This window comes from Mesorhizobium sp. M0296, assembly GCF_040321675.1.
Taxonomy (GTDB): Bacteria; Pseudomonadota; Alphaproteobacteria; order Rhizobiales; family Rhizobiaceae; genus Mesorhizobium.
The window spans coordinates 1-52,744 of the sequence record NZ_JAMYRZ010000039.1; the positions used below are offsets into that span (position 1 = coordinate 1).

Annotated in this window: 65 protein-coding genes and 2 pseudogenes (1 of these 67 cut by a window edge); 41 read left to right on the forward strand and 26 right to left on the reverse strand. The window is 63.4% G+C overall.

Annotated features, from left to right (window positions below; genetic code table 11):
* The 10 genes from NKI97_RS28105 to NKI97_RS28150 all read left to right on the forward strand — a co-directional run.
* A partial coding sequence (locus tag NKI97_RS28105) for a hypothetical protein (protein WP_352837780.1) occupies window positions 1–231 on the forward strand: 231 nt, incomplete at its 5' end.
* Entirely contained in the window at window positions 228–422 is a 195-nt protein-coding gene (locus NKI97_RS28110; RefSeq protein WP_352813549.1) for a hypothetical protein, read from the forward strand. The genes NKI97_RS28105 and NKI97_RS28110, both read left to right, overlap by 4 nt.
* Window positions 419–754, forward strand: a complete 336-nt coding sequence (locus NKI97_RS28115) for a hypothetical protein (protein ID WP_352813548.1) — start codon at window positions 419–421, stop codon at window positions 752–754. The genes NKI97_RS28110 and NKI97_RS28115 overlap by 4 nt, the downstream gene beginning before the upstream one ends.
* Window positions 751–2,433 carry a terminase large subunit domain-containing protein gene (locus NKI97_RS28120; RefSeq protein WP_352813547.1) on the forward strand — a complete coding sequence of 561 codons (1,683 nt, stop codon included), beginning with the start codon at window positions 751–753 and terminating at the stop codon, window positions 2,431–2,433. The genes NKI97_RS28115 and NKI97_RS28120 overlap by 4 nt, the downstream gene beginning before the upstream one ends.
* Complete coding sequence (locus tag NKI97_RS28125; protein ID WP_352795493.1) at window positions 2,433–4,010, forward strand: DUF935 domain-containing protein; 1,578 nt, start codon at window positions 2,433–2,435, stop codon at window positions 4,008–4,010. The genes NKI97_RS28120 and NKI97_RS28125 overlap by 1 nt, the downstream gene beginning before the upstream one ends.
* A gap of 11 nt (window positions 4,011–4,021) precedes the next feature.
* A complete protein-coding gene (locus tag NKI97_RS28130) occupies window positions 4,022–4,174 on the forward strand; it encodes a hypothetical protein (RefSeq protein ID WP_352813546.1) in 153 nt (50 codons plus the stop codon).
* Window positions 4,175–4,178: 4 nt separating this feature from the next.
* The gene (locus tag NKI97_RS28135) at window positions 4,179–4,979 is read left to right on the forward strand and encodes a phage head morphogenesis protein (RefSeq protein ID WP_352813545.1); all 801 of its coding nucleotides are present in this window, start codon (window positions 4,179–4,181) and stop codon (window positions 4,977–4,979) included.
* 298 nt (window positions 4,980–5,277) lie between these two features.
* Window positions 5,278–6,435 carry a phage protease gene (locus NKI97_RS28140; RefSeq protein WP_352813544.1) on the forward strand — a complete coding sequence of 386 codons (1,158 nt, stop codon included), beginning with the start codon at window positions 5,278–5,280 and terminating at the stop codon, window positions 6,433–6,435.
* On the forward strand, window positions 6,435–7,169 hold the full coding sequence (locus NKI97_RS28145) for a hypothetical protein (RefSeq protein ID WP_352795490.1): 735 nt from the start codon (window positions 6,435–6,437) through the stop codon (window positions 7,167–7,169). The genes NKI97_RS28140 and NKI97_RS28145 overlap by 1 nt, the downstream gene beginning before the upstream one ends.
* 13 nt (window positions 7,170–7,182) lie before the next feature.
* Complete coding sequence (locus NKI97_RS28150; protein ID WP_352795489.1) at window positions 7,183–8,076, forward strand: Mu-like prophage major head subunit gpT family protein; 894 nt, start codon at window positions 7,183–7,185, stop codon at window positions 8,074–8,076.
* A 103-nt stretch (window positions 8,077–8,179) separates the two neighbouring features.
* On the opposite strand, the gene NKI97_RS28155 is transcribed toward NKI97_RS28150, so the two are convergent.
* On the reverse strand, window positions 8,180–8,440 hold the full coding sequence (locus NKI97_RS28155) for a hypothetical protein (RefSeq protein WP_352813543.1): 261 nt from the start codon (window positions 8,438–8,440) through the stop codon (window positions 8,180–8,182).
* On the opposite strand from NKI97_RS28155, the gene NKI97_RS28160 reads away from it, so the two are divergent.
* From NKI97_RS28160 to NKI97_RS28235, 16 genes are read left to right on the forward strand one after another with little or no spacing between them, the layout of a single operon-like run.
* The gene (locus NKI97_RS28160) at window positions 8,439–8,987 is read left to right on the forward strand and encodes an HI1506-related protein (RefSeq protein WP_352813542.1); all 549 of its coding nucleotides are present in this window, start codon (window positions 8,439–8,441) and stop codon (window positions 8,985–8,987) included. The two genes, NKI97_RS28155 and NKI97_RS28160, sit on opposite strands and share 2 nt — an antisense overlap.
* A 2-nt stretch (window positions 8,988–8,989) precedes the next feature.
* Window positions 8,990–9,268 (forward strand): hypothetical protein, encoded by a 279-nt coding sequence (locus NKI97_RS28165; protein ID WP_352795486.1) that lies wholly within the window; start codon window positions 8,990–8,992, stop codon window positions 9,266–9,268.
* Entirely contained in the window at window positions 9,268–9,696 is a 429-nt protein-coding gene (locus tag NKI97_RS28170) for a gp436 family protein (RefSeq protein ID WP_352546887.1), read from the forward strand. The genes NKI97_RS28165 and NKI97_RS28170 overlap by 1 nt, the downstream gene beginning before the upstream one ends.
* A complete protein-coding gene (locus NKI97_RS28175) occupies window positions 9,696–10,280 on the forward strand; it encodes a phage virion morphogenesis protein (RefSeq protein ID WP_352813540.1) in 585 nt (194 codons plus the stop codon). Before NKI97_RS28170 ends, NKI97_RS28175 begins: the two co-directional genes overlap by 1 nt.
* The gene (locus NKI97_RS28180; protein ID WP_352795483.1) at window positions 10,277–10,714 is read left to right on the forward strand and encodes a phage tail terminator protein; all 438 of its coding nucleotides are present in this window, start codon (window positions 10,277–10,279) and stop codon (window positions 10,712–10,714) included. The genes NKI97_RS28175 and NKI97_RS28180 overlap by 4 nt, the downstream gene beginning before the upstream one ends.
* A 1-nt stretch (window position 10,715) precedes the next feature.
* Window positions 10,716–10,895 carry a hypothetical protein gene (locus NKI97_RS28185; RefSeq protein WP_352813539.1) on the forward strand — a complete coding sequence of 60 codons (180 nt, stop codon included), beginning with the start codon at window positions 10,716–10,718 and terminating at the stop codon, window positions 10,893–10,895.
* 3 nt (window positions 10,896–10,898) lie between these two features.
* A complete protein-coding gene (locus tag NKI97_RS28190) occupies window positions 10,899–11,822 on the forward strand; it encodes a phage tail tube protein (protein ID WP_352571317.1) in 924 nt (307 codons plus the stop codon).
* Window positions 11,823–11,874: 52 nt separating this feature from the next.
* Window positions 11,875–12,249 carry a hypothetical protein gene (locus NKI97_RS28195; RefSeq protein WP_352813538.1) on the forward strand — a complete coding sequence of 125 codons (375 nt, stop codon included), beginning with the start codon at window positions 11,875–11,877 and terminating at the stop codon, window positions 12,247–12,249.
* A 38-nt stretch (window positions 12,250–12,287) separates the two neighbouring features.
* On the forward strand, window positions 12,288–12,653 hold the full coding sequence (locus tag NKI97_RS28200; protein ID WP_352813537.1) for a DUF1799 domain-containing protein: 366 nt from the start codon (window positions 12,288–12,290) through the stop codon (window positions 12,651–12,653).
* The gene (locus NKI97_RS28205; protein ID WP_352813536.1) at window positions 12,650–16,975 is read left to right on the forward strand and encodes a phage tail length tape measure family protein; all 4,326 of its coding nucleotides are present in this window, start codon (window positions 12,650–12,652) and stop codon (window positions 16,973–16,975) included. Before NKI97_RS28200 ends, NKI97_RS28205 begins: the two co-directional genes overlap by 4 nt.
* The gene (locus NKI97_RS28210) at window positions 16,972–17,403 is read left to right on the forward strand and encodes a hypothetical protein (RefSeq protein WP_352451593.1); all 432 of its coding nucleotides are present in this window, start codon (window positions 16,972–16,974) and stop codon (window positions 17,401–17,403) included. Before NKI97_RS28205 ends, NKI97_RS28210 begins: the two co-directional genes overlap by 4 nt.
* Window positions 17,400–17,918 carry a DUF1833 family protein gene (locus NKI97_RS28215; RefSeq protein ID WP_352571321.1) on the forward strand — a complete coding sequence of 173 codons (519 nt, stop codon included), beginning with the start codon at window positions 17,400–17,402 and terminating at the stop codon, window positions 17,916–17,918. Before NKI97_RS28210 ends, NKI97_RS28215 begins: the two co-directional genes overlap by 4 nt.
* Complete coding sequence (locus tag NKI97_RS28220) at window positions 17,915–18,346, forward strand: C40 family peptidase (RefSeq protein ID WP_352813535.1); 432 nt, start codon at window positions 17,915–17,917, stop codon at window positions 18,344–18,346. Before NKI97_RS28215 ends, NKI97_RS28220 begins: the two co-directional genes overlap by 4 nt.
* Window positions 18,343–21,054, forward strand: coding sequence for a TipJ family phage tail tip protein (gene gpJ / locus NKI97_RS28225; RefSeq protein WP_352813534.1), 2,712 nt, complete (start codon window positions 18,343–18,345; stop codon window positions 21,052–21,054). Before NKI97_RS28220 ends, gpJ begins: the two co-directional genes overlap by 4 nt.
* 9 nt (window positions 21,055–21,063) lie before the next feature.
* Window positions 21,064–21,774: a hypothetical protein gene (locus tag NKI97_RS28230; RefSeq protein WP_352813533.1), complete on the forward strand. Its 711-nt coding sequence runs from the start codon at window positions 21,064–21,066 to the stop codon at window positions 21,772–21,774.
* Between the two features lie 18 nt (window positions 21,775–21,792).
* Entirely contained in the window at window positions 21,793–24,648 is a 2,856-nt protein-coding gene (locus tag NKI97_RS28235) for a hypothetical protein (RefSeq protein ID WP_352813532.1), read from the forward strand.
* A 535-nt stretch (window positions 24,649–25,183) separates the two neighbouring features.
* Here NKI97_RS28235 and NKI97_RS28240 read toward each other — a convergent pair.
* From NKI97_RS28240 to NKI97_RS28250, 3 genes are all read right to left on the reverse strand, one after another.
* Window positions 25,184–25,435, reverse strand: a complete 252-nt coding sequence (locus tag NKI97_RS28240) for a DNA -binding domain-containing protein (protein ID WP_352813531.1) — start codon at window positions 25,433–25,435, stop codon at window positions 25,184–25,186.
* 198 nt (window positions 25,436–25,633) lie between these two features.
* A complete protein-coding gene (locus NKI97_RS28245) occupies window positions 25,634–26,461 on the reverse strand; it encodes a Coat protein (protein ID WP_352837787.1) in 828 nt (275 codons plus the stop codon).
* Between the two features lie 23 nt (window positions 26,462–26,484).
* Window positions 26,485–27,393: a hypothetical protein gene (locus NKI97_RS28250; RefSeq protein WP_352837789.1), complete on the reverse strand. Its 909-nt coding sequence runs from the start codon at window positions 27,391–27,393 to the stop codon at window positions 26,485–26,487.
* Window positions 27,394–27,491: 98 nt separating this feature from the next.
* Between NKI97_RS28250 and NKI97_RS28255 the strand changes: the two genes are divergently transcribed.
* Complete coding sequence (locus NKI97_RS28255) at window positions 27,492–27,914, forward strand: DUF7674 family protein (RefSeq protein ID WP_352837791.1); 423 nt, start codon at window positions 27,492–27,494, stop codon at window positions 27,912–27,914.
* Between the two features lie 11 nt (window positions 27,915–27,925).
* Here NKI97_RS28255 and NKI97_RS28260 read toward each other — a convergent pair whose 3' ends face one another.
* Window positions 27,926–28,498: a hypothetical protein gene (locus NKI97_RS28260; protein ID WP_352678816.1), complete on the reverse strand. Its 573-nt coding sequence runs from the start codon at window positions 28,496–28,498 to the stop codon at window positions 27,926–27,928.
* 110 nt (window positions 28,499–28,608) lie between these two features.
* Here NKI97_RS28260 and NKI97_RS28265 point away from each other — a divergent pair, with 110 nt between their 5' ends.
* The 3 genes from NKI97_RS28265 (at window position 28,609) to NKI97_RS28275 (ending at window position 29,715) form a co-directional block, all read left to right on the forward strand.
* Entirely contained in the window at window positions 28,609–28,797 is a 189-nt protein-coding gene (locus tag NKI97_RS28265) for a type II toxin-antitoxin system HicA family toxin (protein ID WP_352837792.1), read from the forward strand.
* A gap of 4 nt (window positions 28,798–28,801) precedes the next feature.
* The gene (locus NKI97_RS28270; RefSeq protein WP_352541138.1) at window positions 28,802–29,203 is read left to right on the forward strand and encodes a type II toxin-antitoxin system HicB family antitoxin; all 402 of its coding nucleotides are present in this window, start codon (window positions 28,802–28,804) and stop codon (window positions 29,201–29,203) included.
* Between the two features lie 194 nt (window positions 29,204–29,397).
* Entirely contained in the window at window positions 29,398–29,715 is a 318-nt protein-coding gene (locus tag NKI97_RS28275) for a YMGG-like glycine zipper-containing protein (protein WP_352453776.1), read from the forward strand.
* Window positions 29,716–29,938: 223 nt separating this feature from the next.
* Here NKI97_RS28275 and NKI97_RS28280 read toward each other — a convergent pair whose 3' ends face one another.
* The 11 genes and pseudogenes from NKI97_RS28280 to NKI97_RS28330 form a co-directional block, all read right to left on the reverse strand.
* Window positions 29,939–30,253: a hypothetical protein gene (locus NKI97_RS28280; RefSeq protein ID WP_352837794.1), complete on the reverse strand. Its 315-nt coding sequence runs from the start codon at window positions 30,251–30,253 to the stop codon at window positions 29,939–29,941.
* Between the two features lie 9 nt (window positions 30,254–30,262).
* Complete coding sequence (locus NKI97_RS28285) at window positions 30,263–30,535, reverse strand: hypothetical protein (protein WP_352490981.1); 273 nt, start codon at window positions 30,533–30,535, stop codon at window positions 30,263–30,265.
* A 181-nt stretch (window positions 30,536–30,716) separates the two neighbouring features.
* Window positions 30,717–31,037, reverse strand: coding sequence for a Bbp19 family protein (locus NKI97_RS28290; protein WP_352837796.1), 321 nt, complete (start codon window positions 31,035–31,037; stop codon window positions 30,717–30,719).
* Window positions 31,034–32,775 (reverse strand): annotated as a pseudogene (locus tag NKI97_RS28295) (portal protein). The gene NKI97_RS28290 and the pseudogene NKI97_RS28295 overlap by 4 nt, the downstream one beginning before the upstream one ends.
* A gap of 180 nt (window positions 32,776–32,955) precedes the next feature.
* Window positions 32,956–34,119, reverse strand: coding sequence for an acyltransferase family protein (locus NKI97_RS28300; RefSeq protein ID WP_352837798.1), 1,164 nt, complete (start codon window positions 34,117–34,119; stop codon window positions 32,956–32,958).
* 345 nt (window positions 34,120–34,464) lie between these two features.
* Window positions 34,465–34,614 (reverse strand): hypothetical protein, encoded by a 150-nt coding sequence (locus NKI97_RS28305; RefSeq protein ID WP_352837800.1) that lies wholly within the window; start codon window positions 34,612–34,614, stop codon window positions 34,465–34,467.
* A gap of 16 nt (window positions 34,615–34,630) precedes the next feature.
* Complete coding sequence (locus NKI97_RS28310; protein WP_352837802.1) at window positions 34,631–35,224, reverse strand: hypothetical protein; 594 nt, start codon at window positions 35,222–35,224, stop codon at window positions 34,631–34,633.
* The gene (locus NKI97_RS28315; protein WP_502907129.1) at window positions 35,221–35,976 is read right to left on the reverse strand and encodes a phage terminase large subunit family protein; all 756 of its coding nucleotides are present in this window, start codon (window positions 35,974–35,976) and stop codon (window positions 35,221–35,223) included. The genes NKI97_RS28310 and NKI97_RS28315 overlap by 4 nt, the downstream gene beginning before the upstream one ends.
* 306 nt (window positions 35,977–36,282) lie before the next feature.
* A pseudogene (locus tag NKI97_RS28320) lies at window positions 36,283–36,916 on the reverse strand (terminase large subunit domain-containing protein); the annotation flags it as partial.
* Window positions 36,882–37,286: a hypothetical protein gene (locus tag NKI97_RS28325; protein WP_352453770.1), complete on the reverse strand. Its 405-nt coding sequence runs from the start codon at window positions 37,284–37,286 to the stop codon at window positions 36,882–36,884. The pseudogene NKI97_RS28320 and the gene NKI97_RS28325, both read right to left, overlap by 35 nt.
* A gap of 3 nt (window positions 37,287–37,289) precedes the next feature.
* Window positions 37,290–37,694 carry a hypothetical protein gene (locus NKI97_RS28330; protein WP_352453769.1) on the reverse strand — a complete coding sequence of 135 codons (405 nt, stop codon included), beginning with the start codon at window positions 37,692–37,694 and terminating at the stop codon, window positions 37,290–37,292.
* Between the two features lie 371 nt (window positions 37,695–38,065).
* On the opposite strand from NKI97_RS28330, the gene NKI97_RS28335 reads away from it, so the two are divergent.
* Window positions 38,066–38,884: a methyltransferase domain-containing protein gene (locus NKI97_RS28335; protein WP_352453768.1), complete on the forward strand. Its 819-nt coding sequence runs from the start codon at window positions 38,066–38,068 to the stop codon at window positions 38,882–38,884.
* Window positions 38,885–39,599: 715 nt separating this feature from the next.
* Window positions 39,600–39,905: a hypothetical protein gene (locus NKI97_RS28340; protein WP_352472199.1), complete on the forward strand. Its 306-nt coding sequence runs from the start codon at window positions 39,600–39,602 to the stop codon at window positions 39,903–39,905.
* A gap of 71 nt (window positions 39,906–39,976) precedes the next feature.
* Here NKI97_RS28340 and NKI97_RS28345 read toward each other — a convergent pair whose 3' ends face one another.
* The 3 genes from NKI97_RS28345 to NKI97_RS28355 form a co-directional block, all read right to left on the reverse strand.
* The gene (locus NKI97_RS28345; RefSeq protein ID WP_352750270.1) at window positions 39,977–40,330 is read right to left on the reverse strand and encodes a hypothetical protein; all 354 of its coding nucleotides are present in this window, start codon (window positions 40,328–40,330) and stop codon (window positions 39,977–39,979) included.
* 299 nt (window positions 40,331–40,629) lie between these two features.
* Window positions 40,630–41,061: a DoxX family protein gene (locus NKI97_RS28350; protein ID WP_352750269.1), complete on the reverse strand. Its 432-nt coding sequence runs from the start codon at window positions 41,059–41,061 to the stop codon at window positions 40,630–40,632.
* A gap of 298 nt (window positions 41,062–41,359) precedes the next feature.
* On the reverse strand, window positions 41,360–42,112 hold the full coding sequence (locus NKI97_RS28355; RefSeq protein ID WP_352678847.1) for a tryptophan 2,3-dioxygenase family protein: 753 nt from the start codon (window positions 42,110–42,112) through the stop codon (window positions 41,360–41,362).
* A 157-nt stretch (window positions 42,113–42,269) separates the two neighbouring features.
* Between NKI97_RS28355 and NKI97_RS28360 the strand changes: the two genes are divergently transcribed.
* Entirely contained in the window at window positions 42,270–42,746 is a 477-nt protein-coding gene (locus NKI97_RS28360) for an Lrp/AsnC family transcriptional regulator (RefSeq protein WP_352750268.1), read from the forward strand.
* A gap of 5 nt (window positions 42,747–42,751) precedes the next feature.
* On the opposite strand, the gene NKI97_RS28365 is transcribed toward NKI97_RS28360, so the two are convergent.
* Window positions 42,752–43,225 carry an Lrp/AsnC family transcriptional regulator gene (locus NKI97_RS28365; protein ID WP_352453704.1) on the reverse strand — a complete coding sequence of 158 codons (474 nt, stop codon included), beginning with the start codon at window positions 43,223–43,225 and terminating at the stop codon, window positions 42,752–42,754.
* 112 nt (window positions 43,226–43,337) lie between these two features.
* Between NKI97_RS28365 and NKI97_RS28370 the strand changes: the two genes are divergently transcribed.
* Entirely contained in the window at window positions 43,338–43,904 is a 567-nt protein-coding gene (locus NKI97_RS28370) for an RBBP9/YdeN family alpha/beta hydrolase (protein WP_352453703.1), read from the forward strand.
* 52 nt (window positions 43,905–43,956) lie between these two features.
* On the opposite strand, the gene NKI97_RS28375 is transcribed toward NKI97_RS28370, so the two are convergent.
* Together NKI97_RS28375 and NKI97_RS28380 are read right to left on the reverse strand one after the other, a co-directional pair.
* A complete protein-coding gene (locus NKI97_RS28375) occupies window positions 43,957–44,916 on the reverse strand; it encodes a prohibitin family protein (RefSeq protein ID WP_352453702.1) in 960 nt (319 codons plus the stop codon).
* Window positions 44,917–45,028: 112 nt separating this feature from the next.
* Complete coding sequence (locus tag NKI97_RS28380) at window positions 45,029–45,208, reverse strand: hypothetical protein (protein ID WP_352453701.1); 180 nt, start codon at window positions 45,206–45,208, stop codon at window positions 45,029–45,031.
* On the opposite strand from NKI97_RS28380, the gene NKI97_RS28385 reads away from it, so the two are divergent.
* From NKI97_RS28385 to NKI97_RS28405, 5 genes are all read left to right on the forward strand, one after another.
* Window positions 45,207–45,584 (forward strand): hypothetical protein, encoded by a 378-nt coding sequence (locus NKI97_RS28385; protein ID WP_352453700.1) that lies wholly within the window; start codon window positions 45,207–45,209, stop codon window positions 45,582–45,584. The genes NKI97_RS28380 and NKI97_RS28385 overlap by 2 nt on opposite strands.
* The gene (locus NKI97_RS28390; protein WP_023675703.1) at window positions 45,581–45,889 is read left to right on the forward strand and encodes a hypothetical protein; all 309 of its coding nucleotides are present in this window, start codon (window positions 45,581–45,583) and stop codon (window positions 45,887–45,889) included. Before NKI97_RS28385 ends, NKI97_RS28390 begins: the two co-directional genes overlap by 4 nt.
* Before the next feature lie 11 nt (window positions 45,890–45,900).
* Entirely contained in the window at window positions 45,901–46,083 is a 183-nt protein-coding gene (locus NKI97_RS28395; protein WP_023675702.1) for a DUF3606 domain-containing protein, read from the forward strand.
* 223 nt (window positions 46,084–46,306) lie between these two features.
* On the forward strand, window positions 46,307–46,489 hold the full coding sequence (locus NKI97_RS28400) for a hypothetical protein (protein ID WP_245274654.1): 183 nt from the start codon (window positions 46,307–46,309) through the stop codon (window positions 46,487–46,489).
* Window positions 46,490–46,533: 44 nt separating this feature from the next.
* Window positions 46,534–47,145 carry a hypothetical protein gene (locus NKI97_RS28405; protein WP_352837806.1) on the forward strand — a complete coding sequence of 204 codons (612 nt, stop codon included), beginning with the start codon at window positions 46,534–46,536 and terminating at the stop codon, window positions 47,143–47,145.
* A gap of 15 nt (window positions 47,146–47,160) precedes the next feature.
* On the opposite strand, the gene NKI97_RS28410 is transcribed toward NKI97_RS28405, so the two are convergent.
* Window positions 47,161–48,066: a S1C family serine protease gene (locus tag NKI97_RS28410; RefSeq protein WP_023675699.1), complete on the reverse strand. Its 906-nt coding sequence runs from the start codon at window positions 48,064–48,066 to the stop codon at window positions 47,161–47,163.
* A gap of 248 nt (window positions 48,067–48,314) precedes the next feature.
* Here NKI97_RS28410 and yghU point away from each other — a divergent pair, with 248 nt between their 5' ends.
* Window positions 48,315–49,202 carry a glutathione-dependent disulfide-bond oxidoreductase gene (gene yghU / locus NKI97_RS28415; protein WP_352750263.1) on the forward strand — a complete coding sequence of 296 codons (888 nt, stop codon included), beginning with the start codon at window positions 48,315–48,317 and terminating at the stop codon, window positions 49,200–49,202.
* Here the strand turns inward: yghU and NKI97_RS28420 are convergent.
* The 3 genes from NKI97_RS28420 to NKI97_RS28430 form a co-directional block, all read right to left on the reverse strand.
* Window positions 49,199–50,023, reverse strand: a complete 825-nt coding sequence (locus NKI97_RS28420) for a hypothetical protein (protein WP_352750262.1) — start codon at window positions 50,021–50,023, stop codon at window positions 49,199–49,201. The genes yghU and NKI97_RS28420 overlap by 4 nt on opposite strands.
* A 307-nt stretch (window positions 50,024–50,330) precedes the next feature.
* Window positions 50,331–50,582, reverse strand: a complete 252-nt coding sequence (locus NKI97_RS28425) for an exopolysaccharide production repressor protein (RefSeq protein WP_023675695.1) — start codon at window positions 50,580–50,582, stop codon at window positions 50,331–50,333.
* 154 nt (window positions 50,583–50,736) lie between these two features.
* Window positions 50,737–51,897, reverse strand: coding sequence for a KamA family radical SAM protein (locus NKI97_RS28430; protein ID WP_502901502.1), 1,161 nt, complete (start codon window positions 51,895–51,897; stop codon window positions 50,737–50,739).
* A 486-nt stretch (window positions 51,898–52,383) separates the two neighbouring features.
* Between NKI97_RS28430 and NKI97_RS28435 the strand changes: the two genes are divergently transcribed.
* Window positions 52,384–52,744, forward strand: the 5' portion of a protein-coding gene (locus tag NKI97_RS28435; protein WP_352453694.1) for an SAM-dependent methyltransferase. Its footprint extends 71 nt past the window's final position; the window shows 361 of its 432 coding nt (coding positions 1–361); the start codon lies at window positions 52,384–52,386; the stop codon falls past the right edge of the window.

Here is a 52,744-nt window from a genome sequence, read left to right on the forward strand (position 1 = left end):
GTACTGATTGCCGGGGCGCGGCCCAACATCCCCCCCCTCATTCGGGCCCCAAACGGGGGGTGGCGGGGGCCCCCGGCCCGGGGCTCCCCCGCCACGACGACGGTCATCTTCGACGGCAACGGGATCCCGATCGGCGGCACGACCGGAGACAATCATCCGGCGAATGCCGAACTTCTGGTGCACACCTTTAACTTCGCGTGGTCGGACAAGTCTGCAGGAGGCCTGCATTGAGCAACACGATCCGCCTGGAGCTATCGACCGACGAGGCAGCATGCCTCAACAACGCTCTGCGCCTGGAGATGCAGGCCGCTGAAAAGCGGCGCAACCTGCCGGCTTGGATCGGTGTCGACGAATACATCCGCCGGCTAGACGCCTGCATTCAGAAGGTGACCAAGGCCTTTGAGAGAGCGACTGGCGCATGAACGGCGAGGCGATCAACGCGCATATCATCGGCGTGAGCGGCGAACTGATGTCAGCCCGATTGCATTGCCTGGTTCCCTTCTGCCGGCGAACGCGCAAGCCCGATTGCCGTGAGTGGATCTGCGGGCCTCACTGGATCGCAATTTCCGTTCACCTGCGGCGGCGCAAATCCAAGCTCTATCGACGCTATCGTCGCTTGTTCGGGGATAATGGGTTCTGGACCTATCCGCCCGGATCGACGCCGCGACTCCAGGCGGTGAAGCTCGATCGGCTTTGCGACCGCGCCTGGGATCGTTGCAAGCGGGCGGCGATCGAAAGGGCCGCCGGAATATGACCGGCCCGATCTCCAAACAGGAATGGGAGAAGGTTCGCCGCGAGAGCATGGCGAACCTGGGCCATGTCATCGAAAGCGTCGGCCTGCCGAAGGTGCTACTCGGCTATCAGGGCCGCACGGTCTCGCTGCTCGAAAGCACGGCCGTCCGCGTGCTGTTCATCGAGAAGAGCCGCCGTATCGGCGAGACCTGGGCGCTGGCCTCCTATGCCGTGCTGCGCGCCGGACGGGCCAAGGATGCTGGCGGCATGGACGCCATGTACATCTCCTATTCGCAGGAGATGACACGCGAATTCATCGACGCCTGTGCCATGTGGGCTCGGGCGTTCGCGCACGCGGCTGTCGCCCAGGAAGAGTTCCTGTTCGACGACACGGACCCGACACACCCGGAAGAGACGCGGCAGATCAAGGCGTTCCGCATCCAGTTCGCATCTGGCTTCGAGATCCTAGCCCTGTCGTCTGCCCCGCGCACCCTTCGCGGCAAGCAGGGCCTGGTCATCATCGACGAGGCGGCCTTCGTCGACAGCCTGAAGGAGCTGCTGAAAGCGGCGCTGGCCAACCTGATGTGGGGCGGCCAGGTCGTGGTCTGTTCCACGCATAACGGCGCCGACAACGAATTCAACGTCCAGGTCCAGGACATCCTCGGCGGCCGGTCGAAGTACAGCCACCTCAAGATCGATTTCGACCAGGCGCTGCTGGAAGGCCTTTACGAGCGCATCTGCCTGGTCACCAGCCGCGAGTGGTCGCCGGAGGCCGAGGCGCAGTGGCGCCAGGACATCATCGACTTCTACGGCGACGGCGCCGACGAGGAGCTGTTCTGTGTTCCGTCCATGGGCTCCGGCGCCTGGCTGACCAGCCCGCTGATCGAAGCGCGCATGACGCTGACGCCGGAAGAGGCCCCGGTCATCCGCATCGATCTCCCGTTGGATTTCCTGCATCGGCCCGAGCTGGAGCGCCGGCACCTCATGGCGCCGCACCTGGACGCCATCAAGGAAGCGCTCGACGGCCTGGACGAAAACCGCCAGCACGCCTTCGGCTACGATCCGGCCCGAAAGGCCGACCCGGCGATCATGTCGCTGCTGTCGATCGACAAGGTGCTTCGCCGCCAGTCGGCCCTGACTGTCGAGCTGCGCAACGTGCCGTTCCAGGAGCAGAAGGAAATCGCCACCCTGATGCTGAAGCGGGCGCCGCGGCTCTGCGGGGCAGCAGTGGACGCGACCGGCGTCGGCATGAACCTTGCCGAGGATCTCGGCCGGGCGTTCGGCCTGCACACCGAGGAGACACCCGGCGGCCTGGTCTGGTCGGTGACGCTCAGCCAGAACTGGTACAACGAGAATTTCCCGCCGCTTAAAACCGCCTTTGAAGACGCCAACATCGCGCTGACCAGGGACGCCGAGCATGCGGTGGATCTTCGCCTGGTCAAGATCATCCGCGGCATACCGTCGATCCCGCCGGAGCGGGTCGGCATGGCCGGCGCGAAGCGGCACGGCGATTTCGCGGTCGCACTCGTCCTGGCGTATTTCGCCAGCCGCATGCAGTGGCACGAATATGCCTATCAGCCGGCAGCGATCGCCAAGAGCCGCTTTGAAGAAAGTTCGGAGGGCGCGTGGCGGAACCGGTCCGATGACATCGAGGGCAGCTTCCGTATGGCATCCGCCCGCCGCAACCGTGGGATTTTCTGATGGCTGAAGAATTCAAAGGGATCGTCGACCGCTACGGCCGCCCGATCGCCAAAGCCGCCCTGAAGGTCGAGCAGGCGGCTCCGACTGGCAGCGGCGTTCGGCGCCACGATGCTCTTCACCCGGCGGCTGGCCTCACCCCCGGCCGGCTGGCCGGTATCTTGCGGGCGTCGATCGACAACGATCCCGAGAGCTACCTCGCCCTGGCTGAAGATATGGAGGAGCGCGATCCACACTATGCCGGCGTGCTTGGCGTGCGCAAGCGGCAGGTTTCCGGCCTAGAGATCACCGTTGAAGCGGCCGGCGAGGATGCCGCCAGTGTCGAGCATGCCGACCTGGTGCGTGAAGTCATCGAGCGCGACGGCTTCGAGGACGAGCTGTTCGATATTCTCGACGCGGTCGGAAAGGGCTTCTCCTGTACCGAGATCATTTGGGACACGTCCGAAGGACAGTGGCGGCCGAAGCGACTGGCGTGGCGCGACCCGCGCTGGTTCGTCTTTGACCAGATTGATGGGGAAACGCCATTGCTGCGCGACGGCGGCCAGAATGTGCCGCTGAATCCCTACCAGTGGATCTATCACTCGGCGAAGGTTAAATCCGGCCTGCCGATCCGGGGCGGCATCGCGCGTGCCGTCGCCTGGACCTTCCTGTTCAAGAGCTTCACCATCAAGGATTGGGCAATCTTCTGCGAAGCCTATGGCCAGCCGCTCCGCCTGGGAAAATATGACGCCGGCGCGTCCGAGAAGGACAAGCAAATCCTGCTCGATGCGGTGAGCAACATCGGCGTCGACTATGCCGCCATAGTCCCCGCGTCGATGGCAGTCGAGTTCATCAAGGCCGACATTTCGGGGTCGCATGGGCTCTATAAGGAGCGCGCCGACTGGCTCGACCAGCAGACGTCCAAGGTGGTGCTCGGACAGACGGGAACAACGGATGCAATCGCTGGCGGCTATGCAGTCGGCAAAACCCATGACGGCGTGCGTGAGGATATCGAGAAAGCTGACGGCCGCCAGATCGCAGCCACGCTGAACCGTGACCTCACCCGGCCGACGGTCGATCTGAATTTCGGGCCGCAAAAAAAGTACCCAAGGATCTTGATCGGCCGGCCGGAGCAGGTCGACATCAAATCGTTGGTCGACAATGTGACCAAACTTGTTCCCCTGGGCTTGAAGGTCGGGATGTCGACGATGCGCGACCGTATCGGCCTTCCAGACCCCGCCAAGGGCGAAGAACTGCTCGTGCCACCGAAAGGTCCGGCCCCAACTGACCCGCCTGATGACAACCCGCCCCCGCCACTGAAACCCGGCGAGACCGAACAGACGGTCCACTCCACCGCGGGCACCGGCACCCGCGATGCGATCGAGCGCTCGACGGACGCCATGCTGGCCGATTGGGAGCCGCTGGTCTCGCCGATCGTCGCCGGCCTCGACGCGGAGATCGCAGCCGCCAGCTCCGTAGCCGATGTGAAGGCGCTGCTTTCAAAGCGCTTTGCCGGGCTCGATGCCGCCGCGTTGACCGAGCTGCTCGCCCGATCGGCATTTGCAGCCCTGCTCGCAGGCCAAGTTGACGACACGCTCTGAAGGGAACTCCGATGGTCTATTTCTTCGCGCTCTGTTCGTTCCTCGCCCTGTTCGGCTTCTTCATCAACTCCAAACGCCGAAATGGGCACGGCATGGCATACAGCGCCGCTATGATCGTGATCTGGATGCTCGCGGCGCTATGGTGGTCGGGCAGGATCGGTTGAGCCTGTGACCGCAGATCTGAAGCCACTGCCGCCGGCCGATGCGATCGCGGCGCTGTTTGCGCGCGGCCAGCGCTTCGATCCCGAATTCTCCTGGCTGGACACTTGGCAGGACGTGCATGCCCGCAGCTTCACGGTGGCGAAGTCGGCCGGCTTCGACATCCTGGGCGACATCTACCAGGCATTGCTGGTCGCCCTTTCGCAGGGCAAGACCTTTGCCCAGTTCGGCGCCGAGCTGACGCCGCTGCTTCAGACAAAGGGTTGGTGGGGTCAGCAGCCTGCCTTTGATCCGCTCTCCGGCGAAACCCGCTGGTCGCAGCTCGGCAGCGTCAGGCGGCTCACAACCATCTTCGACGTCAACATGCGGGTGAGCTATGCCGCCGGCCATTGGTCGTCGTTCGAGCGCAACAAGGCCACACGGCCGTTCCTGCGCTATGTCCATCTGGAAGGCCAGGAGCACCCGCGCCCGCTTCATGCGCTCTGGCACAACACGGTGCTGCCGGTCGACCATCCCTGGTGGAACACCCATGCATGCCCCAACGGGTGGAACTGCCATTGCACGCTGCAGAGCCTCTCGCAGCGTGACATCGACCGGCTGCAGCGAGAGGGCGAGATCCTGAAGTTCGAGCCGGTGTCCGGCACGATGCGCAAGTTCGTCAACAACCGCACCGGCGAGGTCACGACCGTTCCGGATGGCATCGATCCGGGCTGGGCTTACAATCCCGGAAAGGCGGGCTACCTCTCTGTCGTCGAGCAGGATCTGGCGCGAAAGTCCGGGGCGTCCGACTGGCTTCTCCCTTCGTCCTGACCGTCCCCACAGGATCGCCGCACAGCCGCACAGGAGGCCCGTGGGGCGTGGCACTGGTGCGCGAAGCGCCGTTTGCCGCTGTAGACCCGTTCAAAACCGATTTTAGGGGCTATCTGACTCCTGAGCGAGGTGATCGTAACGCAGCCTTGCCGGTTGCCCCTCGCTCGGCTACCGTTGCCTTGCGAATTCGGCGGCGGACCTGTCACGATCGGTCCCGCCAGTTCGATCCCCCAAGCTTCGACCACCGCCCGCCATGGCGGGCATGATTTGACGGCGTCGGCCGGGCCAATGTCCGGCGATGCAAAACGCACTTGCCGCACTTCTTTCGGCCGCCCTGGTCGCTTCGCATTCCACGGCGCTGACGCCGGCGGATGCGAATGGTTCGTGGGTGCAGCTGACGCCGGCCGGAACTTTTTCCGGGCGCACCGGCCAGGGTCCGTGGGTGACCGGCGACAAGGCATCCATGGAAACCATCGTCGCCAACACACAGCGCTACGCCGGCTCGACCGACCTCGTCATCGACTATGACCACCAGGCCGTCTTTGGCGCCGTGCCGGGTGTCGGCGGAACGGCGAAAGCCGCCGGCTGGATCAAGGAGCTGCAGGCACGCGACGACGGCATTTGGGGCCGCGTCGAATGGACTGCGGCTGCGGCCACCGCGATCAAGGCCAGTGAGTACCGATACCTGTCGCCCGTCTTCTTCCACGAAAAGACCACCGGCCGGGTGCTCGCCATCCGCATGGCCGGCCTGACCAACACGCCGAACCTCGATCTCGTCGCGGTCGCGGCGAGTGCCCTCTTCCCTCTCGACAACCCCACCGGAGACAGCATGGACAAGATCCTGACTGCGCTTGGCCTTGCCAAGGGCACGACCGAAGACGGCATTGTCGCCGCCATCAACGCCCATCTGACCAGCAGCACGGCAATTGCCAAGGCTGCTGGCCTGACCGAAACCGCCAAGCCGGCGGAGATCCTGACGGCGATCAATTCCATCGTCGCCGATCGCACCCGCCTCGCCACCGCCGCCGGCCTCACTGCCGACGCCAAGGCCGACGACATCGTCACGGCCGTCCAGTCGGCGATCGCCGGCAAGGTCGATCCGACCAAGTTCGTGCCGATCGCAATCGTCACCGACTTGCAGGGCGATCTGAAGAAGCTGCGCGAGGATCTGACCGCCGACAAAGCGACCGAGGCGGTCAACAGCGCGATCGAGGCCGGCAAGATCGCGCCGGCGCAGAAGGATTGGGCGCTCGGCTACGCCAAGGCCGATCTCAAGGCTTTCGACACCTTCGTCGGCAACGCGCCGGTGATGACGGCCTCGCAGATCCGCACGGCCAAGAAGCCGGACGGCGAAAACGCCGAGCTTTCGGATAGCGATCTCGCCGTCTGCAACGCCATGGGCCTCGATCCGAAGAAATTCGCCGAGACCCTCAAGCTCAACAAGGAAACCGTCTGATGGTCGCGTCCAAGGATCTCGAAATCCCGGCTCGCTCCGGCGACCGCTTCGGCTACCCGGCCAAGTCGGGTGTCCGCATCTTCCGCAAGTCGATCGTTGCCCTCCTGGCAACCGGCATGGCAGTCCCGGCGGGCACCGCCAACGCGGTTTCCATCGTCGGCCTGGCGGAAGGCAACGTCGATAACCGCGACGGTGCGGACGGCGACCTGAACGTCGAGGCGCTTCGCGGCTGCTTCGGCTTCATCTTCGTCGCCGACGAGGTCGACATCGGCCGGCCGGTCTACGCCGTCGACGATCAGACGCTCAGCTTCGATGGCTCCGGTGCCCGGCTGCTCGTCGGCACCGTCGCCGGCATCAGCGACGGCCGCACCTGGATCGACATCCCGGCCGCTGAAAAGGTCATGATCCCGCTGGCCGCCCGCATCGCCACGCTGGTCGGCGCCGGCGTCACCAGGACGATCGCTTCCGTCAAGGGCCGCATCACCCGGCTGCGCAGCGTCACCGACGGCATCCTGACCACCGGCGACGCCACCATCACCTGCGCCATCAACGGCGTTCCGGTGACCACCGGCGTTATCACCATCACCCAGGCCGGCTCGGCCGCGGGCGACGTGGACACGGTGGTGCCGACCGCCCTCAACGAGGTCAACCCCGGCGACGTGATCAGCTTCACGGTCGGCGGAACCAACGCAACCGCAACTCCGGCGACCGTCGTCGCCGAGATCGCGCAGTAGGAGAAAGCTTCAGATGGACATTAATGCTTCCACGCTGCGCAGCGTCTACACGGGGCTCAGCACCGCGTTCAATGCGCGGCTCGCAACCACCCCGACACAATACCGGACGGTCGCCATGGACGTGCCTTCGAGCACCGCCATGAACGAATATCCGCGCATGGACGATCTGCCCGGCATCCGCGAATGGGTCGGCGACCGCCTCATTCATGATCTGTCGGCCTCGACCTACATCATCCGCAACAAGGAGTTCGAGGGCACCGTCGGCGTCAAGCGCGCCTCGATCGAGGACGATCAGTTCGGCTTTTACACGACCATCTCTGCCCAAATGGGTCAGGACGCGGCCGAGTTTCCCGACCAGCTCGTCTGGCCGCTCTGGAAGGCGGGCGACGCGACACTTTGCTATGACGGCCAGAATTTCTTCGACACCGATCACCCCGGCTTCGACGAAAACGGCGGCGAGACCTCTGTTTCGAACTTCACCGCTGGCGCCGGCCCGGCCTGGTACCTGGTCGACGACACCAGGGTTATCCAGCCGATGGTGTTCCAGAAGCGCAAGCCCTTCAAGCTTGTCCCGATGGACAAGGAGACCGATACGAACGTCTTCATGAAGGGCCAGTATCTCTACGGCGTCGACGGGCGATGCAACGCCGGCTTCGGCCTCTGGCAGCTCGCCCATATGTCTAAGGCCACACTTACGCCGGCCAACTTCAAGGCGGCCCGCGATGCGTTGGGTTCGATCCGCAAGAAGAACGGCCAGATCATCAACATCCGTCCGGCCAAGCTCATCGTTCCTCAGGCGTTGGAGGCCGATGCAAAGCAGGTGGTTGAGGCGCAGCTGATCAACGGCGGCGACAGCAACATCTGGTTCAAGGCCTCCGAAGTGGTCGTGGTTCCGCAGCTCGGCTGATCACAGCCGGAGCTGCGCACTTTGCCTGCCGGCACTTCGGTGCCGGCGGGTTTTTCGGAAGCAGCCGAAGCCCGGCTTCTTCCGCAAGACCCAAGAGGAACCCCTATGACCACGACAGTTGGGCAACTTCCGCGCCACCGTCAAGCAGGACGACCGCGAACCGGTCGAAATCAACCCTGGCGAGGAGCGGTCGTTCTTTCTGCCCCACCCGGCAAGCAGCACCTTTTCTATTACGGAAGTCCCAGTCGATTCCAACGCCGGATAGGACGCTGCCGAATTCGCCCTGCCGGCTTCGGCCGGCGGGTTTTCGAAAAGCAGCCCGCGAAGGCTCCTTTTCAAAGACCCGAAAACGAGGATTGAACATGGCGAAAGCTCCGAAAATCATAGCCAAACGTGAAACGGTTTTCTCCGCGGTGCCGCCGATCTCGAGCAGCGCTGACACCATCAATTCCGAAGCAGCGAAGCCAGTAATCGCAGATCAGCATGTCGCGGTGAATGCTTCGCCTGCGGCTGATGTCGCCCTAGAGGTGGCACCGGCCGCCCCGTCGCTGGGGGCAGCGACGGGGACCATTTCAAGCATACCCCCGGAGAGCGATGACCAGGGCGGAGCCGGCAATACGGCCGGCTCCGCAGGGTCGCTCACGGTGAACGCGTCCGCGATTTGGCTTGATGGTGGTGAAGCTGAGTTCCGCGCCCGCTTCCCCTGCCTGTCCACCGCGATCGACGCATGGGAGGCCAGCGGAGCGCCGGCGCTGACCGCAGTGCGCATCCGATCGAAAACCGATGGCTTCCGGCGCGCTGGCATCGCCCATTCCAAAACACCGGTTGAACACCAACTCGATGGTTTCCGTAGCCCGGAGCCGCTGGAGGCGCTCTTCGCCGAGCCGAACCTAGTTGTGGAGTTCATCTGACCGTGAACATCTACCTATCCATCTGGTGGATACCGATCGCGCTTACGGTCGCGATCTGGGCGGCCGCATTGATGTGGCCGACCGAACAAAGCCATGGCGATTACGACTTCAGCGCAGCCTTCTTTGCGCTCGTGAGGTTCGCCTTCGCCAGCGCCGGCTCCCTGCTTGATTGCGACTTCAGCGCAGCCTTCTTTGCGCTCGTGAGGTTCGTCTTCGCCAGCGCCGGCTCCCTGCTTGTCTGGCTCGCCTTCTTCATCTGGCTTTTCGTGGTGGGTGCCTGATGTACGCCGTCCAGCAGGATCTGGTCGACCGCTTCGGCTCCACCGAGCTGATCCAGCTCACGGACCGGACCAACATGCCGCCATCGACAATCGACGATGTCGTGGTCGGCCGCGCACTGGCGGACGCTGACGGCGTAATCGACGGCTATATCGGCAAGCAGTTCAAGCTGCCGCTCAGCGTCGTGCCGCCAGTCCTGGTCAAGGTCGCCGCGGATCTGGCGCGCTACTATCTGCATGGCGAGGCGGCCGACAAGGAGAGCATCGTCTCGCGCAACTTCGCCAACGCGATCTCCTGGCTGAAGGATGTCTCGAAGGGTCTCGTCCTGATCGAGGAGGAAGGCGAGACGCCCGAACAGGCCGGCGGCAGCGCCATCAAGACCAGTGCGCCGAACCGCGTGTTCACCCGCGACAAGCTGCGGGGCTTCTGATGGCGACCGAAGGCATCCAGATCCGCCTCGTCGACCAGGCCGTGCTGGCGACACTCGATCGCATCGAGCGCCTGGCCGAACATCCCAGGACGATCATGTCGGCGATCGCCGCATACCTGGTCACCTCGACTCAGCGGCATTTCGAGCGCGAGACCGGCCCGGCCGGTAAGTGGCAGCGGCTTAGCCCGCGCACGGCCGCCAAGCGCATCGGGCGCGGCCAGCGCGGCTACGGCCACATGCTGCGCGTCAGCAACCGGCTCTACAGCTCCATTACCGGCGAAGCGACGGAAACCGAAGCGGCGGTCGGAACGAACCTGCTCTATGCCGCTATCCAGCAGCTCGGCGGCGAGGTGAAGATCCCGGCGCGCGAGCAGGATCTGCATTTCGGCAAGACCAATCGCGGCCGCCGCTTCGTCAAGGCCTCGCGCAAGCGCAAGGAAACGGTCCGCGTCTCGATCGGCGCGCACTCGATCACCATCCCGGCGCGGCCCTATCTCTATGTCGACGAGGAGGACCAGGCCGAGATCCTGCGTATAGCCGAGGACGCCTTTCGCGCCGAAGCCGATGGCGGAGCCCGGCCATGACGCTGTCCGCAGAATTCCAGCAGCGCCTGCGCGATATCGACCCGCCGCTCTTTCGGCTGATCGCAGGCGCCGCCGCCTGGGCCTCGCTCAGTGGCGAACCGAAGACGACGCCCGCGGCCTTCGTCCTGGTCGAGGAAGAGCACAGCGGTGAAAACGAGCGCATGACGGGCAACGTGCTGCAGCGCACCGAGGCTGATGTCGCTGTCATCATCGTCACCCGCAACGTCTCCGATGGCACCGGCGGGGCCGCTGCCGACGACATCGAAATCCTCAAGGACGCGGTACGCGGCGCCTTGATCGGTTTCGAGCCGACCAGCGTCAACAATGCCGACGTTGTCGAGCACATCTCGTCGAACCTTCTCAAAGCCAAGAACGGCCACGTCTGGCAGCGCGAGCTGTTCGGCGCCGGCTACTACCTCGTGGAGAAAAGCTGACATGGCAAAGATCGAAACGCCGATCGCCGGCGGTGCGTACAACCGGCACAAGGATGGAACGCTGGAGCGGATCGAGGGCACCGAGCCCGCGCCGCCGCCCGGCACGGAGGCCGAGCCGGTACCGGCGGGCACGGACGAACCATTGGCGGCCGAAACCGGCGCGCCCAAGAAGGGGAAATAGACCATGATCCGTCGCTGGAAGAAGCTGTCCGCCCTCATCAAGATGGATGCCACCTATGGAGTTGATGCGGTACCGACCGGTGCTGCCAACTACATCCAGCTCTCCGACGCGGCCTTCACGCCGCTCGCCGGTGACGAGGAGGCGCGCAATCTGATGCAGCCGTTCCTCGGCCACCAGGGCGTCTTGCTGACCGGCGACTATGGCCAGTTCAATTTCTCGGTCGAGATCGCCGGCGCCGGCGCCCTCGGCACGGCACCGGCCTATGGCCCGCTGCTGCGCTCCTGCGGCTTTGCCCAGGTGATCTCGGCCGGCGTCGACGTCCAGTATGATCTGATCCACGACGCCTTCGAGAGCAGCGGGCTCTATTACAACTCCGATGGCGTTAAGCATGTGCTGCTCGGCATGCGCGGCAGCGTCTCGCTCGGCTTCACACCCAAGCGCATCCCGCGCTTCCAATTCTCGATGAAAGGCCTGGTCGGGACCATCACCGACGAAGCCTTGCCCGTCGTCACCAAGACGATGTGGATCGACCCGGTGGTGGTCTCGAAGGCCAACACGGTGATGGCACTGCATGGCTGGACCGCGATCGCCGAAAGCCTCAACATCGACACCGGCTCGCAGGTCGTGCCGCGCCACCTGATTGGCGAGGAGAGCATAGAGATCACCGACCGTTCAGTGACTGGTACCGCCGTCGTCAAGGCGACATCGCTTGCCACCAAGGATTGGTTCTCGATCGCCCGCGCCCACACCAAGGCCGCGCTGGCGCTTACCCACGGCACGGTGGGCGGCAACACGGTGGCGATCGACAGCGACAAGGTGCAGATCGGCCGGCCGGCAGAGGGCCAGAGCGACAACATCCGCAACTATTCGCTGCCGCTGATGCTGACCAGCCTCGGCTCCACCGAGCTGAAGATCACCGTCAAATAAAGGCGGCTTCAACGCCTCTAAAACCGCCGTTCAAACCTCAGGAAAGTGCCCCATGAAATTCGTTCTCGCCAAGGAATATCTCTACTGGTGGCCGATAAAGATCGAGCTTCCCGACCCGACAAATCCCGGCAAGTGGAAGACCATGAGCTACACGCATCAGTTCGCCGGCGTCGACGAAGATGCGGCAATCGCGCTCGGCAAGGAAATCGAGGCGCTGCCGACACAGGAAGAGCGCAAGACGCGTGAGCATGATCTGCTGATCCAGGCCACCCGCGGCTGGCGCGATGTGGTCGACGAGGACGGCAACGAAGTCGAATATTCCGAAGAGGTCTTTCGCCAGGCGCTGCAGCAGACCTGGTATCGGGTCGCGCTCTACAGCGCCTACGCCAATTCGCTCGCCAGCCCGGCGGCCCGAAAGGGAAACTGAAAGAGGCCGCGCGCGCCTGGGCGCTGGCACGGGAAGGCTTGACCGACCCGACACGCCCTTCGCGGCCCGATGACCAGGCGCGGCAGGATGCCGAGGCGTTGGGCGTTCCGCCCGAGAGCCTGCCCGATCCGACAGACGACGAAGAGAGCGACGTGTTCGAAGTGTGGGACATCAACATGCCATCGGTGGTGCTGTTTCTCGGCTGCGAGACACAGTGGCGCGTCGTCGCGCGCGGCATGCAGGGCCTGCTCTACTGGCTCGGCATCGACTATGCGGCGGCCGCTGTACTGCTGCGGGCGCGGCCGAAGCGAGAAAAGAAGCGCTATCCGGCGGCTCAGCTGCTTGAAGATCTGCGCGACATGGAGATCGAGGCCCGCGCGATCATGAACGAGGTGCGCGATTGAGCCTCAATCTCGCCCTCGTCATCAGCGGAAACGCGGCTGGCGCTACGGCAGCGGCCGGCGCCACGTCGGCCGCGGTCCGCACGGTCGGCGTCGAGGCGACCCGGGCGTCGGCGGCGCTGACCGCCGCCAACGACCAGGCGGCGGCATCGTCGAAGCGCGTGACCGACATGCTGACCGGCCAAGAGGCGGTGCAGAAGCGCATCCAGGGGATCGTGGCGGCCTATGCCGGCATGAGGGGTCCGACCGACGACGCAACGTATCGGCAGCGTGCTGCCGACATATCAGCCTACGGCGTGGCGCTCGACCGGATCAGAGCCAAATACGATCCGCTCTCCGCAGCGCAGACCCGGTACCGGACAGCGATTGAGGCCATCAACCAAGCCGAGCGCACTGGCGCGATCAGCGGCTCCCTGGCGATCGACGCGCGGTTGCGGGAGACGGTTGCCCTAAACAGCCAGATCAGCGCCTTGAATGGCTTGGCCGCAGCCCAGAAAAATGCCGCGCAATCCATGGTGAACCGGGTCTCGATTGTGCCCGATCGCGGGTCCGATATCGCAGCCTATGGCGAAGAACTGGACCGGATCAGAGCCAACTACGATCCGCTGTTCGTAGCGCAGACCCGATACCGGACAGCGATTGAGGCCATCAACCAAGCCGAGCGCACTGGCGCGATCAGCGGCTCCCTGGCGATCGACGCGCGGTTGCGGGAGACGGTTGCCCTAAACAGCCAGATCAGCGCCTTGAATGGCTTGGCCGCAGCTCAGAAAAATGCCGCGCAATCCATGGTGAACCGGGTCTCCATTGTACCCGATCGCGGGTCCGATATCGCAGCCTATGGCGATGAACTGGACCGGCTGCGGGCCCGCTTCAACCCGCTCTATGCCGCCTCAAAGCAATACGAAGCCGAGCTGACAGAGCTGAACAACGCGCACAAGGTCGGCGCCTTCACCAGCGCCAAGGAATACGATCTGGCGCTCGCGCATCTGAACGACCGCTACACTATGCTTGGCCGTCAATCGACATTGACGGTCACAGGACTCAATTCGGTTACCGGCGCGGCGCGGCTCACCTCGAACCAGTTGCTCAATCTGTCGCGCCAAGGCAACGACGTGATCACCATGTGGGCGCTCGGCCTACCGCCCATGCAGATATTCGCATCGCAGGCCGGGCAGATCTATGACGCGCTGGAGAGCGGGCCGAAAGGTCTGCGCGGCTCGCTGGCGGCGATCAGGGCATCGCTGGCATCAACGGCAAGGTCCTTCATCGGCTTCGTCGGGCCGGTCGGGCTGATCGCGGCCGGTGTCGGCGTGGCCGGCGCCGCCTTTGCGGCCTATTCGCTCCTGTCGCGCGAAGCGACCAAATCGCTCGACGGGGCGTTGAAGGACCATGTCGATCTCATCAAGAAAGTCGGCGAGGGTTGGAAAGACACTGAAAATGCCGTGCGTGGCGTTGGCCGGGAGTCCCAGACCGTTCTGTCGTTCCAATCGATGCAGGCGGTCAACGAACTCCGAAAATCGGTGGACGCGGGCACCGGCCAAAACCTGCAAAATCAGTTCGGTGGCTCGGAAGCCTTCACTGGAATACCTGGCTCCGGCCTCCCGCAAGACCAGTTCCAGATCTTCGACCGTTACAAGATCGGCGGCCTTGAGCCGGTCGTCAATCAGTTCATCAAGTCCGCCCAGACCGGCTATCCCGATGTCGTCAAATTCAACGATGCCGTTGCGGCATTGGGCCAAGCCCCCGGAGCATCCGCCGAGCTCAAGAAACGCGTCGCGGAAATTCTAGGCTTCACCGCGACTCTCGCCGAGGCGCAGCGGGCCGTCCAAGAGTACGATCGCAATATCGGTCCAGGCGGCCTGATCAGGAGCGGCAGCGCATTCAACCAGCGCGACATGAAGGCCTATGACGAATGGAAGCTGGCGGACGACGCCGCTCACAACCAGCGCATAGGCGGCTTCCAGGCGCAATTGCAGGAGATGAACGCAAGATCGCCGGCGGAGAAACAGGCCGCCGCCGAGGCCGCGGCGCGCGCCCAGATCAACGCCAGCGAGAGCGCGGCCGCTCGCGCCGACCGCATCGACATCGCCGGCAAGCTTGCACTGGCCAGTGCAACGAAAAGCCTTGTGGACGCGCAGAAGGAGCGGCTGCGCTCGCTCGACCAGACGGTTGCCGTGCAGCAGCTGGAGATCAGCCTGGTCGGCAGGACGGCCGCCGAGGCGGCGGGGCTGCGCATGGCCTTTCAGCTCGAACAGGCGGTCCGCGAGGAAGCCGCCCGCAACAACGTTCCTGCCGACGAGGCCGAGATCCGGCGCATCAGGGAAAAAGCCGCCGAATATGGCCGGCTCAGTGCCATTCAATCGGCTCGCGCCGCAATCTTCGAGCAGGGTCAGAATATCGAGACCCAGCGCGCCGAGCTTGCACTGGTCGGGGCGAGTACCGCCGCCCATGATCGCGTCATTGCCGCCCTGACGACAGAGCAGCAGATCCGCCAGCTCGGCATCGACCTCTACGGCAAGGAGGCCGAGGCGATGCGCGCCAACACGTCGGAATTGTCGGCAATGGCCGAGGCCAAGGCCCGCGCCAATCTGGCGCGTGACCTGCAGTTCGAGCGCGACCAGCTCGGCCGCTCGCCGATCGAGGCGACCGTCGCCGACCGGCTGAAGGGCGCCGGGCTGGCGGTGGACCTCAATTCCGAGGCGGCGGCGATGATCCGCATGAACGAGCTGCTGAAGCAGCAGAAGCAGCTCTGGGAGGACGTGCGCGAGACCGGCGTCGACGCGATCGGCGGCATCGTCGACAGCGCTCTCGGCGGCTTTACCGATATCGATAGCGTGCTGAAGAGCGCGGCCGACGACGTGCTGAAGCAGCTCGCCCAGCTTGCGATCAAGAACCCGCTGGCCAACGCGGTCTATAACAAGGGCCTGCCGACGCTGGACAGCATCGGCGGGATTGGCGGCTTCATCGGCACGCTGCTCGGCGGTCCGCAGCCGGCAGGCGGGCAGTCTGTTGGCGCCATGGATGTGCAGGCTGGCGTCGTCAACATCAACGGTGCCTTGGGCGTCAGCGGCGGCACTGGCACCATCTTCGACAGCATCAAGCGGTTCTTCTCACCGGCCAACAGCAATTCGGCCGATCCGTCGTCGGGGATGCGCGGCAGCGGGGCGGCGACTTCGACGTTGTCAGATGTCGCCGGAAGCTCGCTTCGCATGGTCGGAAACTTCAAGTCGGGCGTCGACGCCCGGCTGATGGACATTCTCGACAGCGCCGCGAAGCGGTTCGGCGGCTACCAGGTCGATGCGATCTCAGGCTTGCGGCTAGGCGACCCACGTTTTCACGGTCAGGGCCTCGCGACCGATGTCAGGCTGACCGATCTCCTCACCGGCAAGAAGCTGGGCAACTATCAGGACCCAAGCACCTTCGCGACGTACGAGAAGTTCGCCCAGACGGCGCGCCAGGTGCAGATGGAGAAATATCCGGAGTTGACCGACCGTTTCCGGTGGGGCGGATATTTCGGCGGCCAGAGGGGCAAATACGGCGCCATGGACGAGATGCATTTCGATCTCGGCGGTGGCCGGCTCGGGATGGCTGGCGGCTCCTGGCGCAACGGCCTCAACGATAATCAACGCGCGCTTTTCCCCGGTGTGGAGAGCGCAGGCAACAAAGCCACGGCAGCGATCACGCGGCTGACCGAAAGCACCGGCCTTGCCGCAAAGGGCCTAAATAGTTTCGGCGGCGGGCTTGGCCAGCTCGGCAATGCGCTCAGCCAGTTCCCGGCGGCGCCGGCGGGCGGCGGTCTGTCTGGATTTTCCAGCATCTGGTCGATGATCAGTGGCTTCTTCAGGTCACCGGCAGCCTGGTCGGCGATCCAGTCGGGCGCCGGCGGTCTCTACGATGTGGGCGGCGCGACCGGCGGCAACGACCCGCGCAGGGTCGCCGGCTTGGTCCATGAGCAGGAGTACGTCATGGATGCCCCGGTGGTGCGAGCGCTCGGCGTGCCGTTCCTGGACAGCCTGCGGCGCACAGCCAAATCGGGCCGCGGCTACTACGAGGGCGGTTATGCCATGCCCGGCGCCGGTAGCTCCGGCTCTCCCTCGATGGGCGGCTGGTCATCGCAGTCGGCCCAGCCGACCCGTGTTGAGCGGCACTATCACGACTATGCCGGCGTGAGCGTGCGCGAGGAGGAAACCGAGGACGGCAAGGGCGGCCGCCGCGAGGACATCATCATCGAAGAAAAGCTGACCGCCGCCGCAAACCGACGCGGCAGCTCCTTCAATAAGACGCTCGCGGGTCGCGGCGCCAGGCAGCCGGTGAAACGGCGATGAGCCTGGTCTGGTATCCCCCTGAATTGCCCAGACCGGAACGGGCACCCTACCAGGTGACGCGCGGCGATGGCCGCACCCGCAGGGCCGAAGACGCCGGCCCGCCAAACGTGCGGCGCCGCTTCTCGGCAGTCGCTGACACCGTTGCCTTCTCGACCGTGCTGACCAGGGCGCAGCTTGCCCGCTTCGACCGCTGGTACAACGAGGAGATCAAGCAGGGCACGCAGCCCTTCCTGATGCCGGCGTGGGACACGGACGGCCTGCCGCTGCTGACCGATGACGGCACGCCGATCACCACCGAGGACGGGACACCGATCCTGATAGCAGAGACGTGGCTGTGCCTGATCGGCCAGCAGCTGCCGGCGCGCGCCCCAAGCTCCCCCACGGGCATCCAGTGGCGCGTCAGCTTCGACGTTGCGGTGATGCCATGAGGCGGGTCTCGCTCAACGCCCGTCTGGCTCTCGACCAGGTCGCGACCGACGAGCTGGAGGTTGTGCTGGTCATCATCGAGCACCCGCTGCTCGACACGCCCGTGCGGCTCTCCTCCGACAACGCCGACCGGATCTCGGTCGAGCCGCTGATGTACGGCACCCGCTCGACCTGGCGCACCGAAGATGATTCGCCGTTCCTGTTCATCATGCTCGACGCGCTCGTCCCCGACGAGGAAGACGACGCTCCGGCGCAGGCCTCGCTGGTGCTCGAGATCCTCGACAGCGACATCGCCGATATTTTGACGTCGACCACCGTGCAGGCGACCTGCCACATGGCGATCGTGCTGGCGTCGAGCCCGGACAATGTCGAGGCCGAATGGATCGGCATGCTGATGACCGGCGCAGACGGCGACAGCGGCCAGGTCAGCCTCAAATTCTCCATGGAGCCGATCACCGAGGAGCCCTATCCGGCCGACCGCATGACGAAGGAACGTTTTCCGGGGCTGCACAAATGACCTTGATGGTAGCCCAGGGCGATCTCAGCTGGACGCAAGGCTTTATCGGCCTGCCCTTCGCCGACAAGGGCCGCGACTGGACCGGTTGCGACTGTTGGGGCTTTGTCCGCCTCGTCCATGCCGAGCATGCCGGCAACGAGCTGCCGTCCTATGCCGGCCTTTATCCCAGCTCGGCCGAGCAGCGCGAAGTCGCCGCCATAGTCGCTCGCGAAACGCAATCGCCGCTCTGGTTGAAGATTGAGACGCCGCAGCCGCTCGACATCCTCTGGTTCCGGCGCGGCCGCCTCGATGCCCATTGCGGGCTTTTCCTGCGGCCGGGCTTGATGATGCACATGGTCGAGCAGGACTGCTCCAAGATCGAGCGCTTCGACGACGGCTCGCCCTGGGCAGGCAAGCTCACCGGCATCTATCGCTGGAGGGGCGCATGAGCGTCCATGTCACGGCCGCGCCCATCGCATTCCAGCCCGACCGCGCCCGCATCGAGCTGACGCTGCCGGCCGGCATGACGATTGCCGAAATGGTGGCGATGGCACTGCCTGGCGCCAGTCACCCGGTGCTGGAGCGCACCCGTATCGCGCTGGTCAAGGGTGACGGCATGCAGGTGGTACCGCGCGCCCTGTGGCACCGGGCGCGGCCCAATGCCGGCGTCCATGTGGTAATCCGCGTCGTTCCCGGCGGTGACTCGTTTCGATCAGTGCTGCAGATCCTCGTCTCGGTGGCGGCGATCGCCGTCGCCGGGTTTTTCTTCCCCGCCGGCGCCACGCTGTTTGGCTCGGAATTGCTTGCCAACGTGGCGAAGACCGCCCTCACGGTTGGCCTGACGGCGCTCGGCGGCTTGCTGATCAATGCCTTGCTGCCGCTGCCCAAACCCCCGGGGGAGGAAAAGCCGACCTATGCGATCGCCGGATGGCAGAACCAGTTCACCCCCGACGCGCCGGTGCCGATGGTCATGGGCACGCACCGCTATGCGCCGCCGTTCGGGGCGATGTCCTATATCGAGGTGGTCGGCGATTGGCTCTACGATCGCGCCGTCTTCCTACACGGTTACGGGCCGCTGGAGATCTCGGAGGAGAAGCTCGGCGACACGCTGCTGACGAAATTCGACGAGGTCGAGATCGAGACGCGGCTCGGCTATGTCGACGATGAACCGCTGTCGCTCTACACCAACCAAGTGCTCGAGGAGCGCATCGGCACCGATCTGGAACGGCCGTTGAAGCACAACGACTACGGCAAGATCATCAAGGGTGAGCCGTCCGAAGCCAAGCCGGTCAGCCGCTTTACCGCTCGCGATACCGCCTGGTCCATCTCGATCCTGTCGTTTCCCGCCGGCCTGATCAAGATCGATGACGAGGGCGAGGAGTTTTCAGTGGAAGTGGTGTTCAAGCGACGCTACCGGCTGGCCGGTACCGTAGCCTGGACCGACCTGCCAGATCTCTCCATCCGCAACACAAAAAAGGTGGGCTTCTATCGCGCCGACCGCATCGACTACCCCATACGGGGTGCCTATGAGATTGAATACGAGCGGCTGACGGATTCGGAAGTCGAGCCCGGCAACGGTTCGCAATTCGTCCTGAACTGCACCTGGGTGGTGCTGCAGAGCTTCCGGCCGGAATACCCGTTCAATTTTAGGAAGCCCGTGGCGCTAAGCGCACTCCGGATCAAGGCGACGGCGCAGCTCAACGGCACGCTCGACACCTTCAACACGCTAGACAAGCGGATCGCGCCGGACTGGGACTCCGACAGCGGCACATGGATAGACAGGGCGACGCAATGGCCAGCGTCGCTGGCGCTGTTCGCCTTGCGCGGCCCAGGGCTGTACCGGCCCACTCCGGACGAGGAGATCGATTTTCCTGCCTTCCAGGACTGGCACGTCTTCTGCGTGCTCAAGGGCCTGAAATATAACCGCATCCACGATTTCGAGAGCACGCTGGGCGAGACGCTGGCGGCGATCGGCGCCGCGGGGCGGGCCGCCGTCAAATGGGACGGCCGCAAATGGACCGTCGTCATTGATCGGCCGCGCGAGCTGGTGGTCGACCACGTGAACCCAAGGAATTCATCAGACTTCCGCTGGTCGCCCTCCTATTTCGAGCCGCCACATGCGCTGCGCGTGCCGTTCATCGACGAGACCAACGATTATCAACAGGGCGAGCGCCTGGTGCCGTGGCCCGGCTATGTCGGCCCGATCGACATCACCGAGGAGCTGAAACTGCCCGGCAAGACCAACCCGGACGAGATCTGGCGCGAGGCCCGCCGCCGGCAATACGAGATCATGAACCGCGCCGTCAGCTACTCGGCGGTGCAGCAAGGCACTGCACGCACCGCCACCACCGGCGACCTGGTGGTGGCCTCGCGCGACGTGCTGAAGCGCGCCATGCATTCGGCGCGCGTCAAGGCAGTACGCGGCGATCTTGTCGAGGCCGACGGCGTCTTCACGATGGTCGCCGGCGAGAGCTACGCCATTCGCTTCCGCCAGTTCGACGCCGACGACACGATCGGCACCAGCGTGGTACGGACCATCGCCACCGTCGCCGGCGAGAGCGCGGCCGTGCGGCTCACCGGCAGCGGCGAGAGGCCCAAGGCTGGCGATATCATTCACTTCGGCCCGGCCGCGCTCGACAGCATCCCGCTGATCGTTGCCGGCATCACGCGCGGCAAGAACAATTCGACGGTGCTGGCGATGCTGCCGGCGGCACCGATCATCGACGAGTTGACCGACGCCGAGGTGCCGCCGGCCTGGAGCGGCCGCGTCGGCGCCGAGATCGACCTATCCCTGATCCCACCGGCGATACCGAAGTTCACGGGCATAGAAACCGGCACTGTCGAGACCGGCGACGCCAACGGACTGCGGGTTATGGTCAGCGGCGGCACGGCGAACGCGGTCGCCGTCGCCGCCTTCAAGCTGCAGACGAGGCTCTCGGGTGCTTTGGTCTGGCAGCCGCCACTGTCCTGCTCGCCGGCCGAGGGCGCTTTCGATGTGACCGGTTACCTGTTCGGCGACGAAGTCGAGCTGCAGGCCTGGGCGGTCAGCGTCGCCGGCGTCGAGAGCGATCTGACCGACATCGTTTCCGTGACCATCGGCTCCGACGACTTCGTGCCGCCACTCGCGGCGAACTCAACCCTTTTGCTCGTGCTTTAGAGGACACAAATGGCCGCCAGCCAGATTAACACAACTGACAGCGTCACCGGCGACCCGGTCGCGATCGACAGCGAGCTGGTCGCGGGCAAACACCATCCCATGCATGGCGTGCGCGACGGCATGGACGAGGCGCTGGGCGGGACGGCCGATGCGGCGGCCACGTCCGATGCCGGCACGTTCTCCCTGATCGCGTTGGTCAAGCGGCTGCTGTCGGTCAAGCTGCCGTCGACGCTTGGCGCAAAGAGCGCCGCCAATAGCCTCAGCGTCACGCTGTCGACCGACGATGATGCGCTGCTCGGCTCGCTCATCGAGGCGGCGCCGGCCAGCGATACCGCCTCGTCTGGCCTAAACGGACGGCTGCAGCGCATCGCCCAGAACCTGACCGCCCTGAACCCGGCCGCCACCTGGCGCTACCCCGCAGCTGCCGGTGGCGAGACCGGGACCGCAGATGTCCCGGTGAAGGCGGCGGTGGCGGGCCAACGTAACCACATGACATGGCTGACTGCCGTAAATGCCCATGCCACGGTCGACACCGAAATTCTGGTCAAGGATGGCGGCGCGACTGTCCTTTATCGCGGCTTTCTCAAGGCCGCCGGCGGGCGCCTGGACATCGAATTCCGATCGCCGCTGTCGTCGAGCGTCAACACGGCTCTCAACGTCGCCAACATCACCACCGGCGCCCAAACCTACTTCAACTGCGGCGGCTACGTCGCGCCTTAACAACAGGGAAACTGACAAATGGACGGCATATACAGTACCGACCTCCCGCTGGTCGCCGCTCTGGATGAGGTGGTCGGCAATGTTGAGATCGACGGCATTCAGCGCTCGGCCCGACAGTCGATGGCCGACCACGCGGAGCAGATCGCTGCCGACGGGCCGATCGCTGAAGCACTAGCAGAAGAGACGTCATCGCGCATCGCTGCGGATACAGCGCTCGGCCTGCAGGTCGACGAGCTAGCTGCGCTGCCCAGCCAGGTTACAAATCTGACTGGCCGCGTCGATGCCGTTGAGACCATCGCTCTTAGTGGCGTCAAATCTGCCAAGCAATCGGTGCGGCTGCTTGTCACCACAGCGACTGATCCTGCCACTATGACAGCAGGCTCGACGCTGGACGGCCTGATTCTGGCTGTGAATGACCGGATCGGTCGCGCGACGCCAGCCGGGGCCGCTGCGGACGGCGTGTATGTCGTGCAGGCGGCCGGGGCAGCAATTCGGTCCGCAGACATGGACACCGAGGCCGAATTGATCGGCGCTCGTTTCGAGGTCGAAGCGGGTACGCATGCGTCCGAGACATGGGCGTTACAGACGCCCTCTCCAATCGTGGTGGGCACGACCGTTCTTACTCTGGTCAAGACGAGTTCTGCCAATGCCACAACGGCCGAGGTGATAGCTGGTCGCGGTGGCTATGCCTCCCTTAGCGAGCACTTCGATGCCCTTGCGGGCGTTGGTGCGCTAATAGCCACTCAGACTATTGGGCGTTCTGTCGCTCCGGTTACCGGGACCGCATTGCCATCGCAGCAATATGTTTACGCCAACACGATTTCAGCCGATGGCTACCTGGCATCGGTTCAATATTTTGCGATGAACGCGGGCGACGTAGTTCTGAGGCGCTGGTCTAAGACGGTCGACGACTTCGCCCAGATTGAAGATGAACTTATCTTGACGCTTTCGGCAGGGTTGCACACCCTGACTCCGGCCGATTTCGGCACATGGCGCGTCAAGACGGGAGACCGCATCGGCTTTTATCAGAACAACGTGCTCGCCTACCTCGCCGCCGCAGCGGACAGCGGTGGTTATTATAACACCGCGAGCAATGTCTCGGCGTTCACTGATGCCGCCGTTGCGTCTGCCTTCCAATTCCAGATTGGCCTTTCGTTTTCGATTGGCTCGGTGCCGTCCCTCGACAAGCGAGTAGCATCAATCGAGAGCAGCCAAGCGCTCTACGAAGTGCAGACCATTGGCCGCAAGACCGCGCCCGTCACAGGATCGGCCGCGACCGCGAACACCTATATTTATGGTGAGGTCATTCGACGGGCTGGCGTTCTGTCAGCTTTCCGTGCCTTCGCCCTGTCTGCGACGACTGCCTTTATTAAACGTTTTGCGCGGTCCGGAAATGACTGGTCACAAGTTGGTGTCGATCTGCCGGTGGCGCTCGCCGTAGGTCTCAACCAAATCACTGAGGATCAACTAGGGTATTTCCCGGTCAATGCCGGCGAATATCTTGGCCTCTACGCCAGCAACACGCTGGCCTCAAACGGCGGCATTGGCGATGATTTTGGTTGGTATGCCTCAGCCGGGAACCTGTCGGGTTTCACCGCTGCTACGGCGGTGACAACACGCCTTGCATGGGGTTTTGATGTCACTCCGGGGCCGCTCGCGGGCATCAAGCAGCGCGTCATCGATTTGGAGCAGGCTGGTGCAGATCGATATGACGACAGCATCACTGACGGTACATTTGCGGCAACAGGCCTAAACATCACGACTGCGATCACCTTCAATCGCAACGGCGCTCTTTCGGTCCACAACGATGCCAGGGCGCTCGCTGCCGCGACTGCCACCTACACCCGATATGATGTCCTCTACTATGATATCGAGGCGGGCACCTTTGGGCTGGTCGCCGGTACGGAGCGAACGACCGATCCGACAGCCTTCATCCCCGCACTCTCCAGCGCCCTGTACGTTCCGCTCTATCTGCTACGGGTCACCAGCACTGCCGTCACGGCCACACCGATGTGGGACCTCGATGCCAATGGCGAGGTCCGCGATGTTGCAGCGCAGATGGAGGAAGAACGCCGCCGCAATCGACGGATACTCAAGCGCTCGATCAGCAAAGCTCGTCGTCGCGCCTCTCTCCGCGTCCTCGGCTTCGGCGATAGCATCACTGCCATTGCCGGCGGTGCAAGCGGTGGCGTGACGACTGGCGCAAATGGCATAGCGCGTGATGCAGGAGCAGCCAACAGCGGAACCTATCAGTACCTGCGTGCGGCTTATGGTGCCGATGTCGTCAGCGCGATACCGCTCTACACGTCACTGCAGCTTGGTAGGGCCGATGATGGCGGCGGTGCGATCCATACGAAAGTCGGCTGGAATTGGGAGCTTGTCGCGGGCCTGGTCGGCATCGGCTACACGCTTGGCACCGATCTTTTCTACGACAATTTCGGCATTGCTGGTTATGCCACGGCGGATGCGGTGTCTGGCGTAACCCCGACCGCGTGGCTGACCAATGCCGCGGCGGTCGCAGCTGATCTCGCCATTGTCTGTCTCGGAATGAACGAACTCGGCAATGATTCCACCGGCGACCGGATGGAGATTATTATTCAGACGCTGCAGACAGCCGGCATGGACGTGCTCGTTCTCGGTGTGCCTAGCCCCGGCTCATCTGCAGGCTACGAGGAAACAAACCGTCGACTGAAACGCGCAGCCTATAAAAAGGGTGCCGGCTTCCTGTCGATGATGCCGATCTATGACGCCCGCTATATCCAGGCGATAGGCATAGACATCACCGATGTCTGTGCCGCGAATAACTCAAACCATCCAGGCTTACTGGAACACGCTGCGGTCGGGCGCGAGTTGGTGAAACTCGTTTTGGGATGATCACCACACTTGGTTGTCATGCCAATCTTCGTATTTTTCCTCATCCGTTCGAAAGGTCCGGTAACGCCAACGTCCATCTTTGCCACGCGTTCGCCACGCATGTTGTAAGACAAGTGGCGAGCGCTCATCTTCGGCTATGACAATCCACCAAAGAAAAACGCGTTCCCAAGGGACATCTTCGAAATGGAACGCGGAATTCCCACCGACGGCGCCTACGCCGCCTCCGAGCCGCTCAGAGTGCGTTGTCATGAGTTTTTTCCCAAGCCCAAGGGGTAGAATGCACCAATAACGGGCGAAGTCAATTTACTGCCCGTTTCGGTCAACCCTCTACCTAAGCAAGACAGGTGCTCGGGTTGTTTCCCGAGAAGCGGGTCTAGATTTGGCGTCCGACCCGCTCGACAGCATCAAACAGATAACTGCCGCACCGGCCCTTACGGGCACCGGGACGGTGACCGATTCTCGAAAGCCGTTAAATGACCCTTCAAGGCATTCAAAAGCATGGTCCACCTGAGAATGTGCGCCTCTTCGCGATCGGTCAGCTGGCGAGCAATTCCTTGTAGCCAGTCGTTACCATCCAGTTCGCCCGGTCGATATGGCTGCGAAGAGCCTTGCGAGCGCGGACCGGTTCAAGGACGGGGTCGATGCCGAGAATGAGCTTGGCCATCTCCTCTTCGCTGGCATTGTCAGCGCAGGCGTCCAAGATCTGCAGGTAGATGGTGAAATGCTCCTTGTCGTAAACCGTGATGGAGTCCGACCACGGAACTTCTTCAAAGATTCCATGCTTCATAACGAACATGCCTTTCGGATTGCTCCATGCGTACCGACTGGAGGCCGGCGCGCTCGCTGAGGTTTCCCTGCCCAGGAATTCTCGCGCTGCTTGCGGTCTCGTCAAGAGGCCGGCGCTGGAACCACCTTTAACGGCCGTTGAAAGCGCGCGATTTGGTGCCAACTGAAGTTGCGCGGAGGTGCCAAGTGATTTTGCGCGCTACACGACCATTTCGGTGACGCCGCCGCCATGGCCCTGCCGCGGCTTGCGGTCGAACTCGAGCGGGCCGCCTTCGGTATTGACTGGCAGCTCGTTCCACAGGATTGCCTTGTCCTTGAACATGAACGCCGTGTAGACGCCGCCGGCAACCGGAATGTCGTCGTCGACGACAGCCCTGAGCCCCATGTAATAGGGGATCAGCGGCCCGCCCTGCTCGGACGACGGCACATAGTCGATGAGGTCGGCGAGTTTCAGTGTCTTCATCTGTTTGGAATGCATCCAGATCGTCTTGAACTTGTCGGCGCGGTCGCCCATCAGATAGGCGGCCTCGATGATGTCGGTGTCGACGATGGAGGCGCCGGTGATTCGCACCAGGTCGCCGGCGTCATTGGCAATGTTGTCGGCCAGCACGCCTTTCAGTATGCCCAGCAGCGTAAGCTTGTTGGCGCGCTGCCAGTAGTCGGTCTGGCGGCGCACGATAAGCTTCTGCGGATCGTCGCCGGCAAGGATCGAGGTCAGATCCGGGATGCCCCAGGCCTGCGCACGCACATTGCGGGCCGCGACTTCGCGGCGCGCGCCGATCTTCTTCATCTCGATCGAGTCGGCCGGGTCGTCATTGACCGGCTCGGACGGATCGTTGCCGAGGTCCTTCCAGCCGGGCATGTCGACGGAACGTCCGCCCAGGCTGAGCTTCGAGGCGATCGACGGGTCGGAAAACAGGATCCCGGCCTGGTAAATCTCCAGCGACTGGACGTGCTCCTCGAACGAGTATTGCGCATAGACGGAGGGAACGATCGCGTCCGCGATACGGGTATAGGCGTCTGCCATTTTTGTCTTCCTTCAGGTTTGGGTTAAAGAGGATTGTTGGGCATCCACAGGTCGGGATTTTCGCCGGCCTCGCGTGCCAGCCGCCGGGCGCGGGCGGGGTCGCTTTTGACGAGCGCCGAGATGCCAGTCAGGTTGCGCTCGCCGGCGGCATTGCGCTTGAAGGGATTGCCTCCGCTCAAGGCAGCATTGCCGTCGATCGTGTCTTCGCGGAACATCGCCTCGCTGATGGCGTGGAACGCCTTGGCGATCTGCGGGTCGGTCAAGGCACCGTCCGGCAGAAGGATGCCCTTCGCCTTGTAGGCATTGACCAGGCCGAGCTTTTTCATCGCCCGGTTGGCGACCTCGAGCTTCTGGCGAAAGCCATCGCTGCCGGTCGGTCCCCAATCCCTGACGAGGTCGTCATGCGTCGTCTCGACCGAGCGGGCAAGGGCGATCTGCTGTGCCTTGGCCTGCTCGGCCATGTAGCCGACGAAGCGGTCGTGATAGGCCTGTGCGACCTTCGGGGTAGCACCTGCCTCGACCGCCCAGGCCTTGGACGCATTGGCGAGCTCGTCCGAATAGGCGAAGTTTTCGGGGAGCCCGTGGGGGCGCCGGTACTCGACCTTCTCGGGTGAGGTCAGCGGACGCATCGCCTCGGGCAGCCGGGCATGGAACCTGTCCCAGTCTTCCGCGGCTGCATCGGCTGCCGGAACGCGCAGGCTCTCGCCCTGCTGCCGCTCCAGCTCCGCATAGGAGGCGAAGACCCGATCGAGGCTTTCAGGCTTGGTCCAGCCCTTGGTTTCAGCAAGCTTGCGGTTGCCTTCGGAAAGACCGTCAAACCAACTTTTGGCCGCAGGCGGGGCGGACCCGTTGTCCCCGTTGGCCGGTGGCCGTGCAAGGTTGCCCGCCGGTGGCGCCGCCACCACGGACCCGGCGTCTGCCAGATCTGTCATGAGAAGATTCCTTTACTTAGGGTTCAATGAAAAGTGCCGGCTGGTTCAGCCGGGCTTAAAGCTTGCCAGTCCGGAGCTGCCGCGCGAAAAGAGGCAGCATGACCGGAGAGAACGACGCCGCAGACTTCACCTTCGACGGCTCGAACATGTTCGAGCCGCTGATGGCGGCCGATCCGTCGTTCCGTGGGCAATGGGACAGATTCCACGATGAATGGCGCGATGAGGCGGAAGAGCCGCTGTATCTTGCCTTGTCGGAGCTGGCTCTCCACCTGATTCACCATCTCGAAGCTGGAAAGACAGATCGCTTCAGCGACATTTTCGATGTCGTCGAGCGCTGGATCGTCGAAGGCAATCGCCACGTGCGGGAAGCCGCGATCGTCGGGCTGCTCGAAGATCTGCAGAACCCGAGCCTGCATCGCAGCACACACCCCGACCGTTTCAAGCCATGGCTGCGGCCTCAGTCGGCTATCTGGTGGGCGAAACTCTACGCATTCTGGTCCGACGGAACGCCACTGGTCTAAGCCGGCCGGCCTCAGGCATTATCGCCCCAGTTCTCCCAGAGCAGGGTGATGGTGCCCGACACCGCCAGCGTGCCGTCGGCGTCGATATCGGTGCCGGTCGCAAACGCCAGGTTGAGATAGAGGTCGACCGGCGTCACGGTGCCGTCGAGCGTCAAGGCTGCGGCAACATCGGCAATCGACGCGCTCGACGGCGCGGCACCCGCGCCATCCAGCGTGCGGCCGGTCGCGGCCAGCACATTGACCATGGTGCCGGCAAGCACCGCGCTCGATGCTGCCGTCGAGCCGAGCGACCAGGTCAGCGCGGCATTGTCGTTGATGGTCGAGGCGCGCGGCGTCAGCACGGCGAACTGCAGTCTTGCCGTGCCGCCCTTGATGCGGACCTTGCCATCGAGAAAGTCGAAGAGCTTCTGGCTGGCAAAGCCCTGCGCATCGGTGACCGGCACCGGCATGGCATTGAAGGAGAAGACGGTGCGGTAGGCGCCGCCCTGCCCAGTCGTCCTGGCGGTAAGCCCCGCCCTGGGCGGGGCAAGGCCGGCTTCTCTGGCGGCGGCACGCGAAAGCGTCCGGGCAAGACCTCGGGTCATTTGGTATCTCCATTCTTGCAGGATTGAAAACGGGGTCGGCTGGGCCGCCGCACGCAACAGCGGCAAAAGCTCATGGACATTTGGATCAGTTATGTGTATCTATACACAACATGAAGAGCGCCGATGTCATTCACAGGCTGTTGGCGGATGGCTGGTACGAAGTGGCTCGAAAAGGAAGTCACGCCCAGTTCAAGCACAAATCCAGGCCGGGCCGGGTGACAGTTCCGCATCCCAAGCGCGACATCCCGATCGGCACTCTCAAGAGTATTGAAGAACAATCCGGCGTGAAGCTGAGGTAGAGAAATGCGGAACTATATCGGATTGATCCACAAGCAAGCGGACAGCGACTTCGGCGTCTCCTTTCCCGATTTTCCGGGCCTGGTGACAGCCGGCGTCAACCTGGATGATGCCCGTGCCATGGCCGGGGAAGCACTGGCCTTTCATGTCGAGGGGCTGGTCGAGGATGGCGAGGCCATTCCCGAACCGTCATCCCTGGAGGAAGTGATGTCGGACAAGGACAATCTGAGCGGTGTCGCCATCCTGGTTCCCTTGAAAGCTGAAGCTGCGAAGGTCGTGCGTGTCAATGTCACCATTCCGGAAGATGTCCTCGATCAGATTGACCGATATGCGGAGCGCCACGGCTACAGCCGATCCGGATTTCTGGCCGCTGCGGCGAAAAAGGTAATGCAGATCGAGGCAGCGTAGCGCTCTCGAAGGTCGACTGGAGATGAAGCTCTTTGGGTCTTGTTCGGTTACTTTCTTTGCGGATCAGGCTGTCAGACAAAAACAACCATGTCTTATTTCGTGAGGCACGGTGCCTATGTTCCGCCGCAAATGCGACCGCACTTGGCAAAATCACCCCGTGTATTAGCTCATAGGTTTCAAGGGAGTACCAGACGATGACCATGTCCAGAGCCATTGCCGCCATGCTGGTGACTGCCGCATTGGCAGGCTGTGCGCAGACCGAAGCACAGCAGAGAACCAGCACCGGTGCGCTGCTCGGCGCCGGCGCCGGCGCGCTTGCCGGCCAGGCGATCGGCGGCAACACCAAGAGCACGGTCATCGGTGCCGGAGCCGGCGCCCTGCTGGGCGCCGTCGTCGGCAACGCCACCACGCCGCAGCCGCGCAGCGAACAGCTTTGCCGCTATCAGGATCGCACCAGCGGCCGCATCTACACTGCCCCCTGCGACGACCGGTATTATAACGGCGATTATTGATCGTAGAATGCGGTTGGCGCGGTGGAGCCAGCTTCAGCGGCTAGTGCATGTCGCCCAAAAGTTTGCAGCGGTTCTGGGACAACGACATGGATGAACAAAGACCTAAAGGCGCGTCGATACGCGACGCCCTTTAAGGGACGATCTGTCAGGCCAAGCCGGGTGTACGGCAGGGCAGAATTAGGGGCATCATCACCTCAATTCGCAATTCCAATCACAAGAACGTTCAACCCACGAAATTTTCCTCCACGAACATCTCCGCAAATTTCTGCGGTGTGAGAGTTACATCATTGTCGCGGGCGATTTTGAGGTTCCTTGCCCACATATCCCGGATTGCTGCCGGCATTCCCTCAGGCATGTGCATAGACTGGGCTATTGCGTCATGCCATTGTCCATCGCCGCCATAGATAGATTGCAGTTTGGGGCCCATCTTTTTCAAGCCATCCTCCGACTCCTGAGAAAGTTCTCCGATGGCCCAGAGCACATAAAGCTCCAGTAGCCTGAGCAGCGGCTGTCCATCATAACGTGGGTCAGTCGACATTTTTACTTCCTACGCATCATTTTCGGCGTAATAAATGAGCCTTTCACAGATGGCCGACAGGCTGGGCTTTTCCTTCAACGACGCAACCCAGGCCTCGGTAAATTCGATCGCAATGAATATTTCGATAAAGTATGTCAGGCCCGCTTTGGCTGCCTCCGCTGGCACCAATCCCTCTTCCGGCTCGGTCGCAACCATTGCATCTGAACCCTCGGTCCAAGGCTCCGACACATAAATCGTGTCCTCCTCGTCAAATTCCGGCAACCGTCCAACGATATCCAGCAACCTTATTGTTTTCCCCACAAAGAAAATCCTCCTCGGCGATCCGGGTGTTGTGTCTCCTGGAAGGTAGTCCCACCATCATGTTGGGATCTAGGGACAAGTTGCATCACACCGGGTTCGTAAACTTGCACAATGATCAGCCGAAGTGGGTCATGGCCTCCGCAAGGTCAGTGCTCCCCGCCCCCTACGCCTCCAGCCTCGCCGCCTTCTCCAGTGCCGCCAGTTGCGCCTCGTCCAGCATCAAAAACCCCATAATGTGCTGCACCACTTCGGCGCGGGCATTGCTCAGCGCGCTGTGCAGCTCGAAGCCGTTCGGCGTCTTGGTCTTGGCCAACCACTCGCCATAGGACGGGCGGCGGTAATAGCCGGTCACGGCCGTCAGGTCGGCCAGCACCATTTCGCCGTCCTGGCCCGAGAACACCCTGAGATAGGCCCTGGCCAGGGCATCCCGCGCCTTGGCCGGGCCGCCGGCCTGGCTGGAATGGGCGAAGCGTTTGCCGCTCATGCGCCCTGCCCGCCCGAAGCATCTTGCGCAGCCTGCGGCATCAGCCCGCCGAGCCCGTCGAGCAGGCCGCTGTCGCGCGCCTGCACTGCCGCCGGCACGGCATCCCTGGCGACCTTGCCGGCGGCAGCCATCGCCGCCATGCCGGCCTGTTCAGCTTGAGCCTTGGCTCTGGCATCGCGGATGCCGGCCACCTCGTCCTGGCGGCGAAAGATGCGCTGCGGGCTGCGGCCGGCGCCCTGCACGATCTTCAGCGCCTCGTCGCCGTCGATATTGTCCATCACGCCGGGGTCGAACTGCGCCATCTGCATGGCGGTGGTGACAACCTGGATGGTGTCGCGCGCCTCGACCGAACGGCGCAGCACGTCGAGCGGGCCGGTGAAGGTCGGCCGCAACGCCTTGCCGGCAAGGCTCGCCGGCGGCAGGAAGCGGCTGTCTTCCTCGTAAAGTCCCTTGTCCTCGAGAATGCCCAGCTCGCGGTCGAGATTGCTGGCAAAGCCGGCCTGGATGATCGAGCCGGAGGGGCCGAGCAGCGCGCCCTTTTCCCCTGCCGGATCAAGGCTTCGGTCGCCGTCATCTGCGGGTTCTGCACCAGCGTCTGGAACAGGTTGACGAACATCATGTCACGGATCTCCTCGGCCCGGCTGTCGGCATAATTGAAGGCATAGGTCGGGTTCTGGCCGGTGGCGATCGGCGCGATCAGCGGCCGGCCGGCATCATCGATGAGGCCGGGATAGTTCTCGCCGGGATTGAGCACCGGCACATAGTCGAGCCTTGCCTTGGAGGCGGTCGCCGGATCGGTGATCTGCTGCAGCGCGCGCAGGCCGGAGCGCCGCACGGCGTTCTCCTCGCGCACCGTCGTCAGTGCTTCAATGGTCGGCGAGATGCCGTACGGATCGCCCTCGTAGCGGCGCCAGTTGAAGCACGACACCGGGAACGAGCGAAAACCGCTTTCCCTGACTATCACCTCCTCGTCCTCGATCACGTGATAGGAAGCGAACGCCGTATCCAAATACTGGTAGGAACCGGAGAGGCTGTACATCTTGCGCTCGTCGCGCGGCTGGACGCACTGGATCAGCGAGATTTTCGTCTCGCATTTGGCGGAGTCGTCGACCAGGATTTTGATCCGCGCCGGCAGTCTGTCGTAGCCGAGCAATTGCGCCGCCTGTCTTGCCGTGCGCTCGTAGCGGCGGTGGAAAATATCGACCTGGCCCCAGCGGTTGCGCGAGAGATAGCCCTCGACCACCGGGATCGAGGCATAGCGGATCAGCGTGCCGCCAAAACCTTCCTCGGCATAGAGATAGGCCGGGCCGTAGCGCACGACATTGCGCAGGCAGGCCTGCGTTGCCGGCACGAAGTTCGAATTGGCGGAGTAGCGCAGCGAGAAAAGGAAATCGCGCAGCGCTTCCGCCCATTCCTTTTCCTCGTCGGTCTCCTCGTCGTTGATGGCCGCGGTCGACAACCCATGCCATTTCTCCGACTGCGGAATGATCAGGCTCTCCAGCCCCGCGGCCAGCCGGTTGGCGGCCGAGTTTATGGTATTGGCATAGACCCGCGCACCGCGCCGCTCCTGCCGCTCGGCCTGCGAATCGACGCCGGCCTGGCGGCGGCCACTCCACATATCGGGCGCGTCGGGATCGCAGAATTCGGACACCGCCTCCCAGACATGCTCGTACTGGCTGCGCTCGCTCTCCAGTTCAGCCTGTCGCGACAGAATATCGCGAGCACGGGAATCGCTCATGGTCAGCCTCGCTTGATGAACTCAATGGGAAAAAGAAAGAAATGGCGGGACGCCGAAGCTGCCGATCTCCCCACTTGAGGGATGTCCGGTAGGACAGAGGGGGTCGTCTCGCGTGGATCGGCGACCCCCTCTGTCGCCTTCGGCGACATCTCCCCCTCAAGGGGGGAGATCGGCAGCGCCTTATTCCGCCGGCGTCGTCTCCAGCGCGGCTTTGCGCCCAAAGCGCTGCACCACGAAACGCCCCATCTTCTGGCCGGGTACTTCGATCAGCGTGTAGGTGATCCAGGACAGCAGGCCCACCACCGGCAAGACGATGACAGTGACGACCGCGAAGCGCAGCGGCGCCGACAGCTCGTGGCCGAACTGGGTGATGACCAGAGCCGCCACCGGCTGGAGAACCAGCAGATGGATCAAATAGATGCTGAAGGAAAGCTCACCCATCAAATGAAAGAACCTGTTGGCGAGCGTCATGGCGATCTTTCTGGCCACGGTGCCCACCATTCCCGGCAGCATGCGGTAGAGAACCAGGGCAAAGAACCCCAGGACGAGCACTTCGCGCATCACCAGCTTGCCCAGCCCATAGCCGCCGCCGAAGGGCAGCGCCGCCAGCAGCATGGCCAGTGCCAGATGCACGAAGGGCCGCTTCTGCCTTTGATGGACGACGCCCGCCAGCAGCATCCCGCACAGGAAAATCTGCATCTTCAGCGGCAGGAACGACGGCATCGGAAAATGCACCGACAACTGCCCCATCAAGAACACCATCGCGCTGCCGATCGTGGCGACCACGAGGGCCGCCCATAGCCAGTCAAGCCTGCGCACCAGCAGCATGATGGCCGGGAACACTGCGTAGAACTGCATCTCCAGCCCCAGGCTCCAATCCGGCAGCGGCGTGCGGTAGGCGAAATTCGGCACCAGGCCGAACAGGAACAGCAGATGGGCGCCGATATTCTTCAGGCCGCTGTCGAGATAACGCTCGGGCGCCTGCGGCGACCGCAGCAGGAACTCGTCGATGACCATTCTCGACCCGTAGAGATAGGGGCCGAGCGCCAGGGCAGCGAACAGCATGATGTAGAACAGCGGCGCTATCCTGAAATAGCGGCGGGTCCAGAATTTCAGCCAGGTTTCCGGCCTTTGCCAGGGCTCCTTGTCCTGGCGCAGCTGGTAGTGGAACACCATCAGGAAGCCGGACAGCATGATGAACAGATCGACGCCGAGATCCGGTTCGCCAAGAATAGGAATCTGCCAGCCGGTCAACAACAAGCAGTGCCCGATGAGCACCCAGATCGCGGCGAGCGCCCGAAGCCCGTCCAGGCACTCGATGCGCGATGACCGGGCTTCTGTCATGCCGAACTCCTCGATAGCCATGTTGCAATGCAGCATGGCGGCTGAGGGAGGAATGTCAATCGTGCGGAAGGAACACGATTTGCGCTGGGCTGTTACGGAAAACGCGAAACACCGCAGGGCAATTGTAGAGGCATGCACTTGAACACCCCCCTCTGTCCTGCCGGACATCTCCCCCTCAAGTGGGGAGATTGGCAGCTTGGAGGACAACGCCTTTTCTGCACCCCTCGAAAATTGGCGAAGACCGAGACGACAGCCAATCTCCCCACTTGAGGGGGAGATGTCCGGCAGGACAGAGGGGGGCGCGAAGGATCGCGGCTTACGCGATCCCGGCAGACAAGCTCCCGTCTATCTCTTCTTCACCAACCGCGCGTGCCGGCGCCAGTACCACCAGGCGAGCACCCGGTTGCGGAACACTCTTCTCATGGCGCCCATGTCACACCCCAGCAGCACGCGGCGCTGGCCGGTGAGCTCACTGGGCGACAGATCGGTCTTCACGGTTCCTGCGGTGCCGTCATTGGCCGCAAGCTGGGCCCGCAAGGCGGCTTCGCGCGCCTGCACATCCTTGTCGGCAATGGTCGGTGTCGGCGGCAACGGCTTCAGCGCCGGCGGCTTTTGAAAAAGGCACATGGTTTTCTCCAGAGTGAGAGGCTCTTATCCAGTCGTAGAGCAGAAAATCCTCGCCGTTCCTGCCATAGCCCGGCAGGCGGCAGCGTTGCGTCGCGCCGAGCCGGGCAAGCCAGCGCAGCGCCAGTTGATTGGCCGCCAAGGCGCGGGCCTCGACACGCCAGGCGCCGCGCGCCGCGACTTCAGGCCCGAGCACGGCATGAAAGAACTCGGTAATGCCAGGCACGCAGCGCCTCATGCGGCGCGTGCCCCAGCTCCAGGCGATCCACAGCCCGCCGCGCTGCTCGGCAGCGCCGAAGCCGGCCTCCGGATTGCCGTCGAGCTCGGCGACATAGGCAAACCCCTGCAGCGCCGTCAGCGCCAGCAGCGCCGGCGACCAGTGGTCGAACTGGCAATCGATCTCGACCCGGTCCTCGGGCCGGAGGTTGGCGGCGATGTAGGAGAGGTCGCGCAGGGTGGCGGGAATGATGCGGAGGGTCACCGAAACGCCCCCAGCGGATCGCTCTGCCCGGCCTTCCGCCGCGCGGCCTTGAACACCGCCGGGTCGACCTGCGCTTCCCTCAGCATCATCACGCCGTAGCGTGTCGCCGCCATCAAATCGTCGCGCAGCTTCACCACCTGGCCATCCCTGCGATGGTAGAGCCGGAACTCCTCGAACCACGGCAAAAGCGTCGAGAACACCTTGAAGCGGCCGCTCTGCATCCGGTCGAGCATCTCCATCAGCCCGGCTTCGACCGATACCGAACCGTCGGCGAACTGCGCGTGGCTGGCGAGCATGTTCAGCCCATGCGCGGAATATTGCCTGGCAAGGGCGGTGCCGGCACCCTCCAGCGTCTCGCGGCGGCCGTCGCGCGGCCATGCCCATGGCAGCCATTCGCCCCATGGTTTCAAGGTCAGCGCCTGCATGGCGGGCGTCTGCTGCGAAGCCCGGCAAGCCTTTGTGACATAGACGACATCGGCCTCCGTATCCCAGGCGAGCTCGACCGCCGCCGAGGGATGGTCCCAGCCGAAATCGAGGGCCCCGAGCCGCGGCCAATAGCGCGGCAGCGGGAACGGCTCGCAGGCGATCAGTTCCTCGGCCACCGGAAAGATGCGGCCGGAGCCCAGCACCGGAATGCCTTTTGCCCTGGCTTCCCGCTCATGCGCCGGATAGGCGGCAACGATCTCGGCGCGCTGCTGCGGCGTATAGTGCTCGGCATCGTCGATGGTCATGAAGGTGACGTGGCGGGTCATTGTGCGCCCTCGCGGCATTGAATCGTGGTGGCAGGCGCTGGACGGATGATGTTGTCCGGCAAAGAATATGACGCGGTCGGTCAAAAGCTTGGGTTCCTCGCCCCACGGAGTGGGGAGAGGTGGCTCGGCGAAGCCGAGACGGAGAGGGGAATTGCGCCGACCTGTGCAGACAACAATCGAGGAAGCCAGCGTCTGGCGCTTACAAAAGTCCCCTCTCCGGCCGCTGCGCGGCCACCTCTCCCTACTTTGTGGGGCGAGGAACCCAAGTCCTGCGATGTCACTGTCCCATCCCTCCAACCTCCTCAGCCGACAAGAACAACAGCACCACGTCCGACATGCCGAGCAGCGGCGTGAAGGTGACGATGGTGATGCCGCCGGTGGCGTTGGTACGGGTCAGCCCTTCGGAATAGATGTCGAGCGGCGGCTCCTCGTCGAACCAGACGCCGTGCAGCGTTTCGCCCTGCCATTTCTCGCGACCCTTCTCGTAGCTCTTGAACGACAGCACCGATTCACCGGCCTGGACATCGCCGCCGCCGCCCCAGCGCACCACGACGCTGTCGAGCGCGCCCGGCGCCCGCCCCGCCATCGTGCTGACGAGGGCGTCGGCCGGGATCATGCCGGTGCCCCAGGCCGCCTGCTGCTGCGGCGGGCCGATGAGGATGCGCTGCGGGTTGTCGCGCGTGCTTTCGCCGGTGACGCCGGCCGCCCACATCCGAACCGGACAATCGAAAACCTTGCCTTGCCACCAATCTGGATAGCGGCCGGTGAGGTGCATCGCCCATTCGGCGCCGCCGGCCCTGGTCTTGCCGAGCTGGTTGCCGGCCATGAACAGGCGCTCTCGATTGGTCACGCCGGCTGCATGGAACTCGGCCTGCCTGGGATAGGGCCGATAGGCGGCAAGCTGGTTAGTGCGGCGCCTGCGGTCCAGCTCCGCCAGCAGGCTGAGATATTCCGTCCTTGCCGCCCGGCTGTGCGAGGCCTTTTGCGAAGCCCGGCTTCTCGAGGAACGGCCTAAGGACGGCTTCGAGGCCGCGGATGCGCTGCCTGATTTCGTCATCGCTCAATGCATCCAGATTGTTGATGTTGACATTAAGGTCCTTGGGAAGCACCGACAGCACGAGCTTCAGGTACTGATCGGGCTTTTCGGCGCGCACCTCGGCGATGACGCCGGCGCCATGGGCGCGAAAATCGGCGCGGATCGCTTCGAGGAAACCATCGGCCAGCGTCTTCTTCGCCCGCTTGGTTCGGCCGGGCTTGCCGGGTGCCTGATCGTGCGGCTGCGGATCGCCGGTGGAAGGAGCCTTGGCCATGCCCTACTCCGCCGTCCCGGCGGACATCGGCTTCTTGTTGCCTGGCCGCACGATGCGCTTGCGCGGCCTGGCCTTCTTGCCGGCGCGTGCCGATTTCGGCTTCCGCGGCTGGCTTGCGGGTTTCGCATCAGTCGTCGTGCCGGGCTTCATCGCACCGGCGTCAGGCAAAGCATTCAGCCTTGCCCTGAGAATTGCCACCGCGTTGCCGTCGAGTGCTCCCGACGGAAAGCCGAAGCCGCCGACCGCATCGACGCTACCGCCGCGCACCATGCCGATCCGCACGCCGGCGGCGACCGCCTCGAAGCGGCCATGGCGTGCATAGGGTGCGGCGCCGGCGAACTCGCCAATAGCGCTGACGACCTCTCGGCCGTCATCGTCGGTGATGATGGTGGCGTAACGGTTGGACATGGGGTGTCTCTGAAATGGGCGCACGGGCGCGTTGGGAAATCTATGGACGATAGGTGGTTGCGGACCGGCATAGTCGGTCGCGTTCATTCGCGCCGACATACCTCGGCAGCACACGCAACATTCGGTCGAACAGGAGCCCGAAATGAAAAACCCGCCTCGGCGGGCGGGTCGTTGGAGCCAATTGGCAACATACCCAGTTTAGTAGCATAGCTGCCGGCACAAAGCAAGAACAAAATGTGGCGCGGTGGAAGAAAATGCACTGACGACCTCGCACCATCGTCGGTGAACGGCTGGAAGGAGGGGCGAAAAAGGCGGGCATTGCGTGAGACTTGCGTTGATGGGATGGTGGTTGCGCTTGAGGGGAACGCGTCATGGGCAATGTCACCAGTCACTACGGCAGCGACGGCATCGTCGATCGCATATTGGCCGCGATCCCGGACGCCGACCCGGCCGGAAAACTCGCGGCCGCGCAACTCTATCCATTCGATCAGCTCCATGGCCGCGAACTGATCGCCACGCGGGAGCATGCGGCCCGTCTTGCTCCTTCGCCGACAGATCGGATCCTGGATATCGGCTGCGGCATTGGCGGGCCGGCAAGGTTTCTGGCCTCGACCTATGGCTGCCAGGTCGACGGCATCGACCTGACACCAGCCTTTGTCGCCGCGTCGAGCCGACTGACCGCACTCAGCGGACTGGCAGACAAGGTTCGCTTCCATCAGGCCGACGCAACGAAACTGCCTTTTGGCGACAGCACCTTCGATGCGGCGATCTGCTTCTATGTCGGCATGAACATCGAGAACAAGGCCGCGGTCATCGACGAGGCCTGGCGCGTGCTGAAACCGCGAGGCAGGCTGATCTGGACCGAAGCCGTGCTCGCCGGCGGCGAGCCCTACTATCCCATGCCCTGGGCGGTTTCTGCGGCGACCAGCCACCTCGCCGATCGGGAAAAATTGAAAACCCTGTTCGTCGATGCCGGATTTCGCATCGACGAAATCGTCGACGAAACCGGCGAACATGTTGAGCTGGCGCTGAAGAGGGCCAATTCCGGCATCGTGCCCTCGCCGGCGCAGCAGCAGGCAAATGAAGTCGTCATGGGCGCGGAATTCCTGCAGCGCCGCCGCAACTACATCCGAAGCCTGAGTGACGGAAAGCTCGCCTCGCTCGCCGTGATCGTCTCCAAACCGGCCTGAAACAAAAAACCCGCCTCGGCGGGCGGGTCGTTGGAGCCAATTGGCACCATACGCAAATTAGTAGCATAGCTGCCGGCACAAAGCAAGAACAAAATGTGGCATGGCGGCAGAAAAATGCGAATTCCGTTCAGCGCCTCGCCTTGTCCGCCTCCCGATTGACCTTCCAAGAAGAGCGCTAGGCTGCATTCCTTCGCGCCCCTCTCTGTCCTGCCGGACATCTCCCCGACTTGGGGGGAGATCGGCTTTCGCGCCGGCTTTCGCCAATCTCCAACGTTGCAGGAAGAGCGCAGCGCCGAAACCGCCAATCTCCCCACTTGAGGGGGAGATGGCCGGCAGGCCAGAGGGGGGGTACTGTCCCGGGCGCTGTCCCGCCGACTTAAAGCCGGCAACACAAGCAACGTTCGATCGAAAAGAAGCCTGAAAACAAAAACCCGCCTCTGTGGGCGGGTCGTTGGAGCCAATTAGCACCATACCCAAATTAGTAGCATAGCTGCCGGCACAAAGCAAGAACAAATCTGGCACGGCGACAAAAAATCCGAATTCTCTTCGGCGCCTCGCGCTGCCCGCCAGCCACTTTGTGGGCGCGAACGCAGCGTCGGCAATTGGCGCTTTCTCCATTTGCCGAGGCATCTCACCGGCCGACGAGCAGCCGCAGCCGCGGATCAGAACAGGCATTCGCGCGTTTGACCCGTAGCCAATGGGAGCAAAAATCATCATGAACGTCGCCAATCTGCAACTCGAAGGCCTGCTGATGGCCATCGCATCGATCAATCAGGTCCTGGTCCGCAAGGGCGTGGTCTCCGTCGAGGAGATAGACATCGCCTTGCGCAAGGCCGAAGCCAGCGAGACCAACGAGGAAAGGTCCGAAGGCATGTCGGCGTCGAGCCGCGACGCCGTCAACTTCCCGATCCGACTGCTGGAGTTGGCCAATCAATGTCAGCCGGAGACGGACATGCCGTCCTTCTCGAAACTGGCACGCATGGTCGGTCAGATCAAGGAACCTTACAACGACCAGATGTGACGCGGCGATCATAACTGACGCCGCGACAACGGCTTGCCGCGGCGGGGTCGCAAGACTGCTGGCGGCGCCTGCTAGCGGCCCTGCAGGATCTTGATCAACTTGCTGCTGTCGGCCCCCGGCGAGGAAAGCCTGCGGTAGTCCGCGTAAGTCAGCCTGCCATTAGCAACGGCATTAAAGAGCCGGCTACAAAAGGCGCTGTCGTATTTTGCGACACTGACATTCATGATTGCTGCGTAAGTCTTTCTTTCGTTGAGCGGCGTGGACCTCTCGCGTGCAATGCATTCGTTGATCGCCACGCGCTTGGTGACAGGGCTGCCTTCAAGCGTGGTATGCATCGTGTTGAATTCGCCTTCGGTCAAGGTAGTGCAGCCGGCAAGCAGAGACGTGCCAATCATGGCGGCAGCAAAACGCGTGGCGATGTTCATGAATTCCCCCTCAAGACCCGTGTCTTGCTTAACCCGCCGAAAGTTGGAAGTACAGAGGGAATGCAGGCGCATCTACAAAAAGCATAAACCTCGAACGCTCGTACTTTAGCTGTCGCTTTTATTGCGCGCGACCTGCGGATGGCCGGAATGACGGTACGCGGCCGCTCTCGATCGTCACGACGATGCTGGTGCGGGTCGTGCTGCCGATCTGGCCCTGGTCGCGGTCATAGACCCGACCGCCATTGTCGCAGCCACCCTTCTGAGCGCCTTTACGAGAACGCCGCCTCCGAGATTGGGGATCACCCCCTGCCAAGCCTCAGCGCCAGGACCCTGCCCGGCCCGTGCACGGCGGCAAACAGCAGCCCGGCCAGGAAGGTGAAGTGATCGACGAAGAAGCCGAACTCGGCCTGGTTGCCGGCCCAGTGCGACGGCCCGTGGAAGGCAATGCCGAGGAACAGCACATAGGCGCCGGCGACGAGTGCTGCCCAGGAGAAGAAGGCGCCAGTCAGGAAGCATAGGACGAGGACGACCTCGAGCAGGGCTGCGCACCAGGCCAGAAAGAGCGGGAACGGAAACCCGGCCGCCGCGATATAGCCGGCGGTGGCGCTGATATCGATGAATTTGAAGATCACGGCCATCAGGAAGACGGCGGCGAAGATCAGGCGGGCGATAAGGATTGCTGCGGTCTGCCACGGCGACTGAACGGTTGATTGAGCGGTTTCCAAGGTCATGATGTCCTCCCAAGAGTTACGTTGGTTGTGCCCCAAGGACGCACCACCAGCCGCAAGCCCGACATCATCCCCCGAAAAACCTGCAGGATACAAGCGCGTAGCGGGCCTCGCAAGACCAGGGTTCCTCGCCCCCATTCATGGGGGAGAGGTGGCGCGGCGAAGCCGCGACGGAGAGGCGCCGGCAAAGAAAAGGCCCCTCGCCGGCCGCGGAGCCTGTCCTCGGGCTTGCCGAAGGCAAGACCCGTGGGCGGCCACCTCTCCCCCCGCTTCGCGCGGGGCGAGGAACCCAAGCCTGGAACTACCCCACCTTGACCCCCGGCTTGCTGATCGGCTCCCGTACCGTTCCATACTGGCTGCCCCAGCGGTCGGTCATCGCCCAGCGTATGTCCCAGAGTTCCGGGAAGAAGCGGTGGCGGGCGCCGGCTTCCAGCAATTCGACCGGCCGGCCCTTCAGCGATTTTGCGCCGAGGCCGATCGTGCGGTGGATGAGATAGAGGTGGTTGGCACGGAATTTCTGGAACAGCTCGTCGAACTCGATCAGCGCTTCGGCAACGACATAGCTGTCGCCGTGATCGTAGCCGGTATCGTAGACATCCTCGACCGAAAGGCCGCGGTCGTCGAGGTATGACGCCTTGAAGGCCCGCCACAGATCGGGCGGCAGGCGCAGCAGCTGCTTGAAGCCCGGCGATTCCTGGCCGCTGCCATTGCCGAGCTGCAGCCGGATCTGCTGGTATTCCTTGGGCGACATGGTTTCGAGCAGGTCGAGCTGCGCCGTCATCAGCCGCATCAGCCGGTGCACGCGCGCCATCAGCGTGACGATGCGATGCGTGTCCTGCTTTTCCAGGAAATCAACGACATCGACCAGCGTGTAGGCGATGAGCTTCATCCACAGCTCCTCGACCTGGTGCACGATCTGGAACTGCAACTCGTCGGCATTCACCATCTCGGCCAGCGGCTTCTGGCAGGCAAGCAGCCTGTCGCATTTGAGGTAGACGCCATAGTCGCGCATCTCAGGCGTTTCGATGCGGGCATAATAGTCCTGCTTGTCCATGGCCATGCTCCTTGCCCCGGCCGTTGGGCCGCAGGCGCTTGTTGGATCCCGGTCCCCCGAGTCTAATCGCTTTCTTGCCGAACATTGTCCCTTTCTGTTATTCGATTGGCGGGAAGCGAAGGACGAAAATTGTCGCTGAAGCAGATTGGAAGAACGAATGATGCTGGATGCGGTCGACCGGAAGATCGTCGCGGCGCTCGAACGCGAGGCCCGTATCTCCTTTGCCGCGCTCGCCGATGAGGTCGGCTTGAGCAAGACGCCGTGCTGGAAGCGGGTCAAGGCGCTTGAGGACGCCGGCGTCATCCGCGGCTACTCGACCCGGATCGACCCGGCCAAGCTCGGCTTCGGCATCGAAGCCTTCATCCAGGTGTCGATCGATTTCGAACTGTCGGACGCCTTCGAGGCGGCGGTCAAAAAGCATCCGCTGATCCGCCGCTGCCACGCCACGACTGGCGAGGCCGACTATCTCCTGCAGATCGTCACCGTCGACATGATGGCGCTCGACAGGATGCTGCGCGAGGAGCTCAGCCGGCTGCCCGGCGTGCGGCGCACGATCACCTCGATGGCGATGCGCGAGATCAAGGGCGGCATCTCGTTCGCCAATGCCGTCGGGCATACGCCGGCCAGGCGATAGACCGGTCAGGCCCTGGTCATCAATTCGCGTCCCAGCCGCTTCGGTTGCTCGGCGCGCAGAACCACATTTGTCGTCACCGTGCCGTAGTGGCCGATGCTGTCGACGATGCTTTCAAGATCGGGCGGTGACGGGACCACGACCTTGACCAGAAAACAATCCTCGCCGGTCACCCGCAGCACCTCGACCACCTCCGGCAATTGGGCGAACTTCTTCAGGCAGGCCTGGATATGCTCATGCGTGGTGCGCAGGCGGATGACCGCCATGGTGCCGAGCCCGAGCGCTGCCGAATTGATCACCGCCTTGTAACCGGTGATGACGCCGCGCTCCTCCAGCCGCTTCACCCGTTCCGAGGTGGCGGGCTGGGACAGTCCGACGCGGCGGCCAAGCTCGGAGATGCCGATGCGACCATCCTCCTGCATGATCTCAATGATCGCCAGATCGGTGGGGTCGAGCCTTGGCCGATAATCGCCGTTCCGCATGATCGCCCTTTAATCCATCGGATTTCGTCGCTGCTTTCCGATGATCTCTCATTCCGCCACCTGGGAGAAGACCTAGAATTGCACGCGCTGCATCAGGAAAGAAGGGCTTCGCATGACCGACTTCATCATTGTGCCGGGCATCGGCGGATCGGGCAAAGCCCACTGGCAGACACGTTGGCAGCAGGCAAACCCGGCGATGCGGCGGTTCAACCCGGCGAGTTGGGACGCGCCGGACCTCGACGACTGGGTGGCTGCGCTGGAAACCGCTGTATGCCAGGCAAGGACACCGCCGGTGCTCGTCGCCCATAGCCTCGGCTGTCTGCTCGTCGTACACTGGCAGCGGATCTCCCCCCGCTCTATCGCCGGCGCGTTGCTGGTCGCGGTTCCGGACCCTGCGTCGCCGGCCTTCCCCTCCTCCGCCCGGGCCTTCGCCGACGCACCGCAACAACGGCTTCGCTTTCCGTCGCTGATTGTCGCGAGCACCAACGATCCCTACGGCTCGCTGGACTATGCCAGGGCGAAATCCGAGCGATGGGGCAGCGATCTCCATATCGCCGGACCGCTTGGCCACATCAATGGCGACAGCGGGCTCGGCGACTGGCCGGCGGGAATGGAGCTGCTGACAGCTTTTCTAAGTCAAACGCAGGCAATCGCCCGAGGCGCCGTGCTTCAGCCGTAACCGCACCAGGACGGTTATCGCGCCGCCGCCCTGATCTGGTTTGCGCCGCGCCTCAGTTCGATGTCGCGGCAGGCGTGCTGAGTTCGAGGAACGGTACCGTCGAGCCCGGGATCATCGACTTCGGCAATTCGCCGTTCCATCTCTCCGCCTTGGTCAGTTCGACCAGCAGCGGATTGTTGGCGATTGCGGCGGCGCGAGCCTTGATGGCGCCCGCGGTCGCATCGCCTTCGACCCTGGTCTTGTAGGCGCTGGCCTCGGCTTCGGCCTTGACGCTGTCAGCGCGGCCCTTGGCCTGGGTGACGGCGATATCGGCCTTGATCTTTTCCTGCTGCAGGTTCTGTTCCTGCTTCTGCACCTCGACCTGCGCCGTCATCCTGGCTTCGACCGCCTGCTCGTAGGCATCGGAGAAGTCGATGTTCTCGACCTGCACGCTGTCGATCATCACCGGCCCGTCGGTTACCGCCGCGATGGCCTCGGCGACGTCCTTGTTGAACTTCGCCCGGTTCTGGATAACCGACACCGCGTCGTACTGGCCGAACACCGTCTTGATCTCCTGCGGTGCTTTCCTGGCAATGACACGGTCGGCTAGCGCTTCGATCGACCCGTAATTGGTGTAGACGTTGCTGACTTCGGCGGCCGGCACGTGGAAATTGACGGTGACGCGCATGTCGGCCGGCTGCTGGTCGCGCGAATAGGCCTGCATGGCCGGCAGGCCGCTGCAATCGTTCTGGTTCTCGCAGCCCCATTTGAGCACCTGCTGGCGCAGGCTGATCTTCTCGACGCGCTGCAGCCACGGCAGCTTGAAATGCAGTCCGGGATCAACGACCGAACTCAGCGCTCCGTTGGTCAAGAGCACGCCGCGGTCGCCCTGATCGATCGTGTACCAGGATCCAAACAGCGCAAAGACGCCGAGCGCCACGATGACGAGTGCGATCAGGCCGGAACCGATCGACCCCGATGCCATCCCCGGCTTGCCCTGCGGACGGCTTGAATTGCCTTGCGTTTCGGTCATCACCCCACCCCAACCTGATTGCCCGTGCTGCTTTGCCCACAATAGTGGCGGCATTGCAATCCTCTGGATATGGAAGGACCTTCGCGCCAGCCGGCCGGACCGGCGGGGTGGTTCAGGCCGGCTGGCGGATTTCCCCTCCAGCCGCAGCGCCAGGCTGGTAGGCGTTGCCTGGCGTGTCCTTCTGCCGTTCGGCATCGGTTTTGCGCTTCGGGCAATCCTCGTAGTCGTGGTCGCGCCCGCCGCAGTAGGAGCAGCATTTTGCTGGCGCGTCGGAGCGAAGCATCGTTGCCATGCACAAGAATGCACGAAACCCGACAGATTGCGAAGGCTTGCGCACCGGCAAGGTCGATTTCGCCACGGAACCGCTGCCGCCGCCTGAAAGTTATCTGCTCATTGCAACCGGAGCACAGGACATGGCCGACGACCCGAACCGCTACGAGACCGGAGCGAGGAAATATCCGGCAAAGACGAGCCCCGACGCGGCCGACGAATTTTCGCAGGATGCGGCCGGCAACAAGCCACCTCCCGGCGGCATGGGATTGACCAGGCCGGCTGACGATTTCGACGACAGGACCCTGCATTCGGAGGGCCAGAACCCGCCGCGCGCAGCGATCCGGCCAGACGGCAAGGCCACCGCCAAGAAGCCCGGCAAGGACGCAAGACGATGAACGTCGCCAATCTCCAGCTCGAAGGATTGATGATGGCGATCGCGGCCGTCAACAACGCGCTGGTCCACAAGGGCCTGCTGTCGGTCGACGAGGTCGACATGGCGTTGCGCCGGGCCGAGGCGGCGATGACCAGCGACGAGCGTCTCTATGAAGACATGTCGCCATCCAACCGCGACGCCGTCTGCTTTCCGCTCAGGCTGCTGCAGGCGGCCAACAATGCCCAGGGTGAAACCGGCGTACCGTCCTTTGCCGAACTGGCCAGGATGGTCGGCCGGACCAAGGAGCCCTATAACGACCAGATGTGATGGAGGACGCCATGGCCGACGACAAATCCAAGACCAAGCAGGATCGCAAACTGGTCTCAGGCGAAGAGCCTTACGAGGTCGCTGCCTTTGCCCGCAAATACGGCATACCGCAAAGCGAGGCCGCGACCATCATCAAGCGTTACGGCCCCTCGAGGAGGAAGCTCGACGCGCATATGGCGAGCCGCAACGCCTGATCCAATTCTGGCGGCGGCCGCCGTTCACGCCGGAAGCGTCCCTGCCCTGCCGCCTTGTCGAGAGTATCGGCACCGTCAGCCGTGACCTGTCGGGTTCGCCCCTGTGGGGATTCAACGCCTGGTTTTGACGGCCGCGGAATACTCGCGCAGCGCAACAACTCATTTACCTCGACGCTGTACCAGTCCGGTGAGCAAAGCCGGGGGTCGGATGCAGGAACAATTATTGCGCTACGAATGTGTCATGGAGCCGAACGGCCGTTGGATGGTGTGGGACATCGTTCACGATCTGCCGGCGCAATTTTCGGAAATCGCGCTGATCGGCCTGAGCCGTCGTGAAGCGGTTTCGCTCTGCCGGCTGCTCAACGAGACGAGCCGTTCCGAGACGCGGCAGAGCCGGGCCTCCTGAGAAGCGCGTGCGTCTCAGGCCTGCCCAGGCTAAGAGGATTTTACATGCGATCGACAATATTCGGTCTGGTCCTGCTGCTGCCGGCCGCCGCACCGGCAGAACCGATCGAGACGCAGAAGATCATCACGGCGGCGACCGGCGACTGGAACGGCGACGGCGCCGCCGATCTGGCGATGATCGTCGAGACCGAGCCCGGCCATCCCATGGACCTGTATTTTTTCCTCAAAGATCGCGATGGCGATTTTCTAAAACCTGCCGGGATCGTGCATGATCAGATTGACGGGGAATGGAAGGATTACGACCGGCCGGGCCCCGCCACATCCGACACCGAGCCCGAACTCACTACGCTCCCCAACGGTTCGATCAAGCTCTATATTCCGGCGATGGAGATCGGCAGCGAGCGGACCAACAAGACGCTGACGCTCGCCTGGCGCAACGGCACGTTCGTCGTCGCCGGTTTCGCCTACGAGTATTGGGACTACATGGACGACAATGTTGCCGGCGACTGCGACTATAATGTGCTGACCGGCAAGGGCAAAAGCAGCAAGAAGCTGGCGGACGGCACCACCAGGCAAGCGACCGTATCGGTCGAAGGCAAGGTCATCCCGTTCGCGGAATGGACCCCGGGCACTGGCTTCAGCGCTTGCGGAGAGTGAGAGGTTTCGGTTGCCTCACTGCAGCGGCGGCTTCCACAGCAGGCTGTTGCGATCGGCGGACTTGACGCGCAGCCAGGTTTCGCGGCCATCGCGCAGCACCCGGAGCGGGATCTCGGCACCCGCCGGGCCGCTCTTCCAAAGCTTGCGATAAAAATCGGCAAGCCCATCGACCGCCGTGTCGCGAACATCCGAGATGACATCGCCTTGGCGAAGGCCCGCCTGGGCGGCTGGACCGCCCTCGGCGACGCTCATCACCACGACCTTGCCGTCGCTCTCGGCCGAGAAGGCGCCGAGCCACGGCCGCGGCGGCCTGGCGACCTGCCCGCGCGTCAGCAGATCGTCGAGGATAGGCGGCAGAAGATCGATCGGCACCACCATGTTGATGTCGGCGACCTCGCCGTTGCGGCTCATCTGCAGGCGCAGCGAACCGATGCCGAGCAGCCTGCCATCCGCGCCGATGAGGCCGGCGCCGCCCCATGAGGGGTGAGCCGGCGCCGTGAAGATCGCCTCGTCGAGCAGATATTCCCAATAGCCGGCGAATTCCTGCTTGGTGACGATCCGCGCCCGCACGGAGCGGCCGACGCCGTCGGCGAGCACGACGGGATCGCCGATCTTGGCCCTGGAGGCATCGCCGAGCGCAATGGCGGGCAGCCCGAGCGGCGCCAGCGCCTGCACCAGGCCGAAGCCCGACTCCTGGTCGTAGGCGAGCGCATGGGCGGGAACCACGCGCCCGTCCTGGTCGGCCAGCCAGACCTCCTCGGCCTCAGTTATGAGATAGCCGATGGTGAGTACCAGCCCGTCGCCGCGAATGACCACGCCACTGCCCTCGCGGCGGGTGCCAAGTGTATTTGCCGTGAAGGCGTCCTCTGGCACGGTGGCGCGGACGGCCACGATGGATCGCAAAAGGGGTTCGATATTCATGCTTTGGTTCCTGGCAATGTTCGCAGGCTGATATGGGCTATAGGTATGGCGCAGGTGATCAGGCGCAAGAGGCGGCGCCGGCTTTGGCGTGGACCGGCGCCGCGCCGTTCGCGCCGGGGTTTTGCAACAGCGCCGGCAGCCCTATCTGTACCTACGGCTATCCCAAGCTGCCCTATGCAAAGTTCCTCCGCCATTACCCACGTTGATATCGGATATCCTCCCAACCAACCCTTCCAAAGGCCTCCCAAATGAACGACTACGCAACGGACCAATACACGCCGCCAAAAGTCTGGACCTGGAACAAGGCAAATGGCGGCGCTTTCGCCAGCATCAACCGGCCGATCGCCGGCCCGACGCATGACAAGAAACTGCCGGTCGGCAAGCATCCGCTGCAGCTTTATTCGCTGGCGACACCGAACGGCGTCAAGGTGACGATCATGCTGGAGGAACTTCTGGCGCTCGGCCACAGCGGCGCCGAATACGACGCCTGGCTTATCAGGATCAACGACGGCGACCAGTTCGGCAGCGGCTTCGTCGAGGTCAACCCCAACTCGAAGATCCCGGCCATGATGGATCGCAGTGGGAAAAAGCCGGTCCGCATCTTCGAATCCGGCTCGATCCTGCTCTACCTCGCCGAAAAATTCGGCGAATTCCTGCCGACGGAGCGGCCGGCTCGCGCCGAGACCCTGTCATGGCTGTTCTGGCAGATGGGCTCGGCGCCCTATCTCGGTGGCGGCTTCGGCCATTTCTACGCCTATGCGCCGACGAAGATCGAATATGCCATCGACCGCTTCGCCATGGAAACCAAGCGGCAGATGGACGTGCTCGACCGACGCCTCGCCGAAAGCGAGTATTTAGGCGGCAGCGACTATACGATTGCCGACATTGCGGTGTGGCCCTGGTATGGCGGGCTGGCCAAGGGCCGTATGTATGACGATTCCGGCGAGTTCCTGCAGGTGGAGCAGTACAAGAACGTGCAGCGCTGGGCCGACGCCATCGACGCGCGGCCGGCGGTCAAGCGCGGCCGCATGGTCAACCGCACCTTCGGCGAGCCTTCGATGCAGCTGCACGAGCGCCATGACCCCAGCGATTTCGAGACCAAGACGCAAGACAAGCTCGCGGCGGCCAAAAGCTAAGCGGACGACGCGCCGATCTCCCGCCTTGTAGGGGAGATCGGCAGCTTCGGCCGACTGCTCAAGCTCGCCTTCACCGCCGCCATCCACAGCCGGTCGATGTTGGCCAGGAATTTCTCGTCGAGTTTGTCGAGGTGCTTCCAGTACATGCCGTCCTCGAAGAAATAGCCGAGTTCCTTCTCGATCCTGTCGGCCTCCTCCGCCTGATCGAGCCGCAGGCCGGCAAGCATCTCGGCCTTCATTTCCGAAAGCTGCGAGGAAGAAAGCGCGCCGAATTCATCGAGCGTCAGCCGCGGGAAGACCAGCCGGCTGCGCGGCAGGTCGGATAGGTTGACGCACAGGCAGCCGCGCCGAAGCGCATGGATGAGCAGGCGGGCCGACTTCGCCTCGAGGTTGCGCAGGGTGACGTCGTTGCGCAGCGGATCGGCGCGGCCGACGCCGTAAAAATGCGTATTGCCGGGCTGGTCGTAGATCATGTCGCAGCCAAGGAATGCCAGCACGTCCGGCTTCTGACTGTGGATCGTCCAGTAGGCCGCCGTCATCGACATGGTGCCGCCGGCATAGACGAAGCCGCCAAAGCTGTTTTGCGCCGGCACGTAATGCGAGGCGCTGAAGATCTGCGCCTGCTGCAGGGGACCGCCTTGCGGCATCCGCTCCGCCGGGAAATCGCCGGCATGGACGAGGAAATCCCTGTCGGGGCGCACGCGCCAGGCGTTGTTGATGGCGACGATCTTGCCGAAGGCCTGCTTGGGCCAGGCGGCGCAGCGCACGACAGCGGGGGCGCTACCGATCAGCAAGATCACGTTCGGCGTTCCGTCGATCACCACAACCCTCTCGACCGGCCGAAATGCATCTCGATGCCGCCCGGTTGAACGGCTTTATAGCCTCAACGGCCCATCGAAAACACCAGCCGGATTAAGCTGGCATCAACAAAAGGGAGCTTGCCAGCCGGTTGTAAAATGTGGCCTTAGGCACCGTCGTACAAACAGCAGGCAGGTTTTCCCGCTAGCCCAAAAACGACGATATGAGTTGGGCGATATATATTAGTTGACTAAACTAGCGGAACGTCCAATGCACATTCCCAGAACCGAACATGTCCTGTCTAGACCATGATATCTATATGGGACATTACTACATAAGCTGAACGCGACCTCGACGGTTCGGCGGCACAGCCCTCAGACGCCGCGGCTTTGCCTCCGCGCTTTTCGCCCCGGATCCGTAGATCAACCGGACGACGAACAGGAAATATCCAACCTGCATGACGATCAAGGTCAAGATCGTCCAGGCCAGCGTCTTCCAGATTGAACCCGTCGCAAGGTAAGTCGAGATCGCCACGATGGACGATGTGGTGGTCAGCCCCACCAGGAACTGTGGAAAGTTCATGACTTTTCTGCGCCGCCCCGAAACTCGCTACAGCCGGGACGAACTCCCCTAACCCATTACCCCGGACCACGTTTTCACTATTTCAGCAATTGCGCAAGCACCAAATAGAACAGCAGTTAACGCATGCTTCCGTGATCAAGCGCTGCATGTCAGGTCACCAAGGTGGGCTGGCTTGGACGGCGGCTGCGCGTCCCTCCTCCCCAACCAGCTCTCCATACCCCCTCACCGCCCCATCAAGCCCACGTATTCGCCACGTCTCCCCTTCCCGTGCCTCAAGATGGGACGGGCCGAGCGGCACTTTCCCTCCGCCGTCCGGCAGGTCCAGCACGTAGACGGGATTGCAGATGCCCGACAGGCGCGCACGCAAGGCGCTGACCAGCGCCTGGCCCTCGGCGATCGTGGTGCGCCGGTGCGCCATGCCGCGCACGAGATCGCCGTGGTGCAGGTAATAGGGTTTGACGCCAAGGCGATACATCAGCTCGCGGCACAGCTCTTCCAGCACCTCGACCGTATCGTTCACGCCTTTCAGCAGAACGCTCTGGTTCAGCAGCACGAAGCCGCCCTGCCGCAACGTGCGGCAGGCCCGCTCGGTCGCCTCCGTGATTTCGCGTGGATGGTTGAAATGGGTGACGACAGTGACCATCAGCCGGCCCTGCAAGGCTTGAATCAACCCGCCGGTGACGCGCGACGGCAGCGCGACGGGTACGCGAGTGTGGATGCGCAACAGCCGCACATGCTGGATCGCCTCGACACGGGCGCGGATTTCCGCCAGCGCCCTGTCCGGCAGCGATAGCGGGTCGCCGCCGGTCAGGATCACCTCGCGGATTTCCGGATGGGCCGCGATATAGGCGAAGGCCGGCTCCAGCGCCTCGCGCGAAAAACCCCGGCCGATCGAAGTCAGCTGCTCCTTGCGAAAGCAGAACCGGCAATAGACCGCGCATTGATAGGTCGGGAACAACAGAACCCGGTCGGCATGTCGATGCGTCAATCTAGGCACGGGACTGAAGGCGTGGTCGGCGATCGGATCGTCGAGTTCGCCCTCCTGCTCTGCCAGTTCGTCGGGCGACGGGATGACCTGAAGCCGTATCGGATCGGCGGGGTCGTTCCAGTCGATCAGGTCGAGATAGGCCTTGGGAATGCGAACCTTGTGGCGCGTGGCCGCGGCTTCGGCCGCCGCCCGCTCGGCTGGCGACAGCGGCAGCGAATCCAGATCGCCTACATGCCGCACGCCCTCGCGAACATCGTCCCGCCATGCGGCATCCGCCTCGCGAGCGCGCCGGTCATCGGCTGCCACGCCTGCCGCATCGACCGCCATGCTGGCGTCGGGGATGTCGGGATGTGAGGTCATCGCAGGCTCCTTGAATTTCGGGCCGGGGTACAGCATTGGAGCCAGGACTTGAAGGCAATAAGTGGTGTTTGGCCCGGTGGGAGGGCGCGGCAGGAAGCCACAACCGGCCACTGATCAGAACAATCGTCCAACATCGCTGACAAACATTAGCTTGCTCTTATATTAGCTTGAGCGTATACACATAAACGGCCGGTGATCTACCCCCCAACCGGTTAGGCTCGGCGCCAGTTCTCTCCCTACCCCTCAGGTCAACGACGCCGGGCCGCTCGGGCTCGCCCGGTCGCCCGCGGTCGAGACCGGATCGACCTCCTCGATGTCGATCATGCCCCCTGCTCAAGCAGCACCCAGCTGAACATGCCAGCTGAACACATCGGCGATGCCCGCGTCTGTCGGCCTTCCCGTCGCCGGCCGCGGTCGCTAATCTCGGATTGCGAAAAAGCTGGAGAACAGCGTATGGCGAACGACTTGTCGCCAAGGCTTTTGGAGATCGTCAATGCGCTGCCCTTGCGGCAGGGCATGCGAGTGCTGGAGATCGGCTGCGGACCGGGTGCTGCAGCGCGCGAGATCGCGCGCCGGATCGGCGGTGGGCACGTGCTGGCGATCGACCGCTCGGCCAAGGCCATCGCGCAGGCCGGGGCCGCCTCGCGCGCCGAGATTGCGGCAGGCCGGCTGAGCCTTCGCCAGGTCGCCATCGAGGATTTCGAGTTGGAAGCCGATGAGAAGCACTTCGACATTGCCGTTGCGGTGCGCGTCGGCGCGCTGGACGGGCGTCATCCCGAAGCAGGAAAAATTGCCCTGCGACGGCTCAAGGCGG

What these genes read in the sequence shown, in the direction of transcription:
- NKI97_RS28115 (WP_352813548.1), top strand. Translation starts at nt 419, where the DNA reads ATGAACGGCGAGGCGATCAACGCGCATATCATCGGCGTGAGCGGCGAA.
- NKI97_RS28120 (WP_352813547.1), top strand. Translation starts at nt 751, where the DNA reads ATGACCGGCCCGATCTCCAAACAGGAATGGGAGAAGGTTCGCCGCGAG.
- NKI97_RS28125 (WP_352795493.1), top strand. Translation starts at nt 2,433, where the DNA reads ATGGCTGAAGAATTCAAAGGGATCGTCGACCGCTACGGCCGCCCGATC.
- NKI97_RS28130 (WP_352813546.1), top strand. Translation starts at nt 4,022, where the DNA reads ATGGTCTATTTCTTCGCGCTCTGTTCGTTCCTCGCCCTGTTCGGCTTC.
- NKI97_RS28140 (WP_352813544.1), top strand. Translation starts at nt 5,278, where the DNA reads ATGCAAAACGCACTTGCCGCACTTCTTTCGGCCGCCCTGGTCGCTTCG.
- NKI97_RS28145 (WP_352795490.1), top strand. Translation starts at nt 6,435, where the DNA reads ATGGTCGCGTCCAAGGATCTCGAAATCCCGGCTCGCTCCGGCGACCGC.
- NKI97_RS28150 (WP_352795489.1), top strand. Translation starts at nt 7,183, where the DNA reads ATGGACATTAATGCTTCCACGCTGCGCAGCGTCTACACGGGGCTCAGC.
- NKI97_RS28160 (WP_352813542.1), top strand. Translation starts at nt 8,439, where the DNA reads ATGGCGAAAGCTCCGAAAATCATAGCCAAACGTGAAACGGTTTTCTCC.
- NKI97_RS28155 (WP_352813543.1), bottom strand. Translation starts at nt 8,440, where the DNA reads ATGTTCAATCCTCGTTTTCGGGTCTTTGAAAAGGAGCCTTCGCGGGCT.
- NKI97_RS28170 (WP_352546887.1), top strand. Translation starts at nt 9,268, where the DNA reads ATGTACGCCGTCCAGCAGGATCTGGTCGACCGCTTCGGCTCCACCGAG.
- NKI97_RS28175 (WP_352813540.1), top strand. Translation starts at nt 9,696, where the DNA reads ATGGCGACCGAAGGCATCCAGATCCGCCTCGTCGACCAGGCCGTGCTG.
- NKI97_RS28180 (WP_352795483.1), top strand. Translation starts at nt 10,277, where the DNA reads ATGACGCTGTCCGCAGAATTCCAGCAGCGCCTGCGCGATATCGACCCG.
- NKI97_RS28185 (WP_352813539.1), top strand. Translation starts at nt 10,716, where the DNA reads ATGGCAAAGATCGAAACGCCGATCGCCGGCGGTGCGTACAACCGGCAC.
- NKI97_RS28190 (WP_352571317.1), top strand. Translation starts at nt 10,899, where the DNA reads ATGATCCGTCGCTGGAAGAAGCTGTCCGCCCTCATCAAGATGGATGCC.
- NKI97_RS28195 (WP_352813538.1), top strand. Translation starts at nt 11,875, where the DNA reads ATGAAATTCGTTCTCGCCAAGGAATATCTCTACTGGTGGCCGATAAAG.
- NKI97_RS28210 (WP_352451593.1), top strand. Translation starts at nt 16,972, where the DNA reads ATGAGCCTGGTCTGGTATCCCCCTGAATTGCCCAGACCGGAACGGGCA.
- NKI97_RS28215 (WP_352571321.1), top strand. Translation starts at nt 17,400, where the DNA reads ATGAGGCGGGTCTCGCTCAACGCCCGTCTGGCTCTCGACCAGGTCGCG.
- NKI97_RS28220 (WP_352813535.1), top strand. Translation starts at nt 17,915, where the DNA reads ATGACCTTGATGGTAGCCCAGGGCGATCTCAGCTGGACGCAAGGCTTT.
- gpJ (WP_352813534.1), top strand. Translation starts at nt 18,343, where the DNA reads ATGAGCGTCCATGTCACGGCCGCGCCCATCGCATTCCAGCCCGACCGC.
- NKI97_RS28230 (WP_352813533.1), top strand. Translation starts at nt 21,064, where the DNA reads ATGGCCGCCAGCCAGATTAACACAACTGACAGCGTCACCGGCGACCCG.
- NKI97_RS28235 (WP_352813532.1), top strand. Translation starts at nt 21,793, where the DNA reads ATGGACGGCATATACAGTACCGACCTCCCGCTGGTCGCCGCTCTGGAT.
- NKI97_RS28240 (WP_352813531.1), bottom strand. Translation starts at nt 25,435, where the DNA reads ATGAAGCATGGAATCTTTGAAGAAGTTCCGTGGTCGGACTCCATCACG.
- NKI97_RS28245 (WP_352837787.1), bottom strand. Translation starts at nt 26,461, where the DNA reads ATGGCAGACGCCTATACCCGTATCGCGGACGCGATCGTTCCCTCCGTC.
- NKI97_RS28250 (WP_352837789.1), bottom strand. Translation starts at nt 27,393, where the DNA reads ATGACAGATCTGGCAGACGCCGGGTCCGTGGTGGCGGCGCCACCGGCG.
- NKI97_RS28255 (WP_352837791.1), top strand. Translation starts at nt 27,492, where the DNA reads ATGACCGGAGAGAACGACGCCGCAGACTTCACCTTCGACGGCTCGAAC.
- NKI97_RS28260 (WP_352678816.1), bottom strand. Translation starts at nt 28,498, where the DNA reads ATGACCCGAGGTCTTGCCCGGACGCTTTCGCGTGCCGCCGCCAGAGAA.
- NKI97_RS28265 (WP_352837792.1), top strand. Translation starts at nt 28,609, where the DNA reads ATGAAGAGCGCCGATGTCATTCACAGGCTGTTGGCGGATGGCTGGTAC.
- NKI97_RS28270 (WP_352541138.1), top strand. Translation starts at nt 28,802, where the DNA reads ATGCGGAACTATATCGGATTGATCCACAAGCAAGCGGACAGCGACTTC.
- NKI97_RS28275 (WP_352453776.1), top strand. Translation starts at nt 29,398, where the DNA reads ATGACCATGTCCAGAGCCATTGCCGCCATGCTGGTGACTGCCGCATTG.
- NKI97_RS28280 (WP_352837794.1), bottom strand. Translation starts at nt 30,253, where the DNA reads ATGTCGACTGACCCACGTTATGATGGACAGCCGCTGCTCAGGCTACTG.
- NKI97_RS28290 (WP_352837796.1), bottom strand. Translation starts at nt 31,037, where the DNA reads ATGAGCGGCAAACGCTTCGCCCATTCCAGCCAGGCCGGCGGCCCGGCC.
- NKI97_RS28300 (WP_352837798.1), bottom strand. Translation starts at nt 34,119, where the DNA reads ATGACAGAAGCCCGGTCATCGCGCATCGAGTGCCTGGACGGGCTTCGG.
- NKI97_RS28315 (WP_502907129.1), bottom strand. Translation starts at nt 35,976, where the DNA reads ATGACCCGCCACGTCACCTTCATGACCATCGACGATGCCGAGCACTAT.
- NKI97_RS28325 (WP_352453770.1), bottom strand. Translation starts at nt 37,286, where the DNA reads ATGGCCAAGGCTCCTTCCACCGGCGATCCGCAGCCGCACGATCAGGCA.
- NKI97_RS28330 (WP_352453769.1), bottom strand. Translation starts at nt 37,694, where the DNA reads ATGTCCAACCGTTACGCCACCATCATCACCGACGATGACGGCCGAGAG.
- NKI97_RS28335 (WP_352453768.1), top strand. Translation starts at nt 38,066, where the DNA reads ATGGGCAATGTCACCAGTCACTACGGCAGCGACGGCATCGTCGATCGC.
- NKI97_RS28340 (WP_352472199.1), top strand. Translation starts at nt 39,600, where the DNA reads ATGAACGTCGCCAATCTGCAACTCGAAGGCCTGCTGATGGCCATCGCA.
- NKI97_RS28345 (WP_352750270.1), bottom strand. Translation starts at nt 40,330, where the DNA reads ATGAACATCGCCACGCGTTTTGCTGCCGCCATGATTGGCACGTCTCTG.
- NKI97_RS28350 (WP_352750269.1), bottom strand. Translation starts at nt 41,061, where the DNA reads ATGACCTTGGAAACCGCTCAATCAACCGTTCAGTCGCCGTGGCAGACC.
- NKI97_RS28355 (WP_352678847.1), bottom strand. Translation starts at nt 42,112, where the DNA reads ATGGACAAGCAGGACTATTATGCCCGCATCGAAACGCCTGAGATGCGC.
- NKI97_RS28360 (WP_352750268.1), top strand. Translation starts at nt 42,270, where the DNA reads ATGATGCTGGATGCGGTCGACCGGAAGATCGTCGCGGCGCTCGAACGC.
- NKI97_RS28365 (WP_352453704.1), bottom strand. Translation starts at nt 43,225, where the DNA reads ATGCGGAACGGCGATTATCGGCCAAGGCTCGACCCCACCGATCTGGCG.
- NKI97_RS28370 (WP_352453703.1), top strand. Translation starts at nt 43,338, where the DNA reads ATGACCGACTTCATCATTGTGCCGGGCATCGGCGGATCGGGCAAAGCC.
- NKI97_RS28375 (WP_352453702.1), bottom strand. Translation starts at nt 44,916, where the DNA reads ATGACCGAAACGCAAGGCAATTCAAGCCGTCCGCAGGGCAAGCCGGGG.
- NKI97_RS28385 (WP_352453700.1), top strand. Translation starts at nt 45,207, where the DNA reads ATGCACAAGAATGCACGAAACCCGACAGATTGCGAAGGCTTGCGCACC.
- NKI97_RS28380 (WP_352453701.1), bottom strand. Translation starts at nt 45,208, where the DNA reads ATGGCAACGATGCTTCGCTCCGACGCGCCAGCAAAATGCTGCTCCTAC.
- NKI97_RS28390 (WP_023675703.1), top strand. Translation starts at nt 45,581, where the DNA reads ATGAACGTCGCCAATCTCCAGCTCGAAGGATTGATGATGGCGATCGCG.
- NKI97_RS28395 (WP_023675702.1), top strand. Translation starts at nt 45,901, where the DNA reads ATGGCCGACGACAAATCCAAGACCAAGCAGGATCGCAAACTGGTCTCA.
- NKI97_RS28405 (WP_352837806.1), top strand. Translation starts at nt 46,534, where the DNA reads ATGCGATCGACAATATTCGGTCTGGTCCTGCTGCTGCCGGCCGCCGCA.
- NKI97_RS28410 (WP_023675699.1), bottom strand. Translation starts at nt 48,066, where the DNA reads ATGAATATCGAACCCCTTTTGCGATCCATCGTGGCCGTCCGCGCCACC.
- yghU (WP_352750263.1), top strand. Translation starts at nt 48,315, where the DNA reads ATGAACGACTACGCAACGGACCAATACACGCCGCCAAAAGTCTGGACC.
- NKI97_RS28425 (WP_023675695.1), bottom strand. Translation starts at nt 50,582, where the DNA reads ATGAACTTTCCACAGTTCCTGGTGGGGCTGACCACCACATCGTCCATC.
- NKI97_RS28430 (WP_502901502.1), bottom strand. Translation starts at nt 51,897, where the DNA reads ATGGCGGTCGATGCGGCAGGCGTGGCAGCCGATGACCGGCGCGCTCGC.